58 protein-coding genes (2 of these 58 only partly in view) are annotated in these 55432 nt (G+C 72.4%); 33 read left to right on the top strand and 25 right to left on the bottom strand.

Going from position 1 to position 55432, the window contains the following annotated elements; genetic code table 11:
- The 3 genes from ACIQZN_RS26130 to ACIQZN_RS26120 form a co-directional block, all read left to right on the top strand.
- Nucleotides 1-109, top strand: partial view of an ABC transporter ATP-binding protein gene (locus ACIQZN_RS26130; protein ID WP_403998473.1) — the end only. It extends 869 nt beyond the left edge of the window; only the last 109 of its 978 coding nucleotides appear in the window; its start codon lies beyond the left edge, outside the window; its stop codon occupies nt 107-109.
- A complete protein-coding gene (locus ACIQZN_RS26125) occupies nt 99-1361 on the top strand; it encodes an ABC transporter ATP-binding protein (RefSeq protein WP_403998470.1) in 1263 nt (420 codons plus the stop codon). Before ACIQZN_RS26130 ends, ACIQZN_RS26125 begins: the two co-directional genes overlap by 11 nt.
- A 178-nt stretch (nt 1362-1539) precedes the next feature.
- A complete protein-coding gene (locus tag ACIQZN_RS26120; RefSeq protein WP_403998467.1) occupies nt 1540-2616 on the top strand; it encodes a hypothetical protein in 1077 nt (358 codons plus the stop codon).
- 1 nt (nt 2617) lies between these two features.
- Here the strand turns inward: ACIQZN_RS26120 and ACIQZN_RS26115 are convergent, their stop codons facing one another.
- Nucleotides 2618-4699 carry an alpha/beta fold hydrolase gene (locus tag ACIQZN_RS26115; RefSeq protein ID WP_403998534.1) on the bottom strand — a complete coding sequence of 694 codons (2082 nt, stop codon included), beginning with the start codon at nt 4697-4699 and terminating at the stop codon, nt 2618-2620.
- Between the two features lie 208 nt (nt 4700-4907).
- On the opposite strand from ACIQZN_RS26115, the gene ACIQZN_RS26110 reads away from it, so the two are divergent.
- The 8 genes from ACIQZN_RS26110 (at nt 4908) to ACIQZN_RS26075 (ending at nt 12478) form a co-directional block, all read left to right on the top strand.
- The gene (locus ACIQZN_RS26110) at nt 4908-5102 is read left to right on the top strand and encodes a hypothetical protein (RefSeq protein ID WP_018100847.1); all 195 of its coding nucleotides are present in this window, start codon (nt 4908-4910) and stop codon (nt 5100-5102) included.
- A 51-nt stretch (nt 5103-5153) separates the two neighbouring features.
- On the top strand, nt 5154-6053 hold the full coding sequence (gene mshB / locus ACIQZN_RS26105; RefSeq protein ID WP_403998464.1) for an N-acetyl-1-D-myo-inositol-2-amino-2-deoxy-alpha-D-glucopyranoside deacetylase: 900 nt from the start codon (nt 5154-5156) through the stop codon (nt 6051-6053).
- Nucleotides 6050-6505: a DUF6113 family protein gene (locus ACIQZN_RS26100; RefSeq protein ID WP_403998461.1), complete on the top strand. Its 456-nt coding sequence runs from the start codon at nt 6050-6052 to the stop codon at nt 6503-6505. Before mshB ends, ACIQZN_RS26100 begins: the two co-directional genes overlap by 4 nt.
- A 407-nt stretch (nt 6506-6912) precedes the next feature.
- Nucleotides 6913-8814 carry a peptidoglycan binding domain-containing protein gene (locus ACIQZN_RS26095; protein WP_403998531.1) on the top strand — a complete coding sequence of 634 codons (1902 nt, stop codon included), beginning with the start codon at nt 6913-6915 and terminating at the stop codon, nt 8812-8814.
- A 208-nt stretch (nt 8815-9022) separates the two neighbouring features.
- Nucleotides 9023-9958 carry an ABC transporter ATP-binding protein gene (locus ACIQZN_RS26090; protein ID WP_403998458.1) on the top strand — a complete coding sequence of 312 codons (936 nt, stop codon included), beginning with the start codon at nt 9023-9025 and terminating at the stop codon, nt 9956-9958.
- A complete protein-coding gene (locus ACIQZN_RS26085) occupies nt 9955-10695 on the top strand; it encodes an ABC transporter permease (protein ID WP_391259193.1) in 741 nt (246 codons plus the stop codon). Before ACIQZN_RS26090 ends, ACIQZN_RS26085 begins: the two co-directional genes overlap by 4 nt.
- Nucleotides 10692-11870 carry a sensor histidine kinase gene (locus ACIQZN_RS26080; protein ID WP_403998455.1) on the top strand — a complete coding sequence of 393 codons (1179 nt, stop codon included), beginning with the start codon at nt 10692-10694 and terminating at the stop codon, nt 11868-11870. The genes ACIQZN_RS26085 and ACIQZN_RS26080 overlap by 4 nt, the downstream gene beginning before the upstream one ends.
- Nucleotides 11867-12478 (top strand): response regulator transcription factor, encoded by a 612-nt coding sequence (locus ACIQZN_RS26075; protein WP_403998452.1) that lies wholly within the window; start codon nt 11867-11869, stop codon nt 12476-12478. The genes ACIQZN_RS26080 and ACIQZN_RS26075 overlap by 4 nt, the downstream gene beginning before the upstream one ends.
- A gap of 79 nt (nt 12479-12557) precedes the next feature.
- Here ACIQZN_RS26075 and ACIQZN_RS26070 read toward each other — a convergent pair whose 3' ends face one another.
- Nucleotides 12558-13487, bottom strand: a complete 930-nt coding sequence (locus ACIQZN_RS26070; protein ID WP_403998449.1) for an SDR family oxidoreductase — start codon at nt 13485-13487, stop codon at nt 12558-12560.
- A gap of 125 nt (nt 13488-13612) precedes the next feature.
- Here ACIQZN_RS26070 and ACIQZN_RS26065 point away from each other — a divergent pair, with 125 nt between their 5' ends.
- Nucleotides 13613-14185, top strand: a complete 573-nt coding sequence (locus tag ACIQZN_RS26065) for a TetR/AcrR family transcriptional regulator (protein ID WP_403998446.1) — start codon at nt 13613-13615, stop codon at nt 14183-14185.
- Nucleotides 14186-14273: 88 nt separating this feature from the next.
- On the opposite strand, the gene ACIQZN_RS26060 is transcribed toward ACIQZN_RS26065, so the two are convergent.
- The gene (locus tag ACIQZN_RS26060) at nt 14274-16088 is read right to left on the bottom strand and encodes a coagulation factor 5/8 type domain-containing protein (protein WP_403998443.1); all 1815 of its coding nucleotides are present in this window, start codon (nt 16086-16088) and stop codon (nt 14274-14276) included.
- Between the two features lie 297 nt (nt 16089-16385).
- On the opposite strand from ACIQZN_RS26060, the gene ACIQZN_RS26055 reads away from it, so the two are divergent.
- Nucleotides 16386-17018 (top strand): class I SAM-dependent DNA methyltransferase, encoded by a 633-nt coding sequence (locus ACIQZN_RS26055; protein ID WP_403998441.1) that lies wholly within the window; start codon nt 16386-16388, stop codon nt 17016-17018.
- 58 nt (nt 17019-17076) lie between these two features.
- Here ACIQZN_RS26055 and ACIQZN_RS26050 read toward each other — a convergent pair whose 3' ends face one another.
- Together ACIQZN_RS26050 and ACIQZN_RS26045 are read right to left on the bottom strand one after the other, a co-directional pair.
- A complete protein-coding gene (locus ACIQZN_RS26050; protein WP_018105467.1) occupies nt 17077-17619 on the bottom strand; it encodes a TetR/AcrR family transcriptional regulator in 543 nt (180 codons plus the stop codon).
- A 19-nt stretch (nt 17620-17638) separates the two neighbouring features.
- On the bottom strand, nt 17639-18217 hold the full coding sequence (locus tag ACIQZN_RS26045) for a sugar O-acetyltransferase (protein ID WP_403998438.1): 579 nt from the start codon (nt 18215-18217) through the stop codon (nt 17639-17641).
- A 114-nt stretch (nt 18218-18331) separates the two neighbouring features.
- On the opposite strand from ACIQZN_RS26045, the gene ACIQZN_RS26040 reads away from it, so the two are divergent.
- Nucleotides 18332-19552, top strand: a complete 1221-nt coding sequence (locus ACIQZN_RS26040) for an MFS transporter (RefSeq protein WP_403998435.1) — start codon at nt 18332-18334, stop codon at nt 19550-19552.
- Here the strand turns inward: ACIQZN_RS26040 and thrS are convergent.
- The 5 genes from thrS to ACIQZN_RS26015 form a co-directional block, all read right to left on the bottom strand.
- On the bottom strand, nt 19549-20826 hold the full coding sequence (thrS, locus tag ACIQZN_RS26035; protein ID WP_403998432.1) for a threonine--tRNA ligase: 1278 nt from the start codon (nt 20824-20826) through the stop codon (nt 19549-19551). The two genes, ACIQZN_RS26040 and thrS, sit on opposite strands and share 4 nt — an antisense overlap.
- A 176-nt stretch (nt 20827-21002) precedes the next feature.
- On the bottom strand, nt 21003-21710 hold the full coding sequence (locus ACIQZN_RS26030) for a class F sortase (protein WP_403998429.1): 708 nt from the start codon (nt 21708-21710) through the stop codon (nt 21003-21005).
- Nucleotides 21711-21833: 123 nt separating this feature from the next.
- The gene (locus ACIQZN_RS26025; protein ID WP_403998426.1) at nt 21834-22613 is read right to left on the bottom strand and encodes a hypothetical protein; all 780 of its coding nucleotides are present in this window, start codon (nt 22611-22613) and stop codon (nt 21834-21836) included.
- Nucleotides 22614-22844: 231 nt separating this feature from the next.
- Nucleotides 22845-23684, bottom strand: coding sequence for a transglutaminase-like domain-containing protein (locus ACIQZN_RS26020; RefSeq protein ID WP_403998423.1), 840 nt, complete (start codon nt 23682-23684; stop codon nt 22845-22847).
- Between the two features lie 3 nt (nt 23685-23687).
- A complete protein-coding gene (locus ACIQZN_RS26015; RefSeq protein ID WP_403998420.1) occupies nt 23688-24686 on the bottom strand; it encodes a GNAT family N-acetyltransferase in 999 nt (332 codons plus the stop codon).
- Between the two features lie 117 nt (nt 24687-24803).
- Here ACIQZN_RS26015 and fdxA point away from each other — a divergent pair, with 117 nt between their 5' ends.
- Both fdxA and dapC read left to right on the top strand, forming a co-directional pair.
- Nucleotides 24804-25124 (top strand): ferredoxin, encoded by a 321-nt coding sequence (fdxA, locus tag ACIQZN_RS26010; protein WP_018105475.1) that lies wholly within the window; start codon nt 24804-24806, stop codon nt 25122-25124.
- Between the two features lie 118 nt (nt 25125-25242).
- A complete protein-coding gene (gene dapC / locus ACIQZN_RS26005; protein WP_403998416.1) occupies nt 25243-26337 on the top strand; it encodes a succinyldiaminopimelate transaminase in 1095 nt (364 codons plus the stop codon).
- A gap of 66 nt (nt 26338-26403) precedes the next feature.
- Here dapC and ACIQZN_RS26000 read toward each other — a convergent pair whose 3' ends face one another.
- Together ACIQZN_RS26000 and ACIQZN_RS25995 are read right to left on the bottom strand one after the other, a co-directional pair.
- On the bottom strand, nt 26404-26835 hold the full coding sequence (locus ACIQZN_RS26000) for an ATP-binding protein (protein WP_403998413.1): 432 nt from the start codon (nt 26833-26835) through the stop codon (nt 26404-26406).
- Between the two features lie 314 nt (nt 26836-27149).
- Nucleotides 27150-28013, bottom strand: a complete 864-nt coding sequence (locus tag ACIQZN_RS25995; RefSeq protein ID WP_403998528.1) for a hypothetical protein — start codon at nt 28011-28013, stop codon at nt 27150-27152.
- 96 nt (nt 28014-28109) lie between these two features.
- On the opposite strand from ACIQZN_RS25995, the gene dapE reads away from it, so the two are divergent.
- Both dapE and ACIQZN_RS25985 read left to right on the top strand, forming a co-directional pair.
- A complete protein-coding gene (dapE, locus tag ACIQZN_RS25990; RefSeq protein ID WP_403998410.1) occupies nt 28110-29189 on the top strand; it encodes a succinyl-diaminopimelate desuccinylase in 1080 nt (359 codons plus the stop codon).
- A gap of 108 nt (nt 29190-29297) precedes the next feature.
- Complete coding sequence (locus ACIQZN_RS25985) at nt 29298-30083, top strand: TIGR00730 family Rossman fold protein (protein WP_403998407.1); 786 nt, start codon at nt 29298-29300, stop codon at nt 30081-30083.
- Between the two features lie 128 nt (nt 30084-30211).
- Here the strand turns inward: ACIQZN_RS25985 and folP are convergent, their stop codons facing one another.
- Nucleotides 30212-31072, bottom strand: coding sequence for a dihydropteroate synthase (gene folP / locus ACIQZN_RS25980; RefSeq protein ID WP_403998525.1), 861 nt, complete (start codon nt 31070-31072; stop codon nt 30212-30214).
- A 133-nt stretch (nt 31073-31205) separates the two neighbouring features.
- Between folP and ACIQZN_RS25975 the strand changes: the two genes are divergently transcribed.
- On the top strand, nt 31206-31622 hold the full coding sequence (locus tag ACIQZN_RS25975) for a DivIVA domain-containing protein (RefSeq protein WP_403998404.1): 417 nt from the start codon (nt 31206-31208) through the stop codon (nt 31620-31622).
- Nucleotides 31619-32206, top strand: a complete 588-nt coding sequence (locus ACIQZN_RS25970; protein WP_403998401.1) for a DNA-3-methyladenine glycosylase I — start codon at nt 31619-31621, stop codon at nt 32204-32206. The genes ACIQZN_RS25975 and ACIQZN_RS25970 overlap by 4 nt, the downstream gene beginning before the upstream one ends.
- Before the next feature lie 17 nt (nt 32207-32223).
- On the opposite strand, the gene ACIQZN_RS25965 is transcribed toward ACIQZN_RS25970, so the two are convergent.
- Complete coding sequence (locus ACIQZN_RS25965) at nt 32224-33036, bottom strand: enoyl-CoA hydratase/isomerase family protein (RefSeq protein WP_403998398.1); 813 nt, start codon at nt 33034-33036, stop codon at nt 32224-32226.
- Between the two features lie 314 nt (nt 33037-33350).
- Here ACIQZN_RS25965 and ACIQZN_RS25960 point away from each other — a divergent pair, with 314 nt between their 5' ends.
- A complete protein-coding gene (locus ACIQZN_RS25960) occupies nt 33351-33518 on the top strand; it encodes a DUF3117 domain-containing protein (RefSeq protein ID WP_018105485.1) in 168 nt (55 codons plus the stop codon).
- A 103-nt stretch (nt 33519-33621) separates the two neighbouring features.
- Here the strand turns inward: ACIQZN_RS25960 and ACIQZN_RS25955 are convergent, their stop codons facing one another.
- Entirely contained in the window at nt 33622-34287 is a 666-nt protein-coding gene (locus tag ACIQZN_RS25955) for an O-methyltransferase (RefSeq protein WP_136206802.1), read from the bottom strand.
- A gap of 177 nt (nt 34288-34464) precedes the next feature.
- Between ACIQZN_RS25955 and sigE the strand changes: the two genes are divergently transcribed.
- From sigE to ACIQZN_RS25930, 5 genes are all read left to right on the top strand, one after another.
- A complete protein-coding gene (sigE, locus tag ACIQZN_RS25950; protein ID WP_198956988.1) occupies nt 34465-35232 on the top strand; it encodes an RNA polymerase sigma factor SigE in 768 nt (255 codons plus the stop codon).
- Entirely contained in the window at nt 35229-36212 is a 984-nt protein-coding gene (locus ACIQZN_RS25945; protein ID WP_403998393.1) for a zf-HC2 domain-containing protein, read from the top strand. Before sigE ends, ACIQZN_RS25945 begins: the two co-directional genes overlap by 4 nt.
- A 123-nt stretch (nt 36213-36335) precedes the next feature.
- Complete coding sequence (locus ACIQZN_RS25940) at nt 36336-37982, top strand: trypsin-like peptidase domain-containing protein (protein ID WP_403998390.1); 1647 nt, start codon at nt 36336-36338, stop codon at nt 37980-37982.
- A gap of 99 nt (nt 37983-38081) precedes the next feature.
- On the top strand, nt 38082-38558 hold the full coding sequence (locus ACIQZN_RS25935; RefSeq protein ID WP_161208275.1) for a sec-independent translocase: 477 nt from the start codon (nt 38082-38084) through the stop codon (nt 38556-38558).
- Between the two features lie 116 nt (nt 38559-38674).
- A complete protein-coding gene (locus ACIQZN_RS25930; RefSeq protein WP_403998387.1) occupies nt 38675-39331 on the top strand; it encodes a hypothetical protein in 657 nt (218 codons plus the stop codon).
- Nucleotides 39332-39395: 64 nt separating this feature from the next.
- Here ACIQZN_RS25930 and ACIQZN_RS25925 read toward each other — a convergent pair whose 3' ends face one another.
- Genes ACIQZN_RS25925 through ACIQZN_RS25915 form a run of 3 tightly spaced genes read right to left on the bottom strand, consistent with a single transcriptional unit; the run spans nt 39396 to nt 42392 of the window.
- A complete protein-coding gene (locus tag ACIQZN_RS25925) occupies nt 39396-40529 on the bottom strand; it encodes an Mrp/NBP35 family ATP-binding protein (RefSeq protein WP_361349211.1) in 1134 nt (377 codons plus the stop codon).
- Between the two features lie 44 nt (nt 40530-40573).
- The gene (locus ACIQZN_RS25920) at nt 40574-41128 is read right to left on the bottom strand and encodes a DUF1003 domain-containing protein (RefSeq protein WP_018105493.1); all 555 of its coding nucleotides are present in this window, start codon (nt 41126-41128) and stop codon (nt 40574-40576) included.
- Nucleotides 41118-42392 carry a magnesium transporter MgtE N-terminal domain-containing protein gene (locus ACIQZN_RS25915; protein ID WP_403998384.1) on the bottom strand — a complete coding sequence of 425 codons (1275 nt, stop codon included), beginning with the start codon at nt 42390-42392 and terminating at the stop codon, nt 41118-41120. The genes ACIQZN_RS25920 and ACIQZN_RS25915 overlap by 11 nt, the downstream gene beginning before the upstream one ends.
- Nucleotides 42393-42598: 206 nt before the next feature.
- On the opposite strand from ACIQZN_RS25915, the gene ACIQZN_RS25910 reads away from it, so the two are divergent.
- Complete coding sequence (locus tag ACIQZN_RS25910; protein ID WP_403998381.1) at nt 42599-43369, top strand: hypothetical protein; 771 nt, start codon at nt 42599-42601, stop codon at nt 43367-43369.
- 27 nt (nt 43370-43396) lie between these two features.
- On the opposite strand, the gene ACIQZN_RS25905 is transcribed toward ACIQZN_RS25910, so the two are convergent.
- Nucleotides 43397-43912, bottom strand: coding sequence for a hypothetical protein (locus ACIQZN_RS25905; protein WP_391259271.1), 516 nt, complete (start codon nt 43910-43912; stop codon nt 43397-43399).
- A gap of 23 nt (nt 43913-43935) precedes the next feature.
- A complete protein-coding gene (locus ACIQZN_RS25900; protein ID WP_403998378.1) occupies nt 43936-45057 on the bottom strand; it encodes a magnesium and cobalt transport protein CorA in 1122 nt (373 codons plus the stop codon).
- A gap of 405 nt (nt 45058-45462) precedes the next feature.
- Between ACIQZN_RS25900 and ACIQZN_RS25895 the strand changes: the two genes are divergently transcribed.
- The gene (locus tag ACIQZN_RS25895) at nt 45463-46047 is read left to right on the top strand and encodes a suppressor of fused domain protein (RefSeq protein WP_403998375.1); all 585 of its coding nucleotides are present in this window, start codon (nt 45463-45465) and stop codon (nt 46045-46047) included.
- A gap of 53 nt (nt 46048-46100) precedes the next feature.
- Here ACIQZN_RS25895 and ACIQZN_RS25890 read toward each other — a convergent pair whose 3' ends face one another.
- On the bottom strand, nt 46101-47348 hold the full coding sequence (locus ACIQZN_RS25890; protein ID WP_403998372.1) for an MFS transporter: 1248 nt from the start codon (nt 47346-47348) through the stop codon (nt 46101-46103).
- Between the two features lie 205 nt (nt 47349-47553).
- On the opposite strand from ACIQZN_RS25890, the gene ACIQZN_RS25885 reads away from it, so the two are divergent.
- The 3 genes from ACIQZN_RS25885 to ACIQZN_RS25875 all read left to right on the top strand — a co-directional run bounded on the left by ACIQZN_RS25885 (nt 47554) and on the right by ACIQZN_RS25875 (nt 49892).
- Nucleotides 47554-48198 (top strand): DUF6758 family protein, encoded by a 645-nt coding sequence (locus ACIQZN_RS25885; protein ID WP_403998369.1) that lies wholly within the window; start codon nt 47554-47556, stop codon nt 48196-48198.
- A gap of 99 nt (nt 48199-48297) precedes the next feature.
- Nucleotides 48298-49164: a PHP domain-containing protein gene (locus ACIQZN_RS25880; RefSeq protein ID WP_403998366.1), complete on the top strand. Its 867-nt coding sequence runs from the start codon at nt 48298-48300 to the stop codon at nt 49162-49164.
- 122 nt (nt 49165-49286) lie between these two features.
- Nucleotides 49287-49892, top strand: a complete 606-nt coding sequence (locus tag ACIQZN_RS25875; RefSeq protein ID WP_403998363.1) for a MarC family protein — start codon at nt 49287-49289, stop codon at nt 49890-49892.
- 91 nt (nt 49893-49983) lie between these two features.
- Here ACIQZN_RS25875 and ACIQZN_RS25870 read toward each other — a convergent pair whose 3' ends face one another.
- Nucleotides 49984-50136 carry a hypothetical protein gene (locus ACIQZN_RS25870; RefSeq protein WP_018105503.1) on the bottom strand — a complete coding sequence of 51 codons (153 nt, stop codon included), beginning with the start codon at nt 50134-50136 and terminating at the stop codon, nt 49984-49986.
- A gap of 209 nt (nt 50137-50345) precedes the next feature.
- Here ACIQZN_RS25870 and ACIQZN_RS25865 point away from each other — a divergent pair, with 209 nt between their 5' ends.
- Nucleotides 50346-51233 (top strand): NYN domain-containing protein, encoded by an 888-nt coding sequence (locus ACIQZN_RS25865; protein ID WP_403998359.1) that lies wholly within the window; start codon nt 50346-50348, stop codon nt 51231-51233.
- 35 nt (nt 51234-51268) lie between these two features.
- On the opposite strand, the gene ACIQZN_RS25860 is transcribed toward ACIQZN_RS25865, so the two are convergent.
- Nucleotides 51269-52114, bottom strand: a complete 846-nt coding sequence (locus ACIQZN_RS25860; RefSeq protein ID WP_403998356.1) for an alpha/beta fold hydrolase — start codon at nt 52112-52114, stop codon at nt 51269-51271.
- Nucleotides 52115-52231: 117 nt separating this feature from the next.
- On the bottom strand, nt 52232-54130 hold the full coding sequence (locus ACIQZN_RS25855; RefSeq protein ID WP_403998523.1) for a DEAD/DEAH box helicase: 1899 nt from the start codon (nt 54128-54130) through the stop codon (nt 52232-52234).
- A 471-nt stretch (nt 54131-54601) separates the two neighbouring features.
- On the opposite strand from ACIQZN_RS25855, the gene ACIQZN_RS25850 reads away from it, so the two are divergent.
- The gene (locus tag ACIQZN_RS25850) at nt 54602-55336 is read left to right on the top strand and encodes a ferritin-like fold-containing protein (protein ID WP_403998353.1); all 735 of its coding nucleotides are present in this window, start codon (nt 54602-54604) and stop codon (nt 55334-55336) included.
- A 25-nt stretch (nt 55337-55361) separates the two neighbouring features.
- Here the strand turns inward: ACIQZN_RS25850 and ACIQZN_RS25845 are convergent, their stop codons facing one another.
- Nucleotides 55362-55432: the final stretch of a hypothetical protein gene (locus ACIQZN_RS25845; RefSeq protein ID WP_391259297.1), read on the bottom strand. 199 nt of this gene lie beyond the right edge of the window; 71 of the gene's 270 nt are visible here — the last part of the coding sequence; the start codon falls outside the window, past its right edge; it ends in the stop codon at nt 55362-55364.

Below are 55432 nucleotides of genomic sequence, written 5' to 3'. Positions count from 1 at the left end.
CCCGATGGCCCAGGACGTCTGCCGCACCGACGTGCCGCCGCTGTACGACGTGGCCGAGCACCGACAGAGCGCCTGCCACTTCTGGAAGGAGACGCTCGATGCACGCTGACCACTCGGGGCGTAAGGAAGCGCGCGAGGAGGGCGAGACCGCGCGCACCCTGCTGTCCAAGTCGCGCCAGGAGAGCGCCTACGCGGGCGGCGAACCGATCCTGGAGGTGCGCGACCTCGTCAAGCACTACCCGCTGACCCAGGGCATCCTCATCAAGAAGCAGGTCGGCGCGGTCAAGGCCGTCGACGGCGTCACCTTCGACCTCGGGGCCGGCGAGACCCTGGGCGTCGTGGGGGAGTCCGGCTGCGGCAAGTCGACGGTCGCCCGGCTGCTCGTGCAGCTGGAGAAGCCCACGTCCGGCGCCATCCGGTACAAGGGCGAGGACATCACCAAGCTCTCCGGCCGCGCGCTCAAGGCCGTCCGCCGCAACATCCAGATGGTGTTCCAGGACCCGTACACCTCGCTCAACCCGCGCATGACGGTCGGCGACATCATCGGGGAGCCGTACGAGATCCACCCGGAGGTCGCCCCGAAGGGCGACCGGCGCCGCAAGGTGCAGGAGCTGCTCGACGTCGTCGGGCTCAACCCGGAGTACATCAACCGCTATCCGCACCAGTTCTCCGGGGGCCAGCGACAGCGCATCGGCATCGCCCGCGGCCTCGCGCTCAACCCGGAGATCATCGTCGCCGACGAACCGGTCTCCGCGCTCGACGTCTCGGTCCAGGCCCAGGTCGTCAACCTGCTGGACCGGCTCCAGGCCGAGTTCAACCTGAGCTACGTCTTCATCGCGCACGACCTGTCCATCGTGCGGCACATCTCCGACCGGGTCGGCGTGATGTACCTGGGCCGGTTCGTGGAGATCGGCACCGACGCGGAGATCTACGAACACCCCACACACCCGTACACCCAGGCGCTGCTCTCCGCCGTCCCGGTGCCGGACCCCGCGGCGCGGGAGTTCCGCGAGCGGATCATCCTGCACGGCGACGTGCCCTCGCCCGCCAACCCGCCCTCCGGCTGCCGCTTCCGCACCCGCTGCTGGAAGGCCCAGGAGCGGTGCGAGCTGGAGGTGCCGCTGCTGGCCGTCCCGGCGGTCTTCCAGGACGTGGACACCCCGGCCCGGCACGCCTCCGCCTGTCACTTCGCGGAGGAGAAGCGGGTGGTCCCGCCGGAGGGCACCCTCGACGCGGTGCCGGGCGAGGGCGGCCAGGGCGAGGCGGCCGCGCGGGCGGCGGAGGCGGCGGAGCGGCCCGCACCGCCCGCCGGGGACGACGAGGAACCGCCCTCGCCCTCCGGGAGCAGCCGGGCCGTCTGACGCGGCGTTAACACACGGGCAACGTCCCCGATATACGGACGCGGCACCATGAACAACGTACGGCCGTGCGGGTGCCGTGGACCGGCCGGCGGGGTGTGACGCCCCCCGGCCGGTGGCCGTACGGGCGGCGGCGCAGGCCCTCTTGTCCGGAGGGCGGACGCACGGAAGTATCGCCGGTGTGATACTCACCCGCGGAGCAAGAGTCACCGGAGCCGTCCTGTCCGCCGTGCTCGCGGTGATCGTCGCGTGCTGGCTGATACGGGACGTCGATGCGATCGGTTTCGGCCAACTGTGGCGGTACTGGTCCGGGTTGTACGACACCCGCATGCGGACCGCCCCCACCACCTCGGGCACGGACCTCGTCCTCTTCGTGGTGTACGCGGCCGTCGCCGTGGCCGCCCTCCGCGCCGCGTCCGCCGCGTCCGCGCTCGTCGTCGCCGGGGTGGTCACCCTCACCGTGCGGCTCCCCGGACTCTGGACCATCGGCAGCCGCCGGATGGAGGCCGCGTACTCCGACGACCTGCGCTCACGGGCCCTGATCTGCGCCTTCGTCGCCGTCGCCGCGGCCGCCGCGATGATCATCACCGCCGGAGCGGGCCGCCGCCCGCCCGCCGACTCCTACGAGCGGACGCCGGCCGGGCCCGGCCCCGGCGCGGGCGTGCTGACGTTCCTGGCGCTGTGCGCGGCCGGGGCGGTGCTGATCGCCTGGGAGATCCGCCAGCTCGTCCGGGATCCGGAGTTCTTCCCCGACTGGTACGTGGGCGGTGACCGGATCGCGCAGTATCTGACCGGTCCGCCGCCGGGCTGGGCCACCGTGATGCTCGCCCTGCTCTGCGTGTTCGCCGGGATCAGCGCCGCGTCCCGGGCCCGGCACGCCCGCCCGTTCGGCCTGGTGGCCGCGGCGGTGCTGCTGCCCGGCGGGGTGTTCGGGGTGGTCCGGATCGTGCACTACGACATGCTGGACCACTTCGGCGACCTGCCGACCGAACTCCAGCTCAGCCTGCTCAGCTCGTTCTTCCAGGTGCTCGCCGCCCTGGCCGCGCTCATCGCCCTCGCCGTGCCGGGACCGGTCCGCGCCCCGGGCCAGGACCCGTGGTCCGGCAGCGGCCCGGGCTGGGGCCCCACGCCGGCCACGCCCCCGCACCTCGGACAGCGGCCCGGCTACGGCTACCCGCAGGGCGGCGGCTTCGGACACCCGCAGGGCGGCGGCTTCGGCCCGCCCCCGCCGCCCTCGCAGCCGCCGCCCGGCTGGTGACTCAGAGCCCCAGCGACCGCTTCAGGAAGTCCACCTGGAGCAGCAGCAGGTTCTCGGCCACCTTCTCCTGCGGGGTCATATGGGTCACCCCGCTCAGCGGCAGCACCTCGTGCGGCCGGCCCGCGGCGAGCAGCGCCGAGGACAGCCGGAGGCTGTGCGCGACGACCACGTTGTCGTCGGCGAGACCGTGGATGATCAGCATGGGCCGCACCTGCTCGGCCGCCTGTGCCAGGCCCGCGTCGGTGACCAGCGAGTTCTGCGCGTACACCTCCGGGCTCTCCGCCGGGTCGCCCAGATAGCGCTCGGTGTAATGGGTGTCGTAGAGCCGCTGGTCGGTCACCGGGGCGCCGACGACCGCCGCGTGGAAGACGTCGGGCCGCCGCAGCGCGGCCAGCCCGGCCAGGAAGCCGCCGAACGACCAGCCCCGGATGGCCACCCGGTCCAGATCCAGCGGGAAGCGCTCCGCGAGCGCGTGCAGGGCCTCCACCTGGTCGTCGAGGCTGAGGGCCAGATTGCCCTTGACCGCCTTCTCCCAGGCAGGTGAACGGCCCGGCGTGCCGCGCCCGTCGGCGACCACGACCGCGAATCCCTGGTCCGCGAACCACTGCGAGGTGAGATGCGGATTGTGGGCGGCCACGACCCGCCGGCCGTGCGGCCCGCCGTACGGGTCCATGAGAACCGGAAGCGGACCATCCGCCTCCGAGTACCCGGTGGGGAGCAACACGGCGCACGGAATCCGCCGTGCGCCCCCTTCGGTGAGCAACGGCCGCGTGGTCAGCACCGGGCGCTCCGCACGGTTCTCCACGACGGCGACCTCCTTGCCGTCCCGCAGCACCCGCGCCGTCGACCCCGGCTCCTCCGGCGTCACCGAGACCAGCACCGTCACCCGGCCCGACCGGACCGCCGTGTGCACGCCGACGCCCTCGGAGACCCGCTCCACGCCCAGCTCGTTGACCCGGTACACATGGCTCTCGCCGGTCTCCGGCTCCGCCGCGTCCGCGCCCGCCGACGCCGACACCAGGACGTCGGAGTCCCCGATGTCCAGCACCGACTGGATGTGCAGCCGTCCCCTGGTCAGCGTCCGGTCGCCGACCGCGAGCCGCCGCGCCCCGCCCTCGTCCGTGATCCGCACGAGCCGCCCGTCCGGCGCCCACGCGGGCACCCCGGGGAACAGCTCCAGCCACACCGCGTCCTCGTCCGCGTGCACGGTCCGGGTCGCCCCGGTCTCCGGGTCCACCGCCAGATACAGCTGGCTCCGCTGGTCCCGGGCCTGGACGAGGAGGAGCGGAGCCCCGTACGAGGACCAGTGCACCCGCGCCAGATACGGGAACCGGGCCCGGTCCCACACCACTTCGGTGCGCTTGCCGTCCAGGTCCACGACCTGGAGCCCCACCTCCGCGTTGGGCGTGCCCGCCGCGGGGTACGCCACCTCGGCCGGCCGGCGCTCCGGGTGCGCGGGGTCGGCGATCCACCACCGCCGCACCGGGCTGTCGTCCGCCCGGGCCACCAGCAGCCGGTCGGACTCCGGCGACCACCAGAAGCCCCGGTTGCGGCTCATCTCCTCGGCCGCGATGAACTCCGCGAGCCCGTACGTGACATGGGTGTCCTCCGGCTCCGCGAGCGCCCGGTCCGCCTCGCCGTCCACCCCGACCATGCGCAGGGCACCCTTGGACACATAGGCGACGTGTCGCCCGTCCGGGGAGGGGCGCGGATCGATCGCCGGGCCCGGAACGGGCAGGGCGCGCGCCGTGCCCGCGCCCAGATCGGCCACGTAGACCTTCCCGGAGAGCGCGAAGGCGGCCAACTCGGCTGCCCCGTCCAGCGCGTAGCCCACGATCCCGGACGAGCCCTCGCGGCTGCGCTCCCGCCGGGCGCGCTCCTGCGCCGACAGACGCTCCCGCGAACCGCCCAGCAGCGCCTGCGGATCGGCCACCAGGCGTTCTCGCGGCCCGGAGCCCCCGTCCAGGTCCAGCGCCCAGAGCTGCCCCGAGCGGTCCGTACCCGAACCCGAGCGCAGGTAGACCACGCGTCCACCGTCGGGTGACACCGTGAACGCACGCGGCGCCCCGAGGGTGAATCTCATGGTCCGGGCCAGCTGGAGCGGGAACGTGATCTCTGACGAAGTCATGCGCCGAACCTATCGGCCGCGCCCGTCCGTGCGCCCCTCGTGCTGCTGTGCCCCGAACAATGCGTTGCCACGGATAGTTATGATCCGTAGCGCTCGGTGGGTATGAACCTGCTGGCTCCATGCGTGCTGCCCGTCCCGACCGTACAGATGGAGGTGAACCGCCGTGGCGCTCTCGATTTCGGCGGTGGTGCTGCTGGCGATCATCGTCTTCCTGCTGATCCGGAAGTCCGGACTGAAGGGAGGACATGCGGTCGTCTGCGCGCTGCTCGGTTTCTATCTCGCCAGTTCGTCCATCGCGCCCACCATCTCCGAGCTGACCACGAATGTGGCGGGCATGATCGGCGGCATCAAGTTCTGACCCGGTCACCCGTAGGCGGGCGGCCGTCCCGCGGGCTCGTAGGCTGGTCCCATGACGGACCTTCCCGCCCGGCGGCTGCTCCTGGTGCACGCGCACCCGGACGACGAGTCGATCAACAACGGCGCCACCATGGCCAGGTACGCGGCCGAGGGCGCCCTGGTCACGCTGGTGACCTGCACGCTCGGCGAGGAGGGCGAGATCATCCCGCCCGCCCTCGCCCACCTCGCCGCCGACCGCGACGACGCCCTGGGCCCGTACCGCAGCGGCGAACTGGCGGCGGCCATGAAGGAGCTGGGCGTCACCGACCACCGCTTCCTCGGCGGCCCCGGCCGCTACCGGGACTCCGGGATGATGGGCGCCGAGCAGAACCGCCGCCCCGGCGCCTTCTGGTCGGCCGACCTCGACGAGGCCGCCGGGCACCTCGCCGGCGTCATCCGCGAGGTGCGCCCCCAGGTCCTCGTCACGTACGACCCCGACGGGGGCTACGGGCACCCCGACCACATCCAGGCCCACCGCGTCGCCACCCGCGCCGCGGAGCTGGCCGCCGACGCCGCGTACCGCCCCGGCTCCGGCGCCCCGCACACCGTCGCGAAGGTCTACTGGAACCGGGTGCCGCGCACGGTCGCCGAGGAGGGGTTCGCCGCGCTGCGCGCCGAGGCCCCGGACGCGTTCCCGGGGATCGCCGAGATCGGCGACGTACCGGGTGTGGTGGACGACGACCGGATCACCACCGTGATCGACGGCGTCGGACACGAGGAGGCGAAGACCGCCGCGATGCGGGCGCACGCCACCCAGATCGCCGTCCAGGGGCCCTGGTTCGCCCTGTCGAACGACCTGGGGCAGCCCGTGTTCACCACGGAGTACTACGAGTTGGTCAGCGGCACGCCGGGCGCCCCGGCGGGCGAACGCGAGCGGGACCTCTTCGCGGGTGTGCCGGGGGCGGACCGATGAGCGGCAGCAGCAGGGCGCGCGCCGGCGGCAGCAGGACGGACGCGCAGAAGAAGGACATTCCGGCCAGTGGTCTGGCCGCTCCCCTCAACCCCGCCCGGATCGCCGCCCTGTTCGGGCTCGCCGTCCTCGGCGCCGTCGTGGGCATCGCCGGAACACTCGTCCAGCCCGCCTGGTTCCCCGGCGGGCTACTCATCGCCCTGGCGGCGGCGGCCGGCCTCTTCTACGGCGGGCGCACGCTGATGGGCACCCAGCCGGGAGCCGTGGCACCGGCGGCGGGATGGCTGATTTCGGTCGTCTTTCTGCTCAGCGGGCGGCCCGAAGGGGACTATGTCTTCGGTGACGCGCTCGGCCTCGGCCTCTTCATGCTGGGCGGAATGGCCATCGCTGTGATCTGCGCCACCATGCCGCGATCGTCCGGGCAGCGGGCCGAAAGCCGCCGACCTGCCAAGTAATGTGCTCCGTCCGATCCCGTAATGCCCCCTGCCCGTCCGGGGGGTGCGCAGTCGTTTCCCCCGGTCGCGGGGTGTGTACCGGCGGCGGCCAGTATGGTGGTTCGCGCGCCCGGGCTGTGGCACGGGGGAAGTGCGGGCGGCGGAGCCAATCGGGAGAACCTGCTTTGAGTCGTGAAACTGACAGTTCGTCCTCCGGGCCCCAGGGTCGCGGCGGAGCCGCGTACCCCTCGGGTACGCCGCCGTACGGATCCCGCCAGTATCCGTCGCAGGATGCCTCGGAAGGGTCTCAGGTGCCCGGCGAGCCGGACCGGCCGGAAGAGCCGAAGACCGAGACGACGCTGACGACGCGCATCCGGATCAACATCCCGGGCTCGCGCCCCATCCCGCCTGTTGTCATGCGTACGCCCATGAGCGACGCCGAGGGCGAGGGCGAGCGCACCGGCTCGACCCCGCGCCCGGGCGCGTCCGCGCCGGGCGGTGCACCGCAGACGCCCCAGGCACCGGCCGCGGACGCCGGCGAGGACACGGGACCGGCGGAGTCCGAGAAGCCGGCCAAGGAGAAGAGCGGCAGCGACTGGTTCGCCCCGCGCAAGCCTCCGGCGGCCGCGAAGCCGACGACGGGCGGCGGCCCCGGCGACACGGACGGCGCGGGATTCGCGGCGCCGGCTGCGGGTGGGCCGGGTGCTCCGGCTGGGCCCGGTGGCCCGGGCGGTGCTGGTGGTCCTGGCGGTGCTGGTGTTACGGGTGGGCCTGGCGGCCCCGGTGGTCCTGGTGTTACGGGTGGGCCCGGCGGCCCCGTTGGTGCCGGCGGTCCTGCTGGTCCCGGCGGTCCCGGCCGTGTCTCCCCGCCCTCCGGTCCCCGTACCGACCTGCCGTACTTCTCGGACGGGCCGCAGCGCGACTTCCCGGAGGGCCCCGGTGACGGCCCGGGCGGCCCGCGTTCCACCCCCGACCTGGGCGTCCGTACCCCCGGCCCGGCCGGCCCCACCACGGGCCCGGCCGCCGGCACCTCGCCGCTCACCCCGAACCTCGACGGCCCCGGCCCCTTCCCGCCGGGCCCCGGTCCGCTGAACACGGGCGGCCCCGGGCAGGGCGGCGTGCCGCCGCGTATGTCCGACGACACCGCCGTCCTCACCCCGCAGTTCGCCCCGCCCCCGGGCGGCCCCGGCGGCAACGTCTCGGGTGACACGCTGAACAGCGGCATCCTCGTCGTGCCCGGCGGCCGGAACGTCCCGGGCGACCCGATGGGCACCGGCCCCGGTGGACCCGGTGGGCCCGGTGGACCGGGCGGCCCCGGAAGCGCGGCGCCGAAGCCGGCCGCCGCCGCGGCCAAGCCCGCGCCGAAGCCCGCGCCCGCCAAGAAGGGCCGCTCGAAGCTGGTCCTGCTCGGTGTGGCGGTCGTCTGCCTGCTCGGTGTCGCGTACGGCGCCGGACTCCTGATGAACCACTCCGACGTACCCAAGGGCACCACGGTCCTCGGCGTCGACATCGGCGGCGGCACGAAGGAGGACGGCGTCGAGAAGCTGGACGCCGCGCTCGCCAAGCGTGCCGCGAGCCCGCTCAAGCTGACCGTGGACGGCAAGGAGACGGAGCTCGCCCCGGACAAGGCCGGGCTCTCCCTGGACAGTCAGGCCACCGTGCGCGCCGCGGCCGGCAGCGACTACAACCCGGTCTCCGTCATCGGCTCGCTCTTCGGCGGCGAGCGGACCGTCGAGCCGGTCTTCCCGGTGGACGAGGAGAAGCTGGGCGTCGCGCTCCAGGACCTGGCCGGCGGCTCGGGCACCGCGAAGGACGGCACCGTCAAGTTCGAGCCGGGCAAGGCCGTCGCCGTACCGGGCAAGGCCGGCAAGGCGATCGACGTCAACAAGTCGATGGGCTCCGTCCGGGACGCCTACCGCGCCCAGGTCGAGACCGGCACCGCCAGGGCCGTCCAACTGCCCGTCGTCACCAAGGAACCCACCATCAGCCAGGCCGAACTGGACCGGGCGATGAAGGAGTTCGCGGAGCCCGCGATGTCCGGCCTGATCACCATCCGGGCCGGTGGCAAGGAGATCCCGTTCGGCCCGGCGAAGTCGCTGCCGCAGATCCTGTCGATGAAGGCGGTCGACGGGAAGCTGGTCGACGTCTACGACAAGGAAGCGATCGACCGGCTCTGCGCCGGTGTCTTCGACGGCATCATGATCACCAAGGGCGACGGCAAGAAGCACCAGCTGAGCGCGGACGACGTGGCCTTCGCCATGAAGGGCGCGCTGATGGGGAAGACCCCGGCCGAGCGCACGGTCACCATCGACCTCGACGGCAACGGCTGACCCGCCCCGCACCCCGTGCTCCCGCCCCCGACCGGACCCCGGCCGGGGGCGGCGGCGTAAACGGGTGAAAACGGACCCGGGGCGAGGCGGCGGCTTCCCCGCGCCCCGTCCCCGTACACCCGTCATCCCCGGCACATGACATCTGTCATCCCGGATCCACGACCGCTGACCCTGCCGCGCGCACCCCTCGTTCCGCCAGGCTGGACGCATGACAACGACAGCCACCGGAGCGACCGCGACGAGGACCGCGGTGGTCAGCTTCGACCAGGTCAGCAAGGTCTACGGGGACGTACGCGCCGTCGACGGGCTCACCCTCGACCTGCATCCCGGCGAGACCGTGGCCCTCCTCGGCCCCAACGGCGCCGGCAAGTCCTCCACCCTCGACCTCCTCCTCGGCCTGCGCACCGCCGACTCGGGCACGGTCAGCCTCTTCGGCACGACCCCGCAGGAGGCCATCAAGGCCGGCCGGGTCGGCGCCATGCTCCAGAGCGGCGGCCTGATGGAGGACGTCACCGTCGAGGAACTGGTCCGGCTGGCCTGCGATCTGCACCCGCGCCCCCACCCGGTCGGCGAGGTGCTGGCCCGGGCGGGCATCGCGTCGATCGCCGGCCGGATGGTCAACAAGCTCTCCGGCGGCCAGGAGCAGCGCGTACGGTTCGCGCTCGCCACCGCCGGCGCCAACGACCTCATCGTCCTGGACGAGCCTACGACCGGCATGGACGTCACCGCCCGCCAGGCGTTCTGGGCCACCATGCGCGAGCAGGCCGAGCAGGGCCGTACCGTCCTGTTCGCCACTCACTACCTGGAAGAGGCCGACGCGATCGCCGACCGCGTCCTGGTCCTGCACAAGGGCCGCCTCCTCGCCGACGGCACCGCAGCCGAGATCAAGGCGAAGGCCGGGGCGCGCAGGATCTCCTTCGAGCTGGAGGGCGCGATCGACCAGTCGGCCCTGCGCGCACTGCCGTTCCTCGCCTCGCTCGACGTCAACGGCCGGCGGGTGCGCATCCAGTCCCACAACGCCGACGCGACCGTGCACGCGGTCTACGGCCTCGGCCTCTACCCGCGCGAGCTGGAAGTCGCCGGACTCGGCCTGGAGCAGGCCTTCGTCGCCATCACCGAGGCCGAGGAGGCCAAGACCGCATGAACACCCTCATCCGGCTCGAAGTCACCCGGACTCTGCGGAACAAGAAGTTCATGTTCTTCTCGGTCATCTACCCGTCGGTGATCTACCTGCTGATCTCCGGCACCCAGAACGACACCGACAAGATCCCGCACACAAATCTCACCCTCCAGTCCTTCTTCATGGTCTCCATGGCCTCCTTCGGTGCGCTGACCGCCGTCCTCATGGGCAACAGCGAGCGCATCGCCAAGGAGCGCGAGAAGGGCTGGGTGCGTCAACTGCGGCTGACCGCGCTGCCCGGCCGGGGTTACGTCCTGGCGAAGATCGCCAGCGCCGCCATGGTCACCCTGCCGTGCATCGTCGTGGTCTTCCTCGTCGCCGCCTCGGTCAAACACGTCCGCTTCGACCTCTGGCAGTGGTTCGCGCTGACCGGCGTCATCTGGGCCGGCTCCCTGGTCTTCGCCGCGCTCGGCGTCGCCATCGGCTACGTCGCCAGCGGTGACGCGGTCCGCCCGATCACGATGATCATCTACTTCGGCCTCTCCATCCTCGGCGGCCTCTGGATGCCCAGCGCGACCTTCCCGCAGTGGCTCCAGAACATCTCCGAGTGGCTTCCCACGCACGCGTACGCTGCACTCGGCCAGGCCGTCGAAATGGGCGGCGCACCGCACGCCAAGGACGTCGCCGTCCTCTGTGCCTACTTCCTGCTCTTCGCGGGCGGCGCGGCCTGGCTCTACCGGAAGGACACGTTGAAGGCGTGAACGAGGACGAGACGTCCGTGGGGATCGGGAGCCCACCGGAGCACCGCAGGCAGATGAGGCTCAAGGCCCTGTGGATCGGGATCTGGCTGGCCTTCATGAGTGCGCCGGTCAAGGACCTCCTGGACGGCCACCACACGCCCTGGGCCACCGCGCTGGGCACCTTCGGTCTCCTGGTGTTCGTCGGCAGCTATCTGATCCTGGTCTACCGGCACACGTCGAAGGCGCTCGACCCGGTCCGGGTCCGCTCCGCGATCGCCTTCCTCGGCACCCTGGCCGTCGTGCTGTCCCTGACGCTGGGCACCCCGTGGCTGGTCCTGTTCGTGTACGTCTCCGTCTCCGTCGGCGCCACCCTGCCCCTGTCGATCGCCCGCTGGCTGATTCCGGTCGTCACCGCTGTCCTGATCGCCATCGGCCTGACCGGCGAACACCCCAGGGAGATCACCACCGCGCTGGCCTTCCCGGCTCTGCTCGGCGGATTCGCGATGACCGGCATCCGGCAGATGATCCGCACCACGATCCAGCTGCGGGAGGCCCGGGCCACCGTCGCGCAGCTCGCCGCCAACGAGGAGCGCCTGCGCCTCGCCCGCGACCTGCACGACCTGCTCGGCCACTCCCTCTCGCTGATCACCCTCAAGAGCGAGCTGGCCGGCCGGATGCTCCCCGACCGGCCCGAGCTGGCGGCCGCCCAGGTCGCGGACATCGAACAGGTCAGCCGCCAGGCCCTGGTGGACGTACGCAGTGCTGTCACCGGATACCGCCGGCCGACCCTCCCCGGCGAACTGGCCGGAGCCCGCACCGCGCTGGCCGCCGCCGGAGTCGACGCCGACATCCCGGCGGACGTCCCCGACGGGCTGCCCGAGAAGGCGGAGGAGGTGCTCGCCTGGGGGCTGCGGGAAGCGGTCACCAATGTCGTACGCCACAGTGGTGCGCGCCGCTGCACGGTGACCCTGACGCCCCGCCAGACGCTGGACGGGCGGGTGCTCGAACTGACCGTCGCCGACGACGGCCGGGGCGCCGCCGGGACCACGCCCGGCAACGGCCTCACCGGGCTCACCGAACGCCTCGCCTCCGTGGACGGCACCCTCACGACCCGGGCCACCCAGCCCCGTTCCGGCAAAGGCTTCACCATGGTCCTCAGCGTTCCGTTCGAATCCGGCCTAGGATCCGCGGAATGAGCATGATCAGACTTCTCCTCGCGGAGGACCAGTCCATGGTGCGCGAGGCCCTGGCGGCGCTCCTGGGCCTGGAACCGGACATCGAGGTGGTCGCCCAGGTCGCCCGGGGCGACGAGGTCCTGGCGGCGGCCCGGGAACACGGCATCGACGTCGCCCTCCTGGACATCGAGATGCCCGGCATGACCGGGATCGAGGCGACGGCCCGGCTCCGCGAGGCCCTGCCGGACGTGAAGGTCGTGGTCGTCACGACCTTCGGCCGGCCCGGCTATCTGCGCCGCGCCATGGAGTCGGGCGCCGACGCCTTCCTGGTCAAGGACGCCCCCGCGTCCCAGCTCGCCGAAGCGGTACGCAAGGTGCTCGCCGGCGAACGCGTCATCGACCCCGGCCTCGCGGCCGCCGCCCTCGCCGACGGCGCGAACCCGCTCACCGACCGCGAACGCGAGGTCCTGCGCACCGCCGCGGACGGCTCGACCAACGCGGAGATCGCCGCCTCCCTCCACCTCTCCCAGGGCACCGTCCGCAACTACCTCTCCACGGCCATCCAGAAACTGGCCGCCCGCAACCGCGCCGAGGCGGTCCGCATGGCCCGGGAGAAGGGCTGGCTGTAGGCGCGCCGGTTCGGGCGAAGGCACTCTGCCGTGGCGCGCGGTGCACCGCCGCGACCAGTGAGGGCGGTGGGGTGACGCGTTACGCGGCCGGCGTGCCGAAGTAGTGCCCCTCGTCCAGGTCCTGGATGAGCCCGGGCTCGGCCGGCTTCCAGCCGAAGCGTTCGCGGGTCAGGGCGCTGGAGGCGGGGGAGTCGAGGCTCACCATGCCGCCCAGCCAGGTGAAGTGGGCGGCCGCGTCCTCGGGGGCGACGGAGGCCGCGGGGACGCCGAGGTGGCGGCCGATGGTCTCGGCGACGGACCGCAGCGCGACGCCCTCCTCGGCCGCCGCGTGCAGCGTGGAGCCGGCGGGGGCCTGCTCCAGGGCCAGCCGGAACAGGTGCGCGGCGTCCGCGCGGTGGGCGGCCGGCCAGCGCTGGGAGCCGTCGCCGACGTAGCCGGAGACGCCCTTGGCGCGGGCGGTGGCGACGAGGGCGGCCATGAAGCCCTGGTCCCCGTCGCCGTGGACCGTCGGGGGCAGCCGGACGACGGACGAGCGGACGTTCCGGGAGGCGAGGGCGATCGTCGCCCGCGCGTTGTCCTGGCGGCCGCCCGGGCCCCCGGCGGGCGCGCCCGGGGCGGCGCTCTGTCCGTCCTCCTCGGTCGCGACCCGGCCGGGGGCCAGCCCGAGGAGCCCGGACGCGATGACGAAGGGCTTGCCGGAGCCGGCCAGCGCGTCCCCGAAGGCGTCGATGGCCTTCCGGTCCGCGTCGGTGGCGCCCTGGAAGTCCCCGGAGAACGCGATGTCGTGCTTGAACGCGAGGTGGACGACCCCGTCCGTCTCGGCGGCGGCCTCGCGCAGCACGTCCAGGTCGTCCAGCGACCCGCGCCGCACCTCGGCCCCGGCGGCCGCCAGCGCCTCGGCCGAGGCGTCCGAACGGGCGAGCCCGACGACCTGGTGACCTGCCCCGATGAGCTCGGGGACGACAGCGGAACCGATCCACCCGGACGCACCGGTGATGAATACACGCATGAGGAAACCTCCTGGAACAGGCTGACGATCCGGGCGGGCGGGAAACGCGGCCGGACCCCCGATGTCAGCGACTGTCATCAAGCCTACCTCTGATGTCAGTGACTGTCATCCCATAGACTCGCCGTATGGGTCGATGGGAGCCGAACGCGCGCGGCAGGCTGGAACAGGCCGCCATGGAGCTCTACGGCGAGCGCGGTTACGAGCAGACGACGGTGACCGAGATCGCCAAGCGGGCCGGCCTCACGGAACGCACGTTCTTCCGGCACTACGCCGACAAGCGCGAGGTGCTGTTCGCGGGCTCCGCCCTGCTCAGGGAACGCCTGGTGAGCGGCCTGGAAGGGGCTCCTCCGTCAGCGCCCCCGATCGACGCGGTGGCGGCGGCGCTCCAGGCGGCCGCGAGCGTGTTCGACGAGCGGCGCGAGCAGGCCCGGCAGCGGCAGCGCGTCATCACGGCCAACGCGGAACTCCAGGAGCGTGAGCTGGTCAAGCTCGCCTCGCTCGCCACGGCGCTGCGGGAGGCCCTGCGGGCACGCGGCGTCAGTGAACCGGCGGCGAGTCTGGCGGCCGAGGCGGGGATCGCCGTCTTCAAGGTCGCCTTCGAGCGCTGGATCGACACCACCGGGGTGCGCGGCATGGGCGCGTTCATCCTGGAGGGTCTCGCCGGACTCGAGTCCCTGATGGCGGGCGGCCGCCCCTGACGCGACGACGCCCGCCCCGTCGCGAGCGGCGGGGCGGGCGTTCCCACTCAGGGCTCCGGCGAGCGGAGTTCCGTACCTGCTGACGGTCTTACGGGAACGACACCACCTGCGACGGGACGGTGTCCGTACCCGAGGTCGGCGAACCCGTGTCGTTGATGACGTGGTTGTACTGCCCCTGGCCGCCGAGCGAGACGACGATCAGGTCGTGGAACTTCACGCCGTCCTTGACCGGGGCCTCGAAGCCGTGGTCCTGGCGGATGCTCGGGTCGACGTTGTAGTAGCAGTAACTGCCGAGCCCCCAGCCCTCGTGCGTGTTGACCGAGTCGTCCACCTTGTAGGCCGCGAAGCCCTTGACGTCACCGTTCTGCACGGCGTCCTGGTTCGGCGCGTCGTACGACTTCTCGTTCTGGAAGAAGATCGTCTTGCCGTTCTCGCCGGACCAGCGGACGTCGTACTTGTTGAAGTGCTCCACGAACAGCCCGGTGGCCAGGACGTTGTCGCCGTTGACCTGGAGGCCGTAGTCGGAGCGGTTGGTCTCCCAGCCGATGCCCTCGCCGTGGTCGGCGCGCCACAGCCAGGTGTGGTCGATGATCGTGTCGTTGCTGTTGATCACCATGCCCGTGGTCGCCTTGCCGGCACCCGCGCCGCCGACCCGGACGAACACGTCCTGGACGCTGGTCGGATTGTCCGCGTGGCTCGCGGACGCGCCCTCGGGGCCGACCTCGACCAGCGATTCGCTGTTGGTGGTGCCGGCGTCGATGAGCAGCCCGGCCAGCTTCACGCCGTCCACGTCACCGACCTTGAGGGCGGTGACCCCGTTGTCCGGGATGATCGTCGCCAGGCCGAGGCCCAGCACGACCGTGTTCGCGCGGTCGATGTTGATCGTCTGGTCGACGTGGTAGATCCCGGGCGTGAACAGCAGGTGCAGGCCCTGGTCCACCGCCGCGTTGATCGTCTCCGCGCTCGCGCCCGGCTTCACCACGTAGAACTGGTCGAGCGGGATGGACTCGCCCTGCGGGGTGCCGTTGCCCCAGGAGACCCCGCGCGCGTTGGTGCGCTTGGCCGGGACGAACACCTTGTAGTCGTCGCCGTCCAGGTAGAGGAACGGCTTCTCGCGCGAGACCGGGGTGTTCTCGAGTGTGGTGTACGGCGGTTCGGGGAAGCTCTGCGCCGGAGCGCCCTCGACGCCCGAGAACGTCATGTTCCAGACGCCGTTGCCCCAGCTGCCGATGGAGCTGTCGCGGGTGTACCACTGCTGCTGCGAGTACGGTCCGACCTGGCCGTCGATCTTGCTGTCGGCGATGTACCCGCCGCTCGCCCAGCCGTACCCGTCGGGCGCGAGGTTGAGGCCGCCCTTGACGTGCATCCGGCGGAACGGCGCGGCCTGCGAGACCGCCCAGCGGTCGGTGCCGCTGACCGGGTTCAGTGCCAGGTTCTCGGCCGAACGCCAGAAGTTCTGCGTGGCGTTGCCGTTGAACCAGCCCGCGTCCACGGTGACATCACCGTTGAACGTGGTGTCGTCGGGGTTCAGCCCGAGACCGGCGATCGAGGTGTAGAAGCCGATCTGCGCGTTGATGTTGTCGTACGTGCCCGGCTTGAACAGCAGCGCGTAGCGGCCGTCGCCGAACTGGGCCGACTCCTGCTTCTTGAAGACATCGTCGACCTTGGCCTGGATGTCCGGCGTCGACGGGTCGAACACCATGACGTTGGGCCCGAGATCGCCACCGCCCTCGACGGCCTGCGCGTCCTGCCCGAAGGCGGTCTGCGCCGTGGGGACGGCCATGAGCAGCGACACGGCGAACGCGGCGAACCCGAAGGCCCTGCCCCGGCGCTTGCGTCGGGATGGTGCGGTGGAGGTGGATGTGGGGGGTGTTGTGGGGGCTTCCGTGGGGGGAAGGTGCATGGACGTACGTCTCCTGGGTCTTGGTGCGGGTGACGCGACGAACGGTCCGGTGAACGCCGAGAGAGCGCTCTCCGGTGGGTGTTGATGCTTCCGCCGTTACCCGGGACACGTCAAGAGGTGTGCATCGGAAGCCTTGCCCCAACCGGGCTGTGCGCAACAAATAATGTCTGCCGCACGGCAATTGACCCGCTCTGTGGTCAGTTCGGCGCGGTCTTGGGTTCAGGAGCTGACGGTGACCGCCCGGGAGCGCGGGGTACCCGGCGCCGGGCGGCGCAACCACCCCGTAGGCTCGCGCGAATGACCGGACTCGACGCGACCCGTGGCTATTACGACACCGTTGCCGAGGACTACGCCTCGCGCGTTCCCGGCCTCTTCGCCGAGGATGTGCCCGGGCGCGCTCTGATCGGTGCGTTCGCGGAGGAGGTCCGCACGGACGGCGGACTCCCCGTCGCCGATCTCGGCTGCGGGCCGGGCCATGTGACGGCCCATCTGGCCGGTCTCGGGCTGAGTGTCCACGGCATCGACGTGTCCCCGCGCATGGTGGACATCGCCCGGCGCCGCCACCCGGATCTGCGCTTCGGGACCGGCTCGATGGACGCGCTCGGGCTGCCGGAGGACGGTCTCGGCGGAATCGTCGCCTGGTGGTCGATCCTGCACACGCCGCCGGACCGGCTCCCGGCCCTCTTCGCTGAGTTCCGCCGCGTTCTGGCCCCTGGCGGCCGACTGCTGCTGGGATTCCACGCCGGGGACGGGGAGCCGTACATCTCGGAGAAGCGTGCCGGTGGATTCGCGTACGCCATCCATCTGCTGTCGCCCGACCGGGTTGTCGGACAACTGGAGGAGGCCGGGTTCGCCCTCACCGCCCGGCTGACGACGCCGGGCGCGAGGTGGCCCCAGGTCTGCCTGCTGGCCCGGGCGGCCGACGCGTGAGAGGTGACCTGGCCGGCACCTTGGTCAGGTGGGGTGCCGGCCAGGAGCTGGGGGCGCGTCAGGCGCGCGTGATGCGGGCGATGGCCTCGACGGTCAGGGCACGGTCGTGCGGTTCGGTTTCCAGCGCGCGATGGATGGAAAGGCCCTCGATCAGCGCGTCGAGCTGACGGGCCGTCGCCGGGTCGAAGTGCCACTCCAGGGCGACCCGGCTGCGGCGCATCCACTCGCGGGTCAGCTCGCGGTAGGCGGGCTTGCGGGCGGCGAGGGTGTACAGCTCGTGCGTGAGGACCAGTTCGCGCTGGTTGCCGCCGGACAGATGGTGCACCAGATCGGCGACCGCCTCCCGGGCCTCGTCCTGCGTGGTGGCGGCGCCCAGCCGCTCCTCGAAGACGGCGACGATACCGCTGGAGAAGCGGGTGAACGCCTCCCGCAGCAGCTCGTCCATACCGGCGAAGTGGTACGTCATCGAGCCGAGCGGCACCCCGGCGCGCGCGGCGACCTTGCGGTGCGAGGTCCCGGCGACCCCCTCGGCCGCGATCAGGTCGAGCGCGGCGGTGATGATGCGCTCCCGCCGCTCGGGGTCGTTCCGTCCGGTCGCCACCTGGGTCCCTGTCTCTCGTCTAGATCGAACGGATCACCCGGGCCGGATTGCCCACGGCGACCACGTTGGCGGGGATGTCCTTGGTGACGACGGCTCCCGCGCCGATGACGCTGTTGTCCCCGATGGTCACACCGGCCAGCACGATCGCCCCGCCGCCGAGCCAGACATTGTCGCCGATCGTGATGGGCCGCGCCGCCTCCAGCTTGTCGCGGCGGGGCTCCGGCTCCACCGGATGCGTGGGCGTGAGCAGCTGGACGTTCGGCCCGATCTGGCAGTCGCGGCCGATCGTGATCGGCGCGACGTCCAGCGCGGTCAGGTTGTAGTTGATGAACGTGTCCTCGCCGACCGTGATGTACGAGCCGTAGTCGACGTACAGCGGCGGCCGGATGTGCGCCCCCGCGCCGAGGCCGCCGAGGAGTTCGGCGACGACCGGCTGCGCGGCGTCCGGGTCCTCGCTGTAGGCGGCGAGATAGCGGGCGGCCAGCCGCACGGCCCGCTTCTGGGCCTCGACGATCTGCGGGTCGTCCGCGATGTACAGGTCTCCGGCGAGCATCCGCTCGTGGTTCGTGCGCGGATCGCCCGCGAAGTAGTCCGTCATGGGTACGAGCGTACACTCCAGGCGTACGATCGTACGCTCGTGGCGCCCGTCATCTTTCCGGGCGCCGCTCCTCCCACCGCCACCCTTTCCGACCGTCTGACGAGGCCCCGCTGTATGGATGCCGCCACACGCCGCTGGCGTGCCGCACTGTTCCTCTTCATGCTCGCCGCCGGTACCGGCATGGCCTCCTGGGTCGCGCGCACCCCGGCCGTCCGGGACGGGCTCGACGTGTCCACCGGCACGATGGGCCTGGTGCTGTTCGGGCTCTCCACCGGTTCCATGGCCGGTGTCATGGCGTCCGGGCCGCTGGTGCGGCGCCACGGGGGCCGGACGACGATCCTCGGCGGGGTCGCCCTGATCGTCGCCGGGCTGCTGGTCGTCGCCGCCGGCACCGCCCTCTCGCTCGCCGCCGTGGTCTTCGCGGGGCTGGCCCTGTTCGGCGGTGGGATGGGGATGAGCGAGGTGGCGTTCAACATCGAGGGCGCCGCCGTCGAGAGCGCCATCGGCCGGCCCGTCCTGCCGGTGCTGCACGGCTGCTTCAGCCTGGGCACCGTCGTCGGGGCGCTCCTCGGCATGGCGCTGACGGCGGCCGCGTTCCCCGTCGGCCGGCATCTGACACTCGTCGCGGTACTGATCGCCGCGGCCGGTGCGCGGGCGGTCCTCGCCATCCCGCCCGGCACCGGCAAGGAGGACGCACCGGCCGCCGGCTCCGGGCAGGGCGGCCTCCGAGGCCAGCTGCACGTATGGCGCGACCGCCAGCTCGTCCTCATCGGCGTGATCGTGCTGGCCATGGCCTTCGCGGAGGGCGCCGCCAACGACTGGCTGCCGCTGCTCATGGTCGACGGGTACGACGTGAGCCCCACGGAGGGCTCGCTGACCTTCCTGGTCTTCGCCGCCTCGATGACCCTGGGCCGGCTCGCCGGCGGCCCCTTCCTGGAGCGGTTCGGCCGGGCGCTGGTCGTCCGGATCAGCGGCCTGACCGCCGCACTGGGCCTGGCGGTGGTCATCGTCGCCCCGAGCCCCCTGATGGCGGGCGCAGCCACGGTGCTGTGGGGGCTCGGCGCCTCGCTCGGCTTCCCGGTCACGGTGTCCGCCGCGGGCGACCATCCGACGGACGCCGCCACCCGGGTGGCCGCGGTCTCCACGGCGGGCTACGGCGCCTTCCTGGTCGGCCCGCCCGCCCTCGGCTTCCTCGCCGACCACATCGGCCTGCGCCTCACGATGACCGTGGTCCTGGCCCTGGTGGCCCTGGCGGCGACGCTGGCCGGGGCGCTGGGCCCCGGGCGGGAGGGGGGCGACGCACCGAGGGCGGAGGCGGCGCCGGACGCGGCCTAGCTGTATTGACCCTCCGCCTCCCCGTCCCACAGCGCGGTGCTGTGCGCGGCGGTCAGCGCGGCGATCCGGGACAGCGCGTCGCCGGCCGGCATGGGGGCGAGCCGGCGGCCGTCGCGCAGGCGGAGGGCGACCAGCCCGTCGGCCGCCTCCGCCGCGCCGATCACCACCTGGTACGGCACCAGCCGGGCCTCGCGGATCCGGGCGCCCAGGCTGCCGCGCCCATGGCCGCTGATCTCCGCGCGCAGCCCCAGTTCGGCGCACCGTGCGGCCAGCGCCTCCGCGTCCGGGAGTTCGGCGTCGGACACCGGCAGGACGGCCAGCTGTTTCGGGGCGAGCCAGGCCGGGAAGGCGCCGCCGTGCTGCTCGATGAGGTGGGCCACGGCCCGCTCGACGCTGCCGATGATGCTCCGGTGCACCATGACGGGGCGGTGCTTCGCCCCGTCCTCCCCGATGTAGTGGAGGTCGAAGCGCTCCGGCTGGTGGAAGTCGACCTGCACGGTGGACAGGGTGAACTCGCGTCCCGCCGCGTCCTCGACCTGGACGTCGATCTTCGGCCCGTAGAACGCGGCCTCGCCCTCCGCCGCCTCGTACGGCAGCCCCGACGCCTCCAGCACCTCGGTCAGCAGCGCGGTCGAACGCCGCCACAGCTCCGGCGCCGCGACGTACTTGCCGCCCGGCCCCGGCAGCGAGAGCCGGAAGCGGGCGGCGCGGATGCCCAGTGCCCCGTACGCCCGGAGGATCATGTCGAGCGCGCCGCGCGCCTCGCCGGCGACCTGTTCCACGGTGCAGAAGATGTGCGCGTCGTTCAGCTGGATGGAGCGCACCCGGGTCAGCCCGCCGAGCACCCCGGACAGCTCCGCGCGGTACATCCCGCCCAGCTCCGCCATCCGCAGCGGCAGTTCGCGGTAGCTGTGCGCCCGGGAGCGGTAGATCACCGCGTGGTGCGGGCACAGGCTGGGCCGCAGCACCAGCTGCTGCCCCTCACCCAGGTCCATCGGCGGGAACATGTCGTCGCTGTAGTGCGCCCAGTGCCCCGAGCGCTCGTACAGCTCCCGTTTGCCGAGCACCGGCGAGTACACATGGCGGTAGCCCGCCCGCCGCTCGGCGCCCCGGACGTACTCCTCCAGGGTGTGCCGCAGCTCCGCCCCGTCCGGCAGCCAGTAGGGGAGCCCCGCGCCGATCAGCGGGTCGGTGTCGAACAGCTCCAGCTCGCGGCCGAGTCTGCGGTGGTCTGCATGGCGGTCTCCTCGCGTGGGAAGGGCGAGCGACCCCACGCGAAAGCCCCGGGGCACTCGCCCCGGGGCTTTCGGACTGGTCATCAGTCAGCGCGCCGGGACACTCTCCGGCGTCGTCGTGTTCATGGCGGCACGCTGCATGGTTCCGAAGCTAACAGCGCCCCGCGCCCGCCCGCATCCGGTTTTCCCGCCCGTACGCGGGGGAAGGCCGCCGCTCACCCCTTCTTCACCGAGTCCAGGTGTGCGAAGACCACGACGTTGTCCTCGTAGTCCTTGGCCTTCCGGTCGTAGTTGCCGCCGCAGGTGATCAGCCGCAGCTGCGCGTCCGGGGTGTCGGCGTACACCTTGTCGTCCGGGAAGTCCGCCTTCTTGAACGTCTCCACCGTGTCCACGGCGAACGTGGCCACCGTGCCGTCGGCGCGGGTGATGTCGACGGTCGCCCCGGGTTTCAGGAACTGCAGCTGGAGGAAGACGGCCGGACCGGTCGTGGTGTCCACATGGCCCGCCACGATCGACGCCCCCCGTTCACCGGGCGTCGCACCGTCCTTGAACCAGCCGACCAGGTTCTTGTCGTTCGGCGGCGGTGCGTCCAGCCGGCCCGAAGAACCGATGGAGAGCGGGGTGAACGGCGCGTCCACCGCGATCGCCGGGATCCGCAGCCGCGTCGGCACCGAGCGGGGCAGCGCGGGGGACTCGCTCGGAGCGGCCTCGGCGGATGTCGCGGCCGACGGGGACGCGGCGGCGGACGCGGCCGCCGAGGGTGGGGCGGGAGCCTTGTCGTCGACCGGCGAACCGATGGAGTGGTAGATCAGGGTCATGCCGAGACCGGCCGTCGCGAGGGGCCAGAACAGGGCCCGGCCGAGCGAGCCGGTGCGGGACGCGGCCCCGGGGGAGGGGGTTTCGGTGGTCTGCGGGGCGGCCATGGAGAACGTGCCTTTCGTCCGTACGGGGGCGGTACGAGTGGGGAGGACCGGGGAAAACGCGGGCGCCGCGGCCGCCGGCCCCGGAGGGACGGCGACCGCGACGACAGAGGGCCCGCGGGCCGGTCAGGCCATCGCACCGCCGGACGCCTGACGACGGCGGAGCCGGTACGCGGCCACGCCGGCGCCACCGAGGAGCAGCAGCGAACCGGCCGCCAGACCGCTGCCGGTCATCGCCATCGCACCGCCACCGGTGTGCATGCCGCCGCTGGGCTTGTCCTTCTTCCAGCCCTCGTCCTCGGACTTCGACGCGGAGCCGGACTTGTCGCTCTCGTCGTTGCCGGGCTGCCACTCCTTGGCGACCGTGTTGGCGAGGGCGCCGCCGCCGGTGTGGACGCCGCCGTGCGGCTTGTCCTCGTCGTCCTTGCTGTACTTGCCGCCCTCGTCGTTGCCGGGCTGCCACTCCTTGGCGAGGGTGTTCGCCAGCGCGCCGCCGCCCGTGTGGACGCCGCCGTGCGGCTTCTCCTTGTCGTCCTTGCTGTACTTGCCACCCTCGTCACCGGGCTCCCAGCCCTCGGCGACCGACTTGGCGAGGGCGCCGCCGCCGGTGTGGACGCCGCCGTGCGGCTTGTCCTCGTCGTCCTTGCTGTACTTGCCGCCCTCGTCGCCCGGCTGCCACTCCTTGGTGACGGTCTTCGACAGCGCGCCGCCGCCGGTGTGCATGCCGCCGTGCGGCTTGTCCTTGCTCCAGTCGCCGTCGGACTTGCCGTGCTCTTCGTGCTCGGAGGCGGACGAACCGCCGTGGTCCTGGTCGGCGGCGACGGTCATCGCGTAGGCCGAGGGAGAGGTGATGGTGAGGACCGCCGTGGCGGCGGCCGCTGCGAACAGGGTGCGGGCAGAGCGCATCTGTACACATTTCCTTTCGTCGCCCCTGCGAGGAGTGACGACGTGTCGACTCCTGGTGACGCAGTGGCTACGTGATCCACCGTCAGTCCGAATCCGGGAGCGCGCCATCGGAGAGCGCCGCATTGGGGCTACGGCATGGGCTCATCGAGTGGCGAAGAACGGATAATCACCCGTTGGACGGCATGCCGCGCCCCCAAGAGGTTTGGGCGCCGCGCCCCACCTCCCGCTCCGTCAGTTCAGGAGCGCCCGAGCCGCCCGCGCACTGTTGCGCACCGCCTCCGCCACGGCCGGCTCCACCTCCTCGACCACCCGCGCATACTCCTCCATCTCGGCCGCCCCGCGCAGGAACTCGCCCGCGCGCACCAGCAGCTGGGCGTGCTCGTAGCGCAGCCTGGCCGGGTGCGACGGCAGCAGCAGCGACAGCTCGGCCGCCCACAGCGCCACGGCCGTGTGCTCCGGGCGGGCCGCGGCCCAGGCCCGGATGTTGTTCAGGACCCGCAGCACGACCTCCAGCGGCCGGGCGGGCTCCAGCGACGACGGCTCCCATCGCTCCCCGGTCGCGCCCGTCACCAGCAGCTCCGCGTCCTGGTCCGAGAGCGGCCGCCCCCCGGCGAACGGATCGGCGAGCACCCGCTCGGCCGGATCGCCGAAGCCGACCACGAAATGACCCGGCAGAGCCACCCCGTACACCGGGGCGCCCGCCCGCCGGGCGACCTCGATCCACACCACCGACAGCAGGATCGGCAGCCCGCGCCGCCGCCGCAGCACCTCGTGCAGCAGGGACGACTCCAGCCGCTGGTAGTCCGCCGCCGAGCCTTCGAACCCGCACCGCTCACCGAGCAGTTCGGCCAGCGCCGACGCCCAGGCATGGGCCCCGCGCAGCCCGTACGGGAGCAGCCCGGCCAGCCGGTCCAGCTCGATCTGGGCCTCGTCGATGCCGTGCGCGTCCAGCGCCGGATCCGCCTCCGCCGCCACCAGCAGGCACAGCAGCGCCAGATCGGGCCGCTCGGCCCGGGCCTCCTCCGCGAACCGGCGGCGCGGCTCCTCGCGGTCGTTCCCCTCGGGCGCCACCGGTCACACCGGCCGGAAGTGGTGGTGGCGGTGGTGCGTCGCGAAGCCCATCCCGTCGTACAGCGCGCGGGCGCCCTCGTTGTCCGCCTCCACCTGGAGCCAGGCGGCGGACGCGCCCTCGTCCATCGCCTGCCGGGCCAGCGCGGTCATCACGGCGGTCGCCAGCCCCTGGCGGCGGTGCTCGGGGGCCACCTCGACGGCCATGAAGCCGGCCCACCGCCCGTCCACCACGCACCGCCCGATCGCCGCGGGCGCCTCGCCCTCCTCGCCCGGCACGGTCGCGAACCACACCGAGGGGCCGCCGTGCAGCACCGCCGCCACCTCGGGACCCGGCTTCCCGACGCGCTGGTAGCGGGCCAGCCAAGACGCTCCGGCCGTACGGTCGAGCCGGACCCGGGACACCTCGGCCGGCAGGTCACCGACCGGGGCGAGCGCCGCGATCCGCACCTCCGCCGTCACCTCGCGCCGCCAGCCGTGCTCCTCCAGCGCCGCGCACAGCTCCTCCTGCGCACCCTCGGCACCGGTCGCGGTCTGTACGTACGGGGGCAGCCCCCGGTCCGCGTACCACGCGCGGACACGCCCGAGCGCCACGTCGAGGGGCACGCCCGGGTCGCCCAGCGGCAGCACCGAGTTGGCGCGGCGGGTGAATCCGGCGGAGGCGCGCAGCAGCCAGTCGCCCAGTGGTTCGCTCTCCACGGGCGGCCAGGCGCGCGCGGTCACCCGGGCGAGTTCGGCGAAGGAGGCGGCGGGGCCGCGCCGCCGGGCCGGGGCGGACGGCACGACCTTGCCCGCCACGAGGGAGGACTCCGCGATGCGCACCGGCTCGCCGTTCTTGGGTGTGACGCACAGCACGCCGTCGTTCCATGATGTGAGAACGCCGACGGTGTCGGCGAATTTCGGCCCGCCGGAGCCGTCTCCGGTCAATCGCCGGACTGATACCCGTTTGCCCACGTCAGCTGGTGCAATTCGGACCTCAAGCCGTCCGCCGATGGTGAATTCCACAGCTCTGTCCGCCCCTCCTGTTCGGTTCGTGCCCGCGAACGGAGATACTAGGTGCGGGCATCGACGACGCCGCGCTCCCGCGCGAGAGCCAACGCCCTACCGAGGAGGAACGACAGCGTGACCTACGTCATCGCGCAGCCTTGTGTCGACGTCAAGGACAAGGCCTGCATCGAAGAGTGCCCCGTCGACTGCATCTACGAGGGCCAGCGGTCCTTGTACATCCACCCGGACGAGTGCGTCGACTGTGGAGCCTGCGAGCCGGTCTGCCCGGTGGAAGCGATCTTCTACGAGGACGACACCCCGGACGAGTGGAAGGATTACTACAAGGCGAACGTCGAGTTCTTCGACGACCTCGGTTCGCCGGGTGGTGCTTCCAAGCTTGGTCTGATCGAGCGCGACCACGCGTTCATCGCCGCGCTGCCGCCGCAGAACCAGTAACAGCGCCCCGGCACGTGCGCCGCCCCGGTCCCGTACGGCTCGCCGCCGTGCGGGACCGCGGTGTTTCCCGCGCCCGCCGGGCCGCCCGCGTGAACTCCGTACGAGAAAGCAGAGAGCCGTGTCCGCAGTCTCCTCCCGCCTCCCGGTCTTCCCCTGGGACAAGCTGGTGCCCTACAAGTCGACGGCCGAGGCCCACCCGGACGGGATCGTGGACCTGTCCGTCGGCACCCCCGTCGACCCGGTGCCCGAGCTGATCCGGCAGGCGCTCGTCGCGGCCGCGGACAGCCCCGGCTATCCGACGGTGTGGGGGACCGCCGCGCTGCGCGACGCGCTCACCGGCTGGGTGGAGCGGCGGCTCGGCGCGGTGTCGGTCGCCCATGAGAACGTGCTGCCCGTCGTCGGCTCCAAGGAGCTGGTGGCCTGGCTGCCGACCCAGCTGGGCCTGGGCCCCGGCGACAAGGTCGCCTACCCGCGCCTCGCCTACCCGACGTACGAGGTCGGCGCCCGGCTCTGCGGCGCGGAGCCGGTGGCCTACGACGACCCGACCGAGCTCGACCCGGCCGGCCTGAAGCTCCTCTGGCTCAACTCCCCGTCCAACCCGACCGGCCGCGTCCTCGCCAAGGACGAGCTGATCCGCATCGTCGCCTGGGCGCGCGAGCACGGTGTACTGGTCTTCAGCGACGAGTGCTACCTGGAGCTGGGCTGGGAAGCGGAGCCGGTCTCCGTGCTCCACCCGGACGTGTGCGGCGGTACGTACGAGGGCATCGTCGCCGTCCACTCCCTGTCCAAGCGGTCCAACCTCGCGGGCTACCGCGCCGCGTTCATCGCCGGCGACGCGGCCGTGCTGGGCGAGCTGCTGCTGATCCGCAAGCACGGCGGCATGATGACGGCCGCGCCCGTCCAGGCCGCGACCGTCGCCGCGCTCGGCGACGACACGCACGTGGCCGAGCAGCGCGCCCGGTACGCGGACCGGCGCGCCGCCCTGCGCACGGCGCTGGAGGCCCACGGCTTCCGCATCGAGCACAGCGAGGCGAGCCTGTACCTCTGGGCCACCCGCGACGAACCCTGCTGGGACACCGTGGCGTACCTGGCGGAGCTGGGCATCCTGGTCGCGCCCGGCGACTTCTACGGACCGGCGGGCGACCGCTTCGTCCGGGTGGCGTTCACGGCCACGGACGAGCGCGTGGCGGCGGCGGTCAAGCGCCTCGGCTGACCACCGGCGTACGGGAGGGCCCCCGGGAGCACGCGCTCCCGGGGGCCCTCATGCGTCGGGCGGGCGTCAGCCGAGCGGCAGGCCCTGGGTGAGCGCGTCGGTGGGCAGACCGCCCTTGGCCGCGCCGGTGAGGGTGCCGGCGACGTCGGTGCCCTTCGACGAGCCCTTGCCCTTGGTCGCGCTCTTGGTCGTGCCGGAGACCTTCTTCGCGGCGGGTCCGGCCTTGCCGCCGACGTCGGTGAGCGTCTTGCCCGCCACCGGCAGGGCGGTGCCGACGAGCTTGCCGCCGGTCTCGTTCGCGGCACCCGAGGCCGGCTTGGCGGCGCCTTGGACCGTCTTGCCGAGACCGGAACCCTCGACGCTGGTGAGACCGCCGAGGTCCGGGGCCTGCGGGAGCTCCGCGGCACCGGCGGCACCGGCCGCACCGACCACGGGGGCCGCACCCGCCGCGATCAGCAGCGCGGTACGGGCGATCCGACGGGTCAGGGGGAGGGACATGATGCTCCTTCGACGGGAGGGAAATTCGGGCTGTCCGTGAGCCGGACGCCATGACAACCGTCGTGGGGGCGGGTGAGGTTGCGGTGCGGTGACGTAAAGACTGAGCAATGCGTCGGATAATCCTCAGCGGAGGAACCCGGGCAAACGGTGCGCTCCGTGGTCACCCGGCGAACCGTCACTCCCCTTGCGCGGCAAGGCTCGCGGGAGGCGCACGACCGACCGCCGACGGGCCTTCAGGGGGGCGCCGGGGGCGCACGACGGTACGCCCGGACGGGCGATGACCCGCACGCGTGCGCGGGCGGCCCCGAGCGCTCTCAGCTCACCAGGCGGAGCCGTACCTCGTCCGTGTCCGACGCCTCGCGCTTCGACGCCTCGCGTTCCGTGTGCCAGCCCGAGCCCGCCGCCCAGACCCGGCCCCCGTACGCGACCCGGTCGATGCCCAGCGCCTCGGACTGCGCCACCGCCCAGTGCGCCAGCTCCCAGCCGCGCTGCGGTACGCCGTCCCGGTCGGCGCGGCGGTCCGCCCGCACCGGGACCGTGAGCGCGCCCGAGGCCGCGGGGCCCGCCGTGCCGGTGCCCGCCAGCAGTACGCCCTTGCCGAAGGCGCTCACCAGGGCCGCCCGCACCTTCGCCGCGTCGCCCGTCCCGGCGGTGGTCCGCGGCGGCTCGCAGTCCAGCGCGGCCGGGGTGCGGCCGGTCAGCGCGGCGGCCAGCAGCGCCGCGTCCGGCTCGTGCTTCGCGTACGCCTGCGGGAAACCGCTGCGCTGGACGCGCTGCGCGGCCTCGGTCAGCGGCAGCCGCGAATAGCCCGGCACCTTCGCCAGGTGCTCGTAGAACTTCCCGGCCGCGTACACCGGGTCCATGATCTGCCGCTCGGTGCCCCAGCCCTGCGAGGGCCGCTGCTGGAACAGCCCGAGCGAGTCCCGGTCGCCGTGGTCGAGGTTGTGCAGCGCGGACTCCTGCAGCGCCGTGGCCAGCGCGATGGTCACCGCGCGCTCCGGCATCCCGCGCCGGGTGCCGACGGCGGAGATCGTCGCGGCGTTCGCGGCCTGCTCGGGAGTCAGCCGGTACGAACCGTCCGCCGACCGCACGGTGCACTGATCGGACCCGCGCCCGCCCGAAACGTACTGAACCGTCAGATAACCGGCCACCGCCGCGAGCACACCGACGGCCGCCACGATCCGCAGCCGACGACTGCGGCCGGGACGCCGGGGAGCAGCGGAATCGGTCCTGGTCACGGGGGCAACCGTACGCGAGGCACTAGGCTCGTATCCATGGCCGAAAGCATGCTTGACCTCACCCTTGACGGGCCCGCCCTCACCGCCGCGCTCGTGGACTTCCCCTCGGTCAGCGGGGACGAGAAGGACCTCGCGGACGCCATCGAGACGGCGCTGCGCGCGCTGCCGCACCTGACCGTCGAGCGGTACGGGAACAACGTCGTGGCCAGGACGGATCTCGGCCGTTCCGAGCGCGTCATCCTGGCCGGGCACATCGACACCGTGCCGATCGCCGACAACGTGCCCTCCCGGCTCGACGCGGACGGCCTGCTCTGGGGCTGCGGCACCTCGGACATGAAGTCCGGCGTCGCCGTCCAGCTGCGCATCGCCGCCACCGTGCCCGAGCCCAACCGCGACCTCACCTTCGTCTTCTACGACCAGGAGGAGGTCGCCGCCCACCTCAACGGCCTCGGCCGCATCGCCGACGCCCACCCGGACTGGCTGAAGGGCGACTTCGCCATCCTGCTGGAGGGCTCGAACGGCGAGGTCGAGGGCGGCTGCCAGGGCACCCTGCGGGTCTTCCTCCACCTGGCGGGCGAGCGGGCGCACTCGGCGCGCAGCTGGATGGGGTCCAACGCCATCCACGCCGCTGCCCCGGTCCTCGCCCGCCTCGCCGCGTACGAGCCCCGGCGGCCGGTGATCGACGGCCTGGAGTACCACGAGGGCCTGAACGCGGTACGCATCGAGGGCGGCGTCGCCAACAACGTCATCCCCGACGCCTGCACGGTCGTCGTCAACTACCGCTACGCCCCCGACCTCGGCCAGGAGGAGGCCCTGGCCCACGTCCGCGAGGTCTTCGCGGACTGCGGCGTCGCGGAGTTCACGGTGGACGACCACTCCGGCGCGGCGATGCCCGGCCTCTCCCACCCGGCGGCCAAGGCGTTCATGGACGCGGTCGGCGGCGTCGCCCGGCCCAAGTTCGGCTGGACGGACGTGGCCCGCTTCGGCCCCCTCGGCGTCCCCGCGGTCAACTACGGCCCCGGAGACCCGGTCCTCGCCCACAAGCGCGACGAGCACGTCAAGATCGAGCGCATCACCCACTGCGAGGAGCGCCTGCGCTCCTGGCTCACGTCCTGACCCACGTCCGACCTTCCGCCTTCCCCTGTCCGTAACCCGTGGCGATCTACGCTGGCGGGAGACGGAGGCGTCGCAGGGCGCCCCCGACGTCGGCGGAGGGAGCAGGTCATGGGCAACCGCGAGGACGCGCGTATTCCCGAGGGTGCGGAGATCCCCGAGGGCGCGGTACGGCCCGAGGAGCAGCGGCTCGGCCCCGTACTGCGCCGCAGGGACCAGGTGCAGCCCGGCACGACCGATCAGCGGCTGCTGGACTCCGAGGACGACTCCGAGTGGGTGCACACCGACCCGTGGCGGGTGATGCGCATCCAGTCGGAGTTCGTCGAGGGCTTCGGCGCGCTCGCCGAACTGCCGAGCGCCATCAGCGTCTTCGGCTCGGCCCGTACGCCCGCCGGTGCGCCGGAATACGAGGCGGGTGTACGGATCGGCAGAGCGCTGGTCGACGCGGGCTTCGCGGTCATCACCGGGGGCGGGCCGGGCGCGATGGAGGCGGCGAACCGGGGCGCGCGTGAGGCGCGCGGCGTCTCGGTCGGCCTCGGCATCGAGCTGCCCTTCGAGTCCGGGCTGAACCCGCACGTCGACATCGGCGTCAACTTCCGCTACTTCTTCGTCCGCAAGACGATGTTCGTCAAGTACGCGCAGGGCTTCGTCGTCCTGCCCGGCGGGCTCGGCACCCTGGACGAACTCTTCGAGGCCCTGACCCTGGTCCAGACGGGCAAGGTCACCCGCTTCCCGATCGTCCTCTTCGGCACGGCGTACTGGGGCGGCCTGGTGGACTGGCTCCGCGACACGGTGGTGGCACAGGGCAAGGCGTCGGAGCGGGACCTGCTGCTGTTCCACGTCACGGACGACGTGGACGAGGCGGTGGCGCTTGTGACGAAGGAAGTCGGGCGCTGAGTTTTGCGGGGGCGCTGCCCCCGTACCCCCGCTCCTCAATCGCCGGAGGGGCTTGATTGTGGGCCGCGCGGCCACTTCCAGCCTCGCCGGCGTTTGAGGCGCGGGGTCCGGGGCAGAGCCCCGGTTCCCTACGCCAGCCCCCGCCGCGCCACCGCCGGGGGCCGCCACCCCGCGAGGGACGCCACCATGTCCAGGACATCCCGCGTCTCGGCCACCTCGTGCACCCGGTACACCCGCGCCCCCAGCCACGCGGACACCGCCGTCGTCGCCAGTGTCCCGAGCAGCCGTTCCTTCACCGGCCGGTCCAGCGTCTCGCCCACGAAGTCCTTGTTGGAGAGCGAGACCAGCACCGGCCACCCCGTCTCCGCCATCTCGCCGAGCCGGCGCGTCGCCTCCAGCGAGTGCCGGGTGTTCTTCCCGAAGTCGTGACCGGGGTCGATCATGATCCCGTCGGTCCTGACCCCCAGGGAGACGGCCCGCTCGGCCAGCCCCACGGTCACCCGCAGGATGTCGGCCATCACGTCCTCGTACCCCACCCGGTGCGGCCGGGTCCGCGGTTCCGCCCCGCCCGCGTGGGTGCACACCAGCCCCGCCCCGTACCGCGCGGCGACCTCCGCGAGCTTCGGGTCCACCCCGCCCCACGCGTCGTTCAGCAGATCCGCCCCCGCCTCGCAGACCGCCTCGCCGACCTCGTGGCGCCAGGTGTCGACACTGATCACCACGTCCGGGTGGCGGCGGCGCACCTCCGCGACGAACCCGACCGTGCGGCGGGCCTCCTCCTCGGCGGTGACCTCGTCACCGGGCCCCGCCTTGACGCCGCCGATGTCGATGATCGCCGCACCGTCGGCCACGGCCCGCTCGACCCGGGCGAGCGCCGGCTCGTCCCGGAAGGTGGCGCCCCGGTCGTAGAAGGAGTCCGGGGTGCGGTTCACGATCGCCATGATCACCTGCTCGTGCGCCCCGAATTCACGCCGCCCCAGCCGGAGCACACCGCTTGCCATCCGTGTCCCTTCCTGTGAATCCACCTGCGGATCAACCCTCGCAGGTCAACAGCCGACACTAACTGTCAGTACCGCATGGCACGATCGGACCCGGACGAATTCCGCTCCCGGGGAGATACGCGTGTTCTGGTTCTTGCTGCTGGCGATGGTGGTGGTGGTTGCCGCGGTCACCCTCGCGGTGGTCGGTGGAGGCAGGAGCGCCGTCCTTCAGGACGTGGCGCCCGAGCAGCTGACCGACCCGCTGCCCGCCTCGCGCCCGGTCGGCCGTGCGGACGTCGAGGCGCTGCGGCTCCCCGTCGGCCTCCGGGGCTACCGCATGGCGGACGTGGACGACGCGCTCGGCCGGCTCGGTGCCGAGCTCGCCGAGCGGGACGCCCGGATCGCGGAGCTGGAGTCGGCCCTCGCCGGTGCGCAGGCGACCAGGACGGGCGGCCCCGACCTGCTCAAGGAGGAGCCGGCCCACCCCTGGCAGCCGCCGGAGACCGCCGCCCCGGCGGACGAGCGGCCGGCCCGGGACGACGAGGAGCCCGGCCGATGACCGGCGGAGCCGTGGCGGCGGCGGACGGCGGACTGCGCTGCCCCTGGGGCCTGTCCACCGAGGACTACCTCTGGTACCACGACACGGAGTGGGGCCGCCCGGTCCACGGCGACGACGCACTGTTCGAGCGGCTGTGCCTGGAGGCGTTCCAGTCGGGTCTGTCCTGGCTGACGATCCTGCGCCGCCGCGAGGGCTTCCGCAGCGCGTTCGCCGGCTTCCGCATCCCCGCGGTCGCGGAGTTCACGGACGCGGACCGGGAGCGGCTGCTGGCCGACGAGGGCATCATCCGCAACCGCGCGAAGGTCGACGCGACCATGGCCAACGCCCGGGTGCTGGCCGGCTGGGACGCCGGTGAGCTGGACGAGCTGATCTGGTCGTACGCCCCCGACCCGCTGAGCCGCCCGGCCCCGAAGACCCTCGGGGACGTACCGGCGGTCACCCCCGAGTCCACGGCCCTGGCCAAGGAGCTGAAGAAGCGGGGGCTGCGGTTCATCGGACCGACCACCGCCTACGCCCTGATGCAGGCGTGCGGCCTGGTGGACGACCACCTCGCCGACTGCGTCTCCCGCCCCACCCCTGCGTAGCCCCCGGCCCCCGCGCCCTACCGCCCGAGGTACTTCGGCCTCTCCTTCGCGAGGAACGCCCGCACCGCGATCCCGTGGTCCTCGGACACGCCCGCCCTGGTCTGGAGTTCGTCCTCCTTCTCCAGGGCCTCGGCCAGGCTGTGACCGGCGCCGAAGGCGAGCGACTCCTTGAGCGCCGCGTAGGCGACGGTCGGCCCGTCGGCCAGGGCGCGGGCCACGGCGGCCGCCTCGGCGGCCAGCTCGGCGGCGGGCACCAGCTTGTTGACGATGCCCAGCTCATGGGCGTCCCGCGCGGAGATGGAGCGCGGGAAGAGCAGCAGGTCGGCGGCGCGGCTCTGGCCGATCAGCCGGGGCAGCGTCCAGGAGACGCCCGAGTCGGCGGTGAGGGCGACCCCGGCGAACGAGGTGTTGAAGGAGGCGGTGTCGGCGGCGACCCGGTAATCGCAGGCGAGCGCGAAGCCGAAGCCCGCGCCGGCGGCGGCGCCGTTGATCCCGGCCACGACCGGCTTCGGCATCTCGGTCAGCGCCCGCACGATGGGGTTGTAGTGCTCCTGCACGGTGCTGAGCGCGTTGCCCTCGCCCGCCGCCTCGGTCTCGGCCAGCTTGGACAGGTGCTCCTTGAGGTCCTGGCCGACACAGAAGGCGCGGTCCCCGGCCGCGGTCAGCAGCACCGCCCGTACGCCGGTGTCGGCGGCGGCGGAACGCAGCGCGTCGCGGAGGGCCACCTTGGCGGCGGTGTTCATGGCGTTCATCGCGCCGGGGCGGTTGATCGTGATGGTCGCGAGTCCGTCGCTGATGTCGTACCGCACCACGTCGTCGTGATCGGCCATGGGAAGGTCCCCTTTGCGTGTCGTTGACCTGCGTGTCCAGGCAAGCATGGCCGACTTCGCCGGGGGTGGACATGTGACCTGCATCAAACATTTATGCGCCGTGGAGGGGCTCAAGGGGCCGGAGTATCCCAGTGAGGTCCCCGAATTGGGTGGTTTTGAGTGAGCGCGTTGCCCAAGAGATGCAGAGCGATGTTGGTCATCGGGGTCGGTGATGCGGGATAATGGCGTGGAAGCATTGTGTTCGATGCCGGTGAGGCAGCGCCTGTCATGGGGCCGCCGGTTGCGATGAGCTGGTTTCAGGAAGGGGAACGAGCATGGCGGCCATGAAGCCGCGGACGGGCGACGGCCCGCTCGAGGTGACAAAGGAGGGGCGGGGCATCGTCATGCGAGTTCCGCTCGAAGGCGGCGGTCGGCTTGTCGTGGAGCTGACGCCGGACGAGGCCGATGCCCTCGGCGACGCCCTCAAGCAGGTCGTCGGCTGAGCAGACGCTCATAACTTCACCGCTGCCCCGGCATGGTTCCCGTGCCGGGGCAGCGGTGCGTCCGGAGCCGGTACGCGTACGCAGGGGCAGCCGCGGGTACGGCTCAGCCGCGCCGGACCGCGCAGAGCAGACCGTCGCCCACCGGCAGCAGCGTCGCCATCAGCTCCTGGCTCTCGCGGACCGCGCGCAGCAGCTCCCGTAGGCGCAGCACCTCCGCGGGCTGGGCGGCCGAGTCGACCGTGCGGCCGTCCGCGAAGACGCCCTCGAAGCAGACGAGACCCCCAGGTCGCAGCAGGCGCAACGATTCAGCGAGACAGTCCAGGCTCTCCATCCGGTCGCCGTCGCAGAACACGAGGTCGTAGCCGCCGTCCGCGAGCCGGGGGAGCACATCGAGGGCGCGCCCGGGGATGAAGCGGGACCGGTTGGCCGCGAAGCCCGCCGCCCGGAACGCCTCCCGGGCGAACTGCTGGCGCTCGGGCTCCGGGTCGACCGTGGTCAGCACCCCGTCCGGCCGCATCCCGTGCAGCAGATAGATGCCGGACACGCCGGTGCCGGTGCCGATTTCCGCCACGGCCTTGGCGTCCGTGGTGGCAGCGAGCAGGCGCAGGGCGGCCCCGGTGCCTGGCGAGACCGAGCGGAGCCCTGCCTCGCGGGCCCGGTCCCGGGCCCAGCGCAGTGCTTCGTCCTCGGCGACAAAGGCGTCGGCGAACGCCCAGCTCGTCTGCCGGTTGGCGGTAATGACCCTCTCCTGTCCCCTTAGTTGGCGCAACGGTGACTGTATCCGCTGGACCCGGGAACCCGCAGATGGGACCGGGCGTTGTCCAAAGGTGGGGAGAAGCCCGGTGACGAGGCCCGCCGGTCGGGTCCGTGGCACGGGAGAGCTTCCGGGGATTTCCCCGGCCCCAGCTGGAAAAAGGCTTATCCGGAGCTAACGGGCGAGGTGGTTATGGTAGGGGCTCCACTGGACACCACCAGAGCCGATAGGGGAGGTGCGGCTGCGCCTGTGGATCGGGGAGGAGTGCTGCGGCGCTTTCTCAGGTCGGCGGGTGAGCCGAAATCCGTGACCGACATTGCTGACCGTTCTTCCAAAGACTCCGCACCGACCGCGACCTTCGCCTCCGATGCGGAATCCCAGGCGTGGACCCCGCCCACATGGGAAGAGATCGTCAGCACGCACAGCGGCCGCGTCTACCGCCTCGCCTACCGGCTGACGGGAAACCAGCACGACGCGGAGGACCTCACGCAGGAGGTCTTCGTCCGCGTCTTCCGTTCGCTGTCGACCTACACGCCCGGCACCTTCGAGGGCTGGCTGCACCGCATCACGACCAATCTCTTCCTGGACATGGTCCGCCGCAAGCAGCGCATCCGCTTCGACTCCCTCGGGGACGACGCGGCCGAGCGGCTGCCCAGCCGTGAGCCCTCGCCCCAGCAGGTCTTCAACGACACCCACTTCGACGCGGACGTCCAGCAGGCGCTGGACACCCTCGCGCCCGAATTCCGGGCCGCCGTCGTCCTCTGCGACATCGAGGGCCTTTCGTACGAGGAGATCGCGGCGACGCTCGGCGTGAAGCTGGGCACCGTGCGCAGCCGTATCCACCGCGGGCGCTCCCACCTGCGCAAGGCGCTGCGGCACCGCTCGCCCGAGGCGCGCGCCGAGCAGCGCTCCCTCGCGGGCGCCGGTGCCCTCCTGACCGGGGAGGGCGGCACGGCGTGAGCCAAACGGATCCGACCCCTGCGGAACAACACCTGGGGGACCGCCTCGCCGCGCTCGTCGACGGCGAGCTGAAACATGACGCCCGTGACCGGGTGCTCGCCCATCTCGCGACCTGTGCCAGGTGTGCGGCCGAGGCGGCCGCCCAGCGCCGCCTGAAGAACGTGTTCGCGCAGGCCGCCCCGCCCTCGCCCTCCGAAGGCTTCCTGGCCCGCCTCCAAGGGCTTCCGGGCGGACCGCCCGGGGGTGACGACGACCGGCAGGGAAGATCCGAGGGCGCGTCCGGGCGGTTCGGTGACGGACTCTTCCCGGGGACGCGCCCACCGGGCGGCCGGGCGGACCTCACCACCGGCCCCGGCCCCCTGGACGGCTTCGGCTACCTCCCCGCCGCCCACGGCGGGGCCACGGCCCTGCCCTCGGCCGGTGCGGGCTTCCGCATCCACGAGGTGGGGCGCGAGGGCGACCGCTCGCCGTGGCGCGGCCGCAGGTTCGCCTTCGCGGCCGCCAGTGCCGTCTCACTGGCCGCCATCGCGCTCGGCGGCGCCCTCCCGACGACCACCGGCGAGACCCCGACCCGGGCCTCCGGTTCGGGCAACAGCGTGACCCCGGCGGGCGCCGACGCCCGGACCGGCGGCTCCCTCCTGGCCGCCCGGCGGAACGGGCAGGGCCAGGGCGCGCGCGCCCTGTCCGGCCAGGCGGACCGCTCGGTCTCCCTCGCGGTGAACACCGTGTCGGCCGGGTTCGCCGCCCCGTCGCTGCTGGGCACCGGCCGCCTCTCCGGCAATCCGTACGGGCTGGGCCCGCGCTCCGGCATGTCCGCGATACGTCCCGCCGGGGCCGGTTCGCTGCCGGGCCGCACCCTGGGCGGCGGGCTCGATGCGATCCCGCCCGCCCCGGCCCAGGAGCCCGCACTGCCGCCCACCTCCGCCGCCGCGAAACCGGCTTCCGCCGACCACGGACTGCCCCTCGCGCCCCGTCGCTGATCCCGTACCCCGTACGGGACGCGCGGCCCCGGCCCAAACCTGGTTGAATTCCGGCAGGATTTTCGGGAGGGACGCCCCTGCGGGGGCGTGCGGAGGGCCGGTTGCGGCAGTTGCGGGGAGAACATGGACGACGGGAAGCCGACCGAGCCCAAGGCGAAGTGGTGGAGCCGGCCCTCGGCGGGGCCGGCCACGGCCGACGAGGCCCCGGAACCCGCTCCCGCCCAGCCGGCTGGGTCGGCCCAGGCGCCCGTGTCGGCTGAGGCGCCCACGGCGAGCGTGCCCCCGGCAACGCCCGGGGCACCCGAGGCCCACGGGTCCGCCGGGACACCAGGTGCCCCCGACGCCCACGACGCGGCCGTGGCGCCCGGTGCCCACGACGCCCCCGCGCCCCAGCCGCTGCACGAGCCCGACCCGTACAGCACCCCGCCCTACGGCGGCCCCGGTCCCTGGTCGCCCGCCCCTCCCGTACAGCGGCCGACGCCCGCGCACGGCACCCCCGTGCCCCCGCCGTACGCGGGGACGAACGGCGCGGGGATCGCACCCCCGCCGGCTCCGCAGGACGCGCACCCGCCCGCCCCGCAGTGGCAGAGCTACGACCCCTGGGGCGCGCCCCGGCAGCCGCTCGTCACGCAGCCCGGCCCCCCGCTCCCGGACGGCCGGCGGAAGAACCGGCGCGGCTCGATGCTGATCGGCGCGCTGCTCCTCGCCCTGGTCGCGGGCGGCATCGGCGGCGGCATAGGCGCGTACATAGAACGCAACGGCGGTCTCACCAGCGTCGAACTGCCGCAGGACGAGCGGGACGGCGGCGGCCGTGCCCCGGACAGCGTGGCCGGTATCGCGGCCAGCGCCCTGCCCAGCGTGGTCACCCTGCACGTCACCGGCGCCACCGAGTCCGGCACCGGCACCGGCTTCGTCCTCGACGACCGGGGCCACATCCTCACCAACAACCACGTGGTCGCCCCGGCCGGTTCGTCCGGCGAGATCACCGTCACGTTCAGCGGGGGCGAGACCGCGACCGCCGAGGTCGTCGGCAAGGACAGCGGTTACGACCTGGCAGTCGTGAAGGTCAGCGGCGTCTCCGGGCTCAAGCCGCTGCCGCTGGGCAACTCCGACAACGTCCAGGTCGGCGACCCGGTCGTGGCCATCGGCGCGCCGTTCGACCTGTCCAACACCGTCACCTCAGGCATCATCAGCGCCAAGGACCGCCCGATCACCGCGGGCGGCGAGAAGGGCGACGGCAGCGACGTCAGCTATGTCAACGCGCTCCAGACCGACGCCCCGATCAACCCGGGCAACTCCGGCGGCCCGCTGGTGGACACCGACGCCCATGTCATCGGCATCAACAGCGCCATCCGCGCCGCCGACAGCGGCTCGGCCGGTGAGGGCGGGCAGGCCGGGTCCATCGGCCTCGGCTTCGCCATCCCGATCAACCAGGGCAAGCTCGTCGCCGAGCAGCTGATCAACACCGGCAAGGCGACCCACCCGGTGATCGGCGTCACGCTCGACATGAAGTACACCGGCGACGGCGCCAAGGTCGGCGGGAGCACGCAGGGGTCCTCGCCGGTCACGGCGGGCGGTCCGGCCGACAAGGCGGGCATCGAGGCGGACGACGTCATCACCGAGGTGGACGGGGCGCGGGTGCACAGCGGCGAGGAGCTCATCGTCAAGATCCGCTCGCACCGGCCCGGGGACGATCTCAAGCTGACCGTGACCCGCGGTGGTAAAGACCTGTCCATAACTTTGACGCTGGGCTCGGCAACCGGCACGTGACCGCCACGGGAAGCTACCGTCCGGACAGATTGGCCGGGTACCGTGTTCGATGTCCGGACCTCATCCGAGCTGGTCGCGGAGAAGACGAGGAGCCGCAAGGTGTTCAACGACATAGGCGCACTGGAGCTGCTGACGCTCGCGATCCTCGGCGTGCTCGTCTTCGGTCCGGAGAAGCTGCCCAAGGTCATCCAGGACGCCTCCCGCGTCATCCGCAAGATCCGTGAGTTCTCGGAGAGCGCCAAGGAGGACATCCGCACGGAGCTGGGCCCGGAGTTCAAGGACTTCGAGTTCGAGGACCTCAACCCCAAGACGTTCGTCCGCAAGCAGCTCATGGACGGCAACGACGACCTGGGGCTCAAGGAGATCCGCGAGAGTTTCGACCTGCGCAAGGAGATCACCGACGTCACCGACGCGGTGAACGGGCGCTCCACCGCGTCCGTCGAGGCGAAGACCGGCGTGTCGGGCGGTGCCTCGGTCACGGCCGCGAACGGCTCGAAGGGCGCTCCGGACCTGCTCAAGAAGGGCGAGCAGCCGCCGAAGGACACCCCGCCGCCGTTCGACGCGGACGCCACCTGAGGGCTGCCAATCCCGGGTCGCCCCGACGGTATGGCTATTCTCCATCTGTCCGGTTGTGAGACGCCCGCGGGGGGCGGGCCGCTCCGGACCCACGGATCGAGGAGGCGGCCGGGCTGATGGAGACGACGAGTCGGGTGGGCGCACAGGACGCGCCGGACACGGTGGAGGCGGTCCCGGCGGCCCGGCTCATGGTGGTCGACGGCTATCTGAAGGCCCCGTTCCCCTGGTACGCGCTGGACGAGGCGTTCACCGGTCCGCGCCGGCTGCTGCCGCTGGGCACCGCCGCCGACGGCGAGGTGCAGCACGGCTCCATCGGGCACGGCGACGAGCCGCTGGTCCGGGCCGACTCGGGCGCCGACAAGCAGCGGTTCGCGGTCGTGGTGACCGTCGCCAGCAGCCCCGTACGGCGCAGTGGTGACGGCACCGGGGTCCTGGAGGCGACGACGGTGTCCTCGGCGGCCTGGCTGGCCGGTTCCGGGCTGCTGTCCTGCACCTGGCCGCCGCAGCTCGACCACACCCTGCGCGACGACTGGCTGGACCAGCAGACGGAGACCGCGTTCGAGCTCGCCGACGATCTGGAGGGCCCCGCCTGGTCGGCGCTGTCCCTGCCGGTCGACGGCGTCCCGGTCCCCTTCCACTACCGCGAGTCCGAGTTCGGCTGGGTGCTGGCCGGCTCCGCGCCCGGCGGGGTGCACATCGGCGCCTACGGGCGCGGGATGAGCGCGTACGGGCTGGGCTTCTCGGTGGTCAAGGACATCCAGGCGTACGCGTAACGCATGCGACAACGGGGAAGGCCGGGACCCTCGGGTCCCGGCCTTCCCCGTGCCCGTGCGCGGGTCAGAACTTGTTGCGCGGGGTGATGCCCAGCGACATGCCGGACAGGCCGCGCTGACGGCCGCTCAGCTTGCCCGCGATGGTGCGCAGCGCCTTGCCGGCGGGGGAGTCGGGGTCGGACAGGACGACGGGCTTGCCCTCGTCGCCGCCCTCGCGCAGCCGCACGTCGATCGGGATCGCGCCCAGCACCGGCACCTCGGCGCCGACCGTCTTCGTCAGCCCCTCGGCGACCTTGGCACCGCCGCCCGAGCCGAAGACGTCGACCATCTCGTCGCAGTGCGGGCACGGCATGCCGGACATGTTCTCGACGACCCCGACGATCTTCTGGTGGGTCTGCACGGCGATCGAACCGGCTCGCTCGGCCACCTCGGCGGCGGCCTGCTGCGGGGTCGTGACGACCAGGATCTCCGCGTTCGGCACGAGCTGCGCGACGGAGATCGCGATGTCACCGGTGCCCGGCGGCAGGTCGAGCAGCAGGACGTCCAGGTCGCCCCAGAAGACGTCGGCCAGGAACTGCTGGAGCGCGCGGTGCAGCATCGGGCCGCGCCAGACCACCGGGGCGTTGCCCGGGGTGAACATGCCGATGGAGATGACCTTCACGCCGTGCGAGGACGGCGGCATGATCATGTTCTCGACCTGGGTCGGACGGCCGTCCACGCCGAGCATCCGGGGCACGCTGTGACCGTAGATGTCCGCGTCCACGACACCGACCTTGAGCCCGTCCGCCGCCATCGCCGCGGCCAGGTTCACCGTCACCGAGGACTTGCCGACGCCGCCCTTGCCGGAGGCGACCGCGTACACCCGGGTCAGCGAGCCGGGCTTCGCGAACGGCACCTCGCGTTCCGCCGTGCCGCCGCGCAGCGAGGTCGCGAGGTCCTTGCGCTGCTCGTCGCTCATCACGTCGAGGGTGACGTCGACCCGCGAGACGCCCTCGACACGGGCCACCGCGTCGGTCACGTTCCGGGTGATCGTCTCGCGCATCGGACAGCCGGAGACGGTGAGGTACACCGTGACAGCGACCACACCGTCAGGATCAATGTCGACCGATTTCACCATGCCCAGCTCGGTGATCGGACGGTGGATCTCGGGGTCGTTCACTGTCGCCAGTGCCTCAAGCACCGCGTCTTCCGTAGCCATAGGAACGATGGTACGGCGCCGTACTGTACGCGTGGGTAGCCCCGTCAGCGGTCTTCGTCACTCTCGGCCGACAGCAGGGCCCGGCGGTCGTCCAGGTCCTTCACCAGGTCCTCCAGCTCGGACCGGATCCAGTCCCGGGTGGCGACCTCGCCCAGGCCCATCCGCAGGGCCGCGATCTCCCTGGTCAGGTACTCGGTGTCGGCGATGGAGCGCTCGTTCTGCTTGCGGTCCTGCTCGTGCGTGACCCGGTCCCGGTCGTCCTGCCTGTTCTGCGCGAGCAGGATCAGCGGAGCCGCGTACGACGCCTGGAGCGACAGCATCAGGGTCAGGAAGATGAACGGGTACTGGTCGAACCTCAGGTGCTCGGGCGCGAAGATGTTCCACGCCACCCACACGATGATGATCAGCGTCATCCAGACGATGAACCGGCCGGTGCCCAGGAAGCGCGCGATGCGCTCCGAGAACCGGCCGAACGCCTCGGGGTCGTACTCCGGGAGCAGCCGCCGGCGCGGCGCCTTCGGCTGGTCGAGCCGGTTCCTCGGCGTACGGGTCAGCGCCGTCGAACCGTTCGACGCGCGGGCGCGGTCGTCACCGGTCACGGAGCACCCCCTCACGGCCGAGGAAGTCCGTCTCCCGCCAGTCCTCCGGCAGCAGGTGGTCCAGCACGTCGTCCACGGTCACCGCGCCCAGCAGCGAGCCGCTCTCGTCCACCACCGGCACCGACACCAGGTTGTACGCCGCCAGATAGCTGGTCACCACCGGCAGCGGGGTGTCCGGCGTCAGCGGCACCAGATCGCTGTCCACCAGCGAGCTGACCAGGGTGAACGGCGGGTCCCGCAGCAGCCGCTGGAAGTGCACCGTGCCCAGGTACTTGCCCGTCGGCGTCTCGTCCGGCGACCGGCACACGTACACCTGCGCGGCCAGCGCCGGTGACAGGTCCGCCTGGCGCACCCGGGCGAGCGCGTCGGCGACCGTGGCGTCCGGGCGCAGGATGACCGGCTCCGTCGTCATGAGGCCGCCCGCGGTGCGCTCCTCGTACGACAGCAGCCGCCGCACGTCCGCCGCGTCGCCCGGGCGCATCAGCGTCAGCAGCCGCTCCTTGTCCTCCTCGGGCAGCTCGGAGAGCAGGTCGGCCGCGTCGTCCGGGTCCATCGCCTCCAGGACGTCCGCCGCGCGCTCCTCCTGGAGCTTGCCGATGATCTCCACCTGGTCGTCCTCGGGCAGCTCCTCCAGGACGTCGGCGAGCCGGTCGTCGTCCAGCGCGGCCGCGACCTCGGCCCGGCGCTTCGGGGTCAGGTGGTGCAGCGCGTTGGCGACGTCGGCGGGGCGCAGCTTCTCGAAGGTGGCGACCAGGGACTCGGCGCCCTGCCCGTGCTCCTCCAGCGAGAAACCCTTCACCGCCGACCACTCGACGGTCAGCGTCTCGCCCTTGCGGCGCAGCGCCCCGCCCCGGCCCTTGCGGACGAAGTACTTGTCGATCTCCCAGTCCCGGCGGGCGGGCAGCTGCTGGATGGCCACGTCCAGGATGGTGACCTCCTCGTCCGTCTCCACCAGGCGCACCCGGCGGTCGAGGAACTCGCCGAGCACCAGGCGTTCGGTGGGCCGCTGCTCGAAGCGCCGCATGTTGACCACGCCCGTGGTGATCACCTGCCCGGACTCCACGCCCGTCACCCGGGTCATCGGCAGGAAGATCCGCCGCCGGCTCACCACCTCGACCACCATGCCGAGCAGCCGGGGCGGACGGCCGCCGACGCGGAGCATCGCCACCAGGTCGCGGACACGTCCCACCTGGTCGCCGTTGGGGTCGAAGACCGGCACACCGGACAGGTGCGAGACGAAGACCCGGGGCGTCACCGGCGTCATCCCCGCACCTCCTCGCTCGCCTCCGGACGGCCCCCGGCCGCCCGCTTCCGACAGTTGTCGCGCTCTGATGACGTGATCAGGCTAGCCCGTGCGCACGCGGACCGCCCCGGCTGGCCGTCCGTACGGCTCCGGGTCCGATGGCGTAGGCCACCCGGGTACGCTGCCGTCTGCCACCCCCCACCATGGATACGAGAGGCAGTGCGCCTGTGACCTCTTCCGCCCCGGCCGTACGGACCCGCCGCCGGACCGCATCTCTCGCCGTCGTGCTCTGCGCGGGGCTGACCGCGGCGCTGACCGCGTGCGGGGGCGAGGACCCGGACGAGGGGACCAACGGTGTCGGCAAGCTCTCCGCGCCGGAGATCGAGAAGAAGGCGCAGACCGCGACGGACTCCGCCGACGCGGTGCGGCTCGCCGGGACGCTGGTCAGCAAGGGCGGCACGTACAAGATCGACATGCGGCTCAAGGACAAGGGCGGCGCCGGCTCCGTCACCTCGAAGAACAGCACCTTCACGCTGCTGCGGATCGGTGACGAGCTCTATCTCAAGGCCGACGCCGGCTTCTGGAGCCACGACGACCAGGGCAAGGCGGACACCGGCAAGGACGGCACGGCGGCGGCCGACAAGCTGGAGGACAAGTACGTCAAGGTCCCCGAGGGCGACCCCACGTACAAGCAGCTGAGCGGCTTCACCGACAAGAAGGTGCTGCTGGACGGGATGCTCACGCTGCACGGCAAGCTCACCAAGGGCGACCGCGACAAGGTCGCCGGGGTGCGCACCGTGCGGATCATGGGCGGCGAGGGCGCGGGCGGCGCGCTCGACGTGGCGCTGGAGGGCAAGCCGTATCCGCTGCGCTTCGCCCGGGGCGGCGGCGGAGGCGTGATCACGCTCGCCGACTGGGGCGAGGACTTCACGCTGAAGGCCCCCTCGAAGGACGAGACCGTCGATTACGGCAAGCAGCTCCCGAAGACGTCGTCGTAGGGCGCCTGAGACGGGGGGCTCGGCGCGCTACTTGCGCAGTGAGCGCTTCAGCAGGCGCGGCAGGCCCGCCGGGACCGGCAGCCGGGTCGTCGCCGTCGTCGGCAGCGGCGCGGCCGCCCCGGAGGTCTCGGGCAGTTCGGTGCGGGCGTCCAGGGGCGTGAGCCGGACGACCCGGCACTCGCGCGCCCAGCGGTCCGTCATCCGCTCCGCGTCCGGCGCGTTCAGCCGCTTGCCCTTCAGCTCGGCGACGGCGGCCTCCCACTCCTCGGAGTGCGGGGCGAGCACGGTGACCGAGGCGGACCAGGCGACGAGGCGGCCGCCCTTGTCCTTGCTGCGGACGGTGACCTCGGCGGTGGCGCCCTCGGTGAGCCCGGCCGGGAGCGGCTGCTCGCCGGGGCCGTCGCCGACGAGGTGGGCGGCGCCCTCGTGCCATACGTGCCACAGGGCCCGCGCCGCGCCGGTGGCGCGCACCCAGACGAGGCCCGACTTCTTCGTGGCCTCCTCGACGAGGGCGGGCCCGAGCAGCGTGTCAGCAGCAGTCATGGAGCAGAGCTTAATGGGGACGCTCAGAGCCAGCCGTTGCGCTTGAGCATGCGGTGGATGGAGAAGCAGACCACCCCGATGAAGCCCATCACCGTCGGATAGCCGTACGTCCAGCCCACCTCCGGCATGTGCTTGAAGTTCATGCCGTAGACCCCGCAGATCATCGTCGGCACGGCGATGATGGCCGCCCAGGACGTGATCTTGCGCATGTCCTCGTTCTGCGCGACGGTCGCCTGCGCCAGGTTGGCCTGGAGGATGGAGTTCAGCAGCTCGTCGAAGCCGATGACCTCTTCCTGTACCCGCACCAGGTGGTCGGCGACGTCCCGGAAGTACTTCTGGATGTCGGGGTCGATCAGCCGCATGGGCCGTTCGCTCAGCAGCTGCATGGGGCGCAGCAGCGGGGAGACGGCCCGCTTGAACTCCAGCACCTCGCGCTTGAGCTGGTAGATCCGCCCGGCGTCCGAGCCGCGCGGGCTTCCCTTGTCCGGCGTGGAGAAGACCTCGATCTCCACCTCGTCGATGTCGTCCTGCACCGCGCCCGCCACCGCGATGTAGCCGTCGACCACATGGTCGGCGATGGAGTGCAGGACGGCGGAGGGGCCCTTGGCCAGCAGTTCGGGGTCGTCCTCCAGGCGGTGGCGCAGGGCGCGCAGCGAGCCGTGTCCGCCGTGCCGCACGGTGATGACGAAGTCCCGGCCGGTGAAGCACATGACCTCGCCGGTCTCCACGACCTCGCTGGTCGCGGTCAGTTCGGCGTGCTCGACGTAGTGGATGGTCTTGAAGACGGTGAACAGCGTGTCGTCGTAACGCTCCAGCTTCGGGCGCTGGTGGGCGTGGACCGCGTCCTCCACGGCGAGCGGGTGCAGCCCGAACTCCCGGGCGATGCCCGCGAATTCCTCCTCGGTCGGCTCGTGCAGCCCGATCCAGGCGAAGCCGCCCTTCTCCCGGACCCGGAGCATCGCCTCGCGGGCGGTGCGGCAGGTGCCGTCCGCCTCGGCGAGCCGGCGGCCGTCCCGGTAGACCGCGCAGTCGACCACCGCGCTGGAGGCGGACGGGTCGCGGGTGTTGTCGTAACTGTTGTGCAGGGGGGTGCTCTTGCGCAGGGAGGGGCGCACGACAGCGCGCAGGTCACGGATCATCGACATGGCTGGCTCCTTCGCGGAGGGCCGTCGTCGGGGGGCCTGGAACAGCCCGGAATGGGGACGTGGACTCACATCCGCAAAGCGGGCGGCACCGCGGCGACAGGACGACGGCGTTCGCTACAGACAGGTAAAAAGCTGTGCTCTTCCGTCGTGCGACATGCCAGGGCCCCGACCGGGTGTCAGATCACACGGAGGGGCGTCCGGCGGAAGAGCGGTTGGTACTGCACGATCGACTCGGATCCACCGCAGCCCCACCTCCTCCTGCCGGTCCCCCGTGGGGGATGACGTTGCGCCGGGACTTGAGAGCAACGCTTCAGCGTGCTGTCCCGGGCCGACACCCCAGGCTAGCAGCCACTACAGGGCCAATCCCTTACTTTGCCCGTTCCATACGCGACCTATGCTCGCGGCATGGCAGAAATTCTTGCTCTGGTCGAGGCGCGTCTGCGGACGGCCCTGGGTGAACCGGACGCACGTGCGGCAGTGACGTTTCTCGGGACGGACCGGATCGAGGTGCTCCGTTTCATCGACGGCGACGTCGTGCGGTACGCCACGCTCGGCATGTCCGCCCAGCCGATGTCCGACCCGACGGCCGTCGTGGCCGACCCGCTGAAGGGCCCGCGCGCCGAGCTGGTCCTGTCGGTACGGGGCGGCCTGGCCGACACCGACCAGGTGCTGCGCAAGCTCGCGGTGCTCGCGGCCTCGCCCCAGGTGGAGGGCCTGGTCGTGGCGCCCGGCGCCTCGCTGGACGTCGGCGAACCGCTGTGGCCGGGCGCGCCGTTCACCTCGGTGCTCGTCGCGGAGAGCGGGGGGCTGGTGGAGGATCTGGAGCTGGACGAGCCCTTGGAGCCCGTGAGGTTTCTGCCGCTGCTGCCGATGACGCAGAACGAGGCCGCCTGGAAGCGGGTCCGGGGTGCGCAGGAACTCCAGGAGAAATGGCTGTCGCAGGGGACCGACCTGCGCGATCCCCTGCGACGCTCCGTGACACTGGACTGATGTGACTCTCGGCTGACGCGACTCCGGGCCGGCGTGGCTCCGGACTGCCGGCCTCAGTTGGCGAAGACCGTCACGCCGTCCTCCGTGGCGTGCTTCGGCTCCAGCTCCTCCGCCTCGTGGGTCAGCGCGGAGCGCCGTATCCAGACCACGATCGCACCGAGCACCGAGGCGACGGCGGCGACCACGAACGGGATGTGGATGTTGCTCCACTCCTCGATCTTCGGGGCCAGGTAGGGCGCCGCGGCGGCGGCGAACCAGCGGACGAAGTTGTAGCCCGCGCTGGCGACCGGGCGCGGCGCGTCCGAGACACCGAGCGCCAGCTCCGTGTACACGGTGTTGTTCATGCCGATCAGCGCGCCGGACACGATGGTGCAGACGATGGCCGTGGTGTGGCTCCCGTAACCGAGGACCACCAGGTCGGCGGCGAGCAGCACCAGCGAGGCGCCGAGCACCTTGAGCGAGCCGAACCGCTGCTGGAGCCGGGGTGCGACGAGCACCGAGAAGACCGCGAGCAGCAGGCCCCAGGCGAAGAAGACGGCACCGGACTTGTACGGGGTCATGTTCAGCACGAACGGGGTGAACGCCAGGATCGTGAAGAACGCGTAGTTGTAGAAGAACGCGGACGCCGCGACGGAGGCGAGCCCGCCGTGGCCGAGCGCCTTGACCGGGTCGAGCAGTGAGGTCTTACGGGCCGGCTTGGGCTGCTCCTTCAGGAACGCCGTGATGCAGACGAAGCCGATCGCCATCAGCGCGGCCGTCCCGAAGAACGGGTAGCGCCAGCTGGCGTCACCGAGCAGGGCGCCCAGGAGCGGCCCGCACGCCATGCCGAGGCCGAGTGCCGACTCGTACAGCAGGATCGCCGCCGAGCTGCCGCCGGCCGCCGCGCCGACGATCACCGCGAGCGCGGTCGAGACGAACAGCGCGTTGCCCAGGCCCCAGCCGGCCCGGAAGCCGACCAGCTCGCCGACGGACGAGGAGGTGCCGGAGAGCGCCGCGAAGACCACCACGAGCGCCAACCCGGCCAGCAGTGTCTTGCGGCCGCCGATGCGGCTGGAGACGAAGCCGGTCACGAGCATCGCGACGGCGGTGATCAGGAAGTACGAGGTGAAGAGCAGGGACACCTGGCTCGGTGTCGCCTCCAGGCCCTTGGCGATGGACGGCAGGATCGGGTCCACCAGGCCGATGCCCATGAAGGCGACGACGGATGCGCCCGCCGTGGCCCAGACGGCCTTCGGCTGGCGCAGGATGCTGACCGGCTCCTGGTTGAACGGATCCTCTCCCGTTACTGCCTCTGACGGCATGGGCCTCTCCCTCTCCACTGGCTCCACTGAATCGATGCGTTATGCACAGAATAAGTTAGAGAAGCTAATGAATGCAAGTTACATCTAAATTCCGTGGTGGCGGCCCGGTGGCCGGACGACGCGCGGGGTAGAGGGGTCTGGGTGCGCGGCGCGCAGGGGTGATCGTCCTTGACGCGGCGATGGCCGGAGAGGACCGTGGGACGGTATGAGGGGCGAACCAAGTTGCCCGAAGTGCGGAGGCCGGGTCAGGGCGCCCGGGCTGTTCGCCGACACCTGGCAGTGCGATGAACACGGCGGCGTGCACCCGCTCCAGCCGGTCGTCCCGCCGAGCGTCGAGGCGCTCGGCGTCGCGGTGCACCGGGCGCAGGTCCCCGTGTGGATGCCCTGGCCGCTCCCCGTCGGCTGGCTGTTCACCGGGGTCGCCAGTGCCGGCGACGACCGCACCGGCGGACGCGCCACCGCCGTCGCCTGCTCCGGGCCCGGACCGCTCGGCGGCATGGGCGAGCTGCTCCTCGTCGCCGAGGAGCTGGGCGTCGGGCTCGGCGCACGGTACGCGGGCATCGACGGACCGGACCCCGGACCCCTCCTGAGCGTGGACGGCCCCCCGGACTCCAAGGTGCTCGCCGCGGGACGCCCGACCCCCCTCTGGCACGTCAGGCACGCCCCCGCCGACCGCGCCGTCTTCGCGGGCGAGGCACGCGGACTGTGGCTGTGGGCCATCGTGTGGCCCGAGCAGTCCGGACTGCTGATGTACGACGAGCTGGTGCTCACCGACCTGCGCGACGCCGGGGGAGAGGTGGACCTGGTGCCCTGCGGCGCCCTCACCCCCCGCCTGCTGACGGGCCCCTGAGGGGGCCTCCGCACCGCCCTTCGCACCGTCCGGACCAAGCTCGCGCGCCGGTTATCCTGGGGTGTCCCCCGTCCGGCCGCGAGCACTGGAGTACGAGTCGTGCGCATCGATCTGCACACCCACTCCACCGCGTCGGACGGCACGGACACCCCCGCCGAGCTGGTGCGCAACGCAGCCGCCGCGGGCCTGGACGTCGTCGCCCTCACCGACCACGACACCGTGCGCGGCCACGCCGAGGCCGCCGCCGCCCTGCCCGAAGGGCTCACCCTCGTCCCGGGCGCCGAGCTGTCCTGCCGCATCGACGGCGTGGGCCTGCACATGCTGGCGTACCTCTTCGACCCGGACGAGCCGGACTTCGCCCGCGAGCGCGAGCTGGTCCGCGACGACCGGGTGCCGCGCGCCCAGGCCATGGTCCGCAAGCTCCAGGGGCTGGGCGTCCCCGTCACCTGGGAGCAGGTCGCCCGGATCGCCGGAGACGGCTCGGTCGGCCGGCCGCACGTCGCCACCGCCCTCGTGGAGCTGGGCGTCGTCCCGACGGTGTCCGACGCTTTCACGCCGGACTGGCTCGGCGACGGCGGGCGCGCCTACGCGGGGAAGCACGAGCTGGACCCCTTCGACGCGATCCGGCTGGTCAAGGCCGCGGGCGGCGTCACCGTCTTCGCCCACCCGGCCGCCGTCAAGCGGGGGCGTACGGTGCCCGAGGCGCGGATCGCCGAGCTGGCCGCCGCCGGGCTCGACGGCATCGAGGTCGACCACATGGACCACGACGAGCCCACCAGGACCCGGCTGCGCGCCCTCGCCGGCGAGCTCGGGCTGCTGACGACCGGCTCCAGCGACTACCACGGCAGCCGCAAGACCGTGGAGCTCGGTACGTACACCACCGACCCCGAGATCTACGGCGAGATCACCCGGCGCGCCACGGGAGCCTTCCCGGTGCCGGGCGCCGGCGGACCCGCGTCCGCGTAACGGCACCCGCTCGTTCCTTCTCTGCACCCCGCCGCCGTCCGGCATGTCCGGGCGGCGGTGCGGTGCGCCTCTTCCCCGCGGCGACCCGCCGCACACCCGCTCACTCCCCGCAAGGCTCACCCGTGTTCGACGTCGCTGTCTTCGGATCCCTTTTTCTCACCCTTTTTGTGATTATGGATCCGCCCGGAATCACCCCGATCTTCCTCGCCCTCACCGCCGGCCGCCCCGCCAAGGTGCAGCGCCGGATGGCCCTCCAGGCCGTCGCCGTCGCCTTCGGCGTCATCGCCGTCTTCGGCCTGCTCGGCCAGCAGATCCTGGACTACCTGCACGTCTCCGTACCGGCGCTGATGATCGCCGGCGGGCTGCTCCTGCTGCTCATCGCGCTCGACCTGCTGACCGGCAAGACCGACGAGCCGACGCAGACCAAGGACGTCAACGTCGCCCTCGTACCGCTCGGCATGCCGCTGCTCGCCGGGCCCGGCGCGATCGTCTCGGTGATCCTCGCCGTGCAGCACGCCGACAGCGTGGCGACCCAGGTCTCCGTCTGGACGGCGATCCTCGCCATGCACATCGTGCTCTGGCTGACCATGCGCTACTCACTGCTGATCATCCGCGTCATCAAGGACGGCGGCGTCGTGCTCGTCACCAGGCTGGCCGGCATGATGCTGTCCGCCATCGCCGTGCAGCAGATCATCAACGGCGTCACCCAGGTCATCCAGGGCGGCTGAGCGGGACCCGGACGCAACAGCGCCCCCGCACGATCGTTCCGTGCGGGGGCGCTTCGTCTTCGTTACGTCGACAACTCACATCGGCAAGGTGTTATGAAGCCGGACTTTCGGCCGGTCGGATATAGATGCGCTGGCCCGTAGCCGCGGCCTGCTGCACGATCCGCTTGACGGAGGCGGCGTCCACGACGGTGCTGTCCACGGCGGTACCGTCGACATCGTCGAGTCGCATGATCTCGAAGCGCATAGGGCTTCCCTTCGTCTGATCCTCCTGCTGGAGAACTACTGGGAGGACGGTGTCCCGTCCGCAAGGATGAGGAGCGCCAGGCATGCCTGTCGTGCGCCCCACAGTGATGACAACGACTTGCTTCCTGCAATCATTCCCTACGCTAAGGAAATTTTTCGGATGTCTAAGTACCGGCTGGTAATCGAGCGTGCGGGAACGACGGGTCGCGCATGAACGACGTGGAGATCGGCGAGCGGCTGGACCGCACCAACGCCCTGCTCGAACGCGTCCTCGCCGAGGTCTCGAAGACCCCGTCGACCCACGCGATCTTCGTGGACGCGGGCTATGTGTACGCCGCCGCCGGGCTGCTCGTCACCGGCACCGAGGACCGGCGCTCCTTCGACCTCGACGCCGAAGGGCTGATCGAGGCGTTCATCGACAAGGCCCGCACCATCTTCGCGGACAGCCGGCTGCTGCGCGTGTACTGGTACGACGGTGCCAGGCGCCGTATCCACACCACCGAGCAGCAGACCATCGCCGAACTCCCCGACGTCAAGGTCAGACTCGGCAACCTCAACGCCAACAACCAGCAGAAGGGCGTCGACTCCCTCATCCGCACCGACCTGGAGTCGCTCGCCCGCCACCGCGCCATCAGCGACGCCGCTCTCGTCGGCGGCGACGAGGACCTCGTCTCGGCCGTCGAGGCCGCCCAGGGCTACGGCGCCCGCGTCCACCTCTGGGGCATCGAGGCCGGCGAGGGGCGCAACCAGGCGGAGCCGCTGCTCTGGGAGGTGGACAGCCAGCGCACCTTCGACCTGGACTTCTGCCGCCCCTACGTGACCCGACGCCCCGTCACCACCTACGAGGAGGACGCCCCCGCGCCCTCCCGCGACGACGTCCACTTCGTCGGCGCGCAGATCGCGGCGGCCTGGCTCGCCGCGCGCGGCCGGGAATCCCTGGTCGACCTGCTGCCCGGCCACCCCTTCCTGCCGGGCTCGGTCGACCAGGACCTGCTGCACGAGGCCGAACGCCTCCTCCAGCGCTCCCTGCGCGGCCACCCCCCACTGCGCCGGGCACTGCGCGACGGCTTCTGGCAGCACCTCCAGTCCCAGTACTGAGACCCGCCTTCACGGGCCGCCGGTACGGGGAAGAGCTACAGCCCGTCCCAGAAGGAGGCGAGCGCGGCGGCGGTCGCCTCCGGGCGGCCCGTGTTGGGGGAGTGCTCGGCGCCCTCGATCCTGGTCCGGCGCGCCCCGAGCCGCACCGCCATCTCGTCCAGCACCGGCACCGGCCAGACGTCGTCCACCTCGCCGGAGACGACATGGACCGGCAGCCCGGTCGCGGCGAGCTCGGCCACCCGGTCCGGCTCGGTGGCCAGCTGGCGGCCGGTCGCGATCAGCTGGGCCGGACGGTGGAGCAGCCAGCGCCGCCGCAGGTCCTCGCCGCCGGTCTCCGCCTCGGCCGGAGGGTCGAAGGCGCGCATCGCCTCCCAGACGGCGTCCATGGTCATGGTGGCCAGCGCGTCACCGAGGATCTTCAGCTTGATCTGCTGCGCCTCGACCACCTCGGCGGGCCCCGAGGACATCAGGGTCAGCGAGCGGAACGGCGCCGCGTCCCTCAGGACGGCGGCCCGGCAGAGCTGTCCGCCGAGCGAGTGGCCCAGCAGGTGCACCCCGCCCTCGCCGGCGCCGAGCGCGGCCGCCTGGGCGAGCACGTCACGGGCCAGCTCCTCCTGCGCGTACTCCTGGAGGCCGTCCGTCCCCGGGCTCTCGAACTGGCCGCGCCCGTCGACGGCGACGGCCCGGTAGCCCGCCTCCGCGAGCGGTTCGAGCAGCGCGATGAAGTCCTCCTTGCTGCCGGTGTACCCGGGCACCAGCAGGGCGGTGCCGCGCGGGGTCCCGGCGGGGGCCGCGTCCAGCACGGCGAAGTCCCCACGCGCGGTGGGCAGCGCACGGGCGCGGGCGCAGGAGGGCGGGATGAAAGTGGGTGGCCGGCTCATGGAACGAGGTTAAGACGTCCCGCGCGTCCGCGAACGGCGGGCGGCACCGTCCGCGAATGACGGGCGGCCCCGGGGAAGAGATCCCCGGGGCCGCCCGTCAGGTGCTGCGTGGTCCGCTCAGCCCTCGGCCTTCGCGGTGGCGCGCGGTGCCCGGCGCCGGCGCGGCTTGGCCTCGCCCTCGGCGCTCGCGGTCTCCGCCACGGCCTCCGTCTTCGGCTTGGACGCCGTACGCGTACGACGACGGACCGGCTCGGGCTCGGAGATCGGCGCGATCTGGAAGTCGACCTCGTCCTCGACGGGCTTGATCACCCGGCGACGGCGCGGCCGCGTGACGACGGGCGCCTCCGGCTCGGCGGCCGGCGCGCTCCGCACCGCGGCCTCCTCGGTCACCGGCTTGGCCGCACGGGCCCGGCGGCGACGCGGCTTGGCCTCGTCCTCGGCGGTCACGGTCTCCGCGACGACCTCGGCGGCGACGGCCTCCGTCTTCGGCTTGGCGGTCCGGCTCCGGGTGCGCTTCTTCGGCGCGGCCTCGGCCTCCGGCTCGGCGACGACAGCCGCGGGGGCCTCGGCCACGGCGACCGACGCCGTGGCGGCGGCGGCCTCCGCCGCGATGGCCTCCGCCGCACCGGCACGGGTGCGCCGGCGGCGGCGCGGGGTGCGCGGGGCGTCGGCCGGAGCCTCGGCCTCGGCGGCCGGGGCGGGCACGGTCGCGGCGCCCTCGTCGAGCGAGGTGCCACCACGGGTGCGACGGCGCTGACGCGGGGTGCGCGGGGCGCGCTCCTCGCGGGCGGCCGGCGCGGCGGCGGACTTGCGGCCGCGGCCGCCCGTCTCGCCCAGGTCCTCGATCTCCTCGGCCCCGAGACCGGCGCGGGTGCGCTCGGCACGCGGCAGGACACCCTTGGTGCCGGCCGGGATGTCCAGCTCCTCGTACAGGTGCGGGGAGGTGGAGTACGTCTCGACCGGGTCCGGGAACTTCAGGTCCAGGGCCTTGTTGATCAGCTGCCAGCGCGGGATGTCGTCCCAGTCGACCAGCGTGATCGCGATGCCCTTGGCGCCCGCGCGACCGGTCCGGCCGATGCGGTGCAGATAGGTCTTCTCGTCCTCGGGGGACTGGTAGTTGATGACGTGCGTCACGCCCTCGACGTCGATACCGCGCGCGGCGACGTCGGTGCAGACCAGCACGTCGACCTTGCCGTTGCGGAAGGCGCGCAGGGCCTGCTCGCGGGCGCCCTGGCCGAGGTCGCCGTGGACCGCGCCGGAGGCGAAGCCGCGCCGCTCCAGCTGCTCGGCGATGTCCGCCGCGGTGCGCTTGGTGCGGCAGAAGATCATCGCGAGCCCGCGGCCGTCGGCCTGGAGGATGCGCGCGACCATCTCGGGCTTGTCCATCGAGTGGGCGCGGTAGACGTACTGCGCCGTGTTCTTGACGGTCGTGCCCTCGTCGTCGGGCGAGGTGGCGTTGATGTGCGTCGGCTGCGACATGTAGCGGCGGGCGAGCGAGATGACCGCGCCCGGCATGGTGGCCGAGAACAGCATGGTCTGGCGCTTCGCCGGCAGCATCGTGATGATGCGCTCGACGTCGGGCAGGAAGCCCAGGTCCAGCATCTCGTCGGCCTCGTCGAGGACGAGCGCGCGGACCTTGGACAGGTCCAGCTTGCGCTGGCCCGCGAGGTCGAGCAGCCGGCCGGGGGTGCCGACGATCACGTCGACGCCCTTCTTGAGGGCCTCGACCTGGGGCTCGTAGGCACGGCCGCCGTAGATCGCGAGGACCCGCACGTTGCGCACCTTGCCGGCCGTGAGCAGGTCGTTGGTGACCTGCTGGCACAGCTCGCGGGTGGGCACGACGATGAGGGCCTGCGGGGAGTCGGTCAGCTCCTCCGGCTTCGCGCGGCCCGCCTCGACGTCGGCGAGGACGGTGACGCGCTCAAGGAGCGGGAGGCCGAAGCCGAGCGTCTTGCCGGTGCCGGTCTTGGCCTGGCCGATGACGTCGGAGCCGGAGAGGGCGACCGGGAGCGTCAGCTCCTGGATGGGAAAGGGGGACGTGATGCCGACTGCCTCAAGGGCCTCGGCCGTCTCGGAAAGAATCCCGAGGTCTCGGAACGTAGTCAGGGTGCTGCCTCTTCTGTGAGACGCGGTCCGAGGCGAACGAAGGGGGTCGTACCGTGCCGGGGTTGGTCATCCGGCGGATATGCCGGGTGGCGCGGGACCACTGCCGTCGCTCGAGCGCTCGTGCCGCTGAGGGGGCCCCTCATCTGCGGTCGTACGTGTGCACACACCGCGTGGAGGGCTGTCGGGTCGGAGCCGATCGGGCCACCGACCGGGCATCCTCATTCAATTTCGCGCCACGAGCAGATGCAAAGTGCTCAGTAAGCGCATTACCACTGTACCCCGGATCCGCGCATCTGTGTTGGGCGAATTCGTCGGAACGGTGTGACGTCGGTCGTCGGGCGGGCCCTTCCACCGCTGCCCGGGCGGGCTATTCTGCGCTGCATGGAGACGCCTGACAACGCCAATGAAGCCCCCGCGACGACCAGAATCGCCGACCAGGACTGGGCCACCGCGTCCGCGCAGCCGCAGTACCGGGCCGCCGTCGTGGATCTGCTGGGCGCCCTCGCCTACGGGGAGCTCGCGGCCTTCGAGCGGCTGGCCGAGGACGCCAAGCTGGCGCCGACCCTGGCCGACAAGGCGGAGCTGGCGAAGATGGCGTCCGCCGAGTTCCACCACTTCGAGCAGCTGACGCAGCGGCTGACCGCCATCGAGGTCGAGCCGACCGCCGCCATGGAGCCCTTCGCCCGGGCGCTGGACGACTTCCACCGCCAGACCGCCCCCTCGGACTGGCTGGAGGGCCTGGTCAAGGCGTACGTCGGCGACTCGATCGCCAGCGACTTCTACCGGGAGGTCGCGGCCCGCCTGGACTCCGACACCCGCTCGCTCGTGCTGGCCGTGCTGGACGACACGGGCCACGGCAACTTCGCCGTCGAGAAGGTGCGCGCCGCGATCGAGGCGGACCCGAGGGTCGGCGGCCGGCTGGCGCTGTGGGCGCGGCGGCTGATGGGCGAGGCGCTGTCGCAGGCGCAGCGGGTGGTCGCGGACCGCGACGCGCTGTCGACCATGCTGGTCGGCGGGGTCGCGGACGGCTTCGACCTGGCGGAGGTGGGCCGGATGTTCTCCCGGATCACCGAGGCGCACACCAAGCGCATGGCCGCCCTGGGGCTGGCCGCGTAACGGGCCGGGGTATCGGGCCGGGGGGTCAGGCGGCGGCCGACCGGCGCAGTCGGCGGCTGCGGGGGCGGATCAGCAGGGACACCGTCACGGCGGCGA

It is taken from the genome of Streptomyces sp. NPDC097595 (assembly GCF_044761525.1).
Lineage (GTDB): Bacteria > Actinomycetota > Actinomycetes > Streptomycetales > Streptomycetaceae > Streptomyces > Streptomyces drozdowiczii_A.
The sequence above is the reverse complement of the archived record's forward strand: the minus strand, read 5'-3'. Positions and strand labels throughout refer to the sequence as shown.

Coding starts and splice junctions, on each gene's coding strand:
- ACIQZN_RS26125 (WP_403998470.1), top strand. CDS start 99: ATGCACGCTGACCACTCGGGGCGTAAGGAAGCGCGCGAGGAGGGCGAG.
- ACIQZN_RS26115 (WP_403998534.1), bottom strand. CDS start 4,699: ATGAGATTCACCCTCGGGGCGCCGCGTGCGTTCACGGTGTCACCCGAC.
- mshB (WP_403998464.1), top strand. CDS start 5,154: ATGACGGACCTTCCCGCCCGGCGGCTGCTCCTGGTGCACGCGCACCCG.
- ACIQZN_RS26100 (WP_403998461.1), top strand. CDS start 6,050: ATGAGCGGCAGCAGCAGGGCGCGCGCCGGCGGCAGCAGGACGGACGCG.
- ACIQZN_RS26095 (WP_403998531.1), top strand. CDS start 6,913: ATGAGCGACGCCGAGGGCGAGGGCGAGCGCACCGGCTCGACCCCGCGC.
- ACIQZN_RS26090 (WP_403998458.1), top strand. CDS start 9,023: ATGACAACGACAGCCACCGGAGCGACCGCGACGAGGACCGCGGTGGTC.
- ACIQZN_RS26085 (WP_391259193.1), top strand. CDS start 9,955: ATGAACACCCTCATCCGGCTCGAAGTCACCCGGACTCTGCGGAACAAG.
- ACIQZN_RS26075 (WP_403998452.1), top strand. CDS start 11,867: ATGAGCATGATCAGACTTCTCCTCGCGGAGGACCAGTCCATGGTGCGC.
- ACIQZN_RS26070 (WP_403998449.1), bottom strand. CDS start 13,487: ATGCGTGTATTCATCACCGGTGCGTCCGGGTGGATCGGTTCCGCTGTC.
- ACIQZN_RS26065 (WP_403998446.1), top strand. CDS start 13,613: ATGGGTCGATGGGAGCCGAACGCGCGCGGCAGGCTGGAACAGGCCGCC.
- ACIQZN_RS26060 (WP_403998443.1), bottom strand. CDS start 16,088: ATGCACCTTCCCCCCACGGAAGCCCCCACAACACCCCCCACATCCACC.
- ACIQZN_RS26055 (WP_403998441.1), top strand. CDS start 16,386: ATGACCGGACTCGACGCGACCCGTGGCTATTACGACACCGTTGCCGAG.
- ACIQZN_RS26045 (WP_403998438.1), bottom strand. CDS start 18,217: ATGACGGACTACTTCGCGGGCGATCCGCGCACGAACCACGAGCGGATG.
- ACIQZN_RS26040 (WP_403998435.1), top strand. CDS start 18,332: ATGGATGCCGCCACACGCCGCTGGCGTGCCGCACTGTTCCTCTTCATG.
- ACIQZN_RS26030 (WP_403998429.1), bottom strand. CDS start 21,710: ATGGCCGCCCCGCAGACCACCGAAACCCCCTCCCCCGGGGCCGCGTCC.
- ACIQZN_RS26025 (WP_403998426.1), bottom strand. CDS start 22,613: ATGCGCTCTGCCCGCACCCTGTTCGCAGCGGCCGCCGCCACGGCGGTC.
- ACIQZN_RS26000 (WP_403998413.1), bottom strand. CDS start 26,835: ATGTCCCTCCCCCTGACCCGTCGGATCGCCCGTACCGCGCTGCTGATC.
- dapE (WP_403998410.1), top strand. CDS start 28,110: ATGGCCGAAAGCATGCTTGACCTCACCCTTGACGGGCCCGCCCTCACC.
- ACIQZN_RS25985 (WP_403998407.1), top strand. CDS start 29,298: ATGGGCAACCGCGAGGACGCGCGTATTCCCGAGGGTGCGGAGATCCCC.
- ACIQZN_RS25970 (WP_403998401.1), top strand. CDS start 31,619: ATGACCGGCGGAGCCGTGGCGGCGGCGGACGGCGGACTGCGCTGCCCC.
- ACIQZN_RS25965 (WP_403998398.1), bottom strand. CDS start 33,036: ATGGCCGATCACGACGACGTGGTGCGGTACGACATCAGCGACGGACTC.
- ACIQZN_RS25960 (WP_018105485.1), top strand. CDS start 33,351: ATGGCGGCCATGAAGCCGCGGACGGGCGACGGCCCGCTCGAGGTGACA.
- sigE (WP_198956988.1), top strand. CDS start 34,465: ATGGTAGGGGCTCCACTGGACACCACCAGAGCCGATAGGGGAGGTGCG.
- ACIQZN_RS25940 (WP_403998390.1), top strand. CDS start 36,336: ATGGACGACGGGAAGCCGACCGAGCCCAAGGCGAAGTGGTGGAGCCGG.
- ACIQZN_RS25930 (WP_403998387.1), top strand. CDS start 38,675: ATGGAGACGACGAGTCGGGTGGGCGCACAGGACGCGCCGGACACGGTG.
- ACIQZN_RS25925 (WP_361349211.1), bottom strand. CDS start 40,529: ATGGCTACGGAAGACGCGGTGCTTGAGGCACTGGCGACAGTGAACGAC.
- ACIQZN_RS25915 (WP_403998384.1), bottom strand. CDS start 42,392: ATGACGCCGGTGACGCCCCGGGTCTTCGTCTCGCACCTGTCCGGTGTG.
- ACIQZN_RS25905 (WP_391259271.1), bottom strand. CDS start 43,912: ATGACTGCTGCTGACACGCTGCTCGGGCCCGCCCTCGTCGAGGAGGCC.
- ACIQZN_RS25900 (WP_403998378.1), bottom strand. CDS start 45,057: ATGTCGATGATCCGTGACCTGCGCGCTGTCGTGCGCCCCTCCCTGCGC.
- ACIQZN_RS25895 (WP_403998375.1), top strand. CDS start 45,463: ATGGCAGAAATTCTTGCTCTGGTCGAGGCGCGTCTGCGGACGGCCCTG.
- ACIQZN_RS25890 (WP_403998372.1), bottom strand. CDS start 47,348: ATGCCGTCAGAGGCAGTAACGGGAGAGGATCCGTTCAACCAGGAGCCG.
- ACIQZN_RS25885 (WP_403998369.1), top strand. CDS start 47,554: ATGAGGGGCGAACCAAGTTGCCCGAAGTGCGGAGGCCGGGTCAGGGCG.
- ACIQZN_RS25870 (WP_018105503.1), bottom strand. CDS start 50,136: ATGCGCTTCGAGATCATGCGACTCGACGATGTCGACGGTACCGCCGTG.
- ACIQZN_RS25865 (WP_403998359.1), top strand. CDS start 50,346: ATGAACGACGTGGAGATCGGCGAGCGGCTGGACCGCACCAACGCCCTG.
- ACIQZN_RS25860 (WP_403998356.1), bottom strand. CDS start 52,114: ATGAGCCGGCCACCCACTTTCATCCCGCCCTCCTGCGCCCGCGCCCGT.
- ACIQZN_RS25850 (WP_403998353.1), top strand. CDS start 54,602: ATGGAGACGCCTGACAACGCCAATGAAGCCCCCGCGACGACCAGAATC.